Annotated in this window: 51 protein-coding genes and 2 pseudogenes; 24 read left to right on the top strand and 29 right to left on the bottom strand. The window is 71.3% G+C overall.

Annotation, left to right across the window (positions count from 1 at the left end):
• Window positions 1-318: 318 nt before the first annotated feature.
• A complete protein-coding gene (locus tag ACJ9NR_RS38725; RefSeq protein ID WP_412494516.1) occupies window positions 319-1,344 on the bottom strand; it encodes an aldo/keto reductase in 1,026 nt (341 codons plus the stop codon).
• Between the two features lie 129 nt (window positions 1,345-1,473).
• Here ACJ9NR_RS38725 and ACJ9NR_RS38730 point away from each other — a divergent pair, with 129 nt between their 5' ends.
• Complete coding sequence (locus ACJ9NR_RS38730; RefSeq protein WP_412494515.1) at window positions 1,474-2,043, top strand: TetR/AcrR family transcriptional regulator; 570 nt, start codon at window positions 1,474-1,476, stop codon at window positions 2,041-2,043.
• 293 nt (window positions 2,044-2,336) lie between these two features.
• Here ACJ9NR_RS38730 and ACJ9NR_RS38735 read toward each other — a convergent pair whose 3' ends face one another.
• The gene (locus ACJ9NR_RS38735) at window positions 2,337-2,591 is read right to left on the bottom strand and encodes a PIN domain-containing protein (protein ID WP_412494514.1); all 255 of its coding nucleotides are present in this window, start codon (window positions 2,589-2,591) and stop codon (window positions 2,337-2,339) included.
• A 121-nt stretch (window positions 2,592-2,712) separates the two neighbouring features.
• Window positions 2,713-2,886: a hypothetical protein gene (locus tag ACJ9NR_RS38740; RefSeq protein ID WP_412494513.1), complete on the bottom strand. Its 174-nt coding sequence runs from the start codon at window positions 2,884-2,886 to the stop codon at window positions 2,713-2,715.
• 154 nt (window positions 2,887-3,040) lie between these two features.
• Between ACJ9NR_RS38740 and ACJ9NR_RS38745 the strand changes: the two genes are divergently transcribed.
• On the top strand, window positions 3,041-3,625 hold the full coding sequence (locus ACJ9NR_RS38745) for a hypothetical protein (RefSeq protein WP_412494512.1): 585 nt from the start codon (window positions 3,041-3,043) through the stop codon (window positions 3,623-3,625).
• A gap of 94 nt (window positions 3,626-3,719) precedes the next feature.
• Here ACJ9NR_RS38745 and ACJ9NR_RS38750 read toward each other — a convergent pair whose 3' ends face one another.
• A complete protein-coding gene (locus tag ACJ9NR_RS38750) occupies window positions 3,720-4,391 on the bottom strand; it encodes a TetR/AcrR family transcriptional regulator (RefSeq protein WP_412494511.1) in 672 nt (223 codons plus the stop codon).
• Window positions 4,392-4,546: 155 nt separating this feature from the next.
• Between ACJ9NR_RS38750 and ACJ9NR_RS38755 the strand changes: the two genes are divergently transcribed.
• From ACJ9NR_RS38755 to ACJ9NR_RS38795, 9 genes are all read left to right on the top strand, one after another.
• The gene (locus ACJ9NR_RS38755; RefSeq protein WP_412494510.1) at window positions 4,547-5,500 is read left to right on the top strand and encodes a fumarylacetoacetate hydrolase family protein; all 954 of its coding nucleotides are present in this window, start codon (window positions 4,547-4,549) and stop codon (window positions 5,498-5,500) included.
• A 93-nt stretch (window positions 5,501-5,593) separates the two neighbouring features.
• The gene (locus ACJ9NR_RS38760; protein ID WP_412494509.1) at window positions 5,594-7,531 is read left to right on the top strand and encodes an acyl-CoA synthetase; all 1,938 of its coding nucleotides are present in this window, start codon (window positions 5,594-5,596) and stop codon (window positions 7,529-7,531) included.
• Window positions 7,528-7,878 carry a DoxX family protein gene (locus ACJ9NR_RS38765; protein WP_412494508.1) on the top strand — a complete coding sequence of 117 codons (351 nt, stop codon included), beginning with the start codon at window positions 7,528-7,530 and terminating at the stop codon, window positions 7,876-7,878. The genes ACJ9NR_RS38760 and ACJ9NR_RS38765 overlap by 4 nt, the downstream gene beginning before the upstream one ends.
• Before the next feature lie 355 nt (window positions 7,879-8,233).
• Complete coding sequence (locus ACJ9NR_RS38770; RefSeq protein ID WP_412494507.1) at window positions 8,234-10,000, top strand: FAD-dependent monooxygenase; 1,767 nt, start codon at window positions 8,234-8,236, stop codon at window positions 9,998-10,000.
• Window positions 10,001-10,153: 153 nt separating this feature from the next.
• Window positions 10,154-11,305 (top strand): VOC family protein, encoded by a 1,152-nt coding sequence (locus ACJ9NR_RS38775; RefSeq protein ID WP_412494506.1) that lies wholly within the window; start codon window positions 10,154-10,156, stop codon window positions 11,303-11,305.
• The gene (gene mhpA, locus ACJ9NR_RS38780; protein ID WP_412494505.1) at window positions 11,302-12,972 is read left to right on the top strand and encodes a bifunctional 3-(3-hydroxy-phenyl)propionate/3-hydroxycinnamic acid hydroxylase MhpA; all 1,671 of its coding nucleotides are present in this window, start codon (window positions 11,302-11,304) and stop codon (window positions 12,970-12,972) included. Before ACJ9NR_RS38775 ends, mhpA begins: the two co-directional genes overlap by 4 nt.
• Window positions 12,969-13,106, top strand: coding sequence for a hypothetical protein (locus ACJ9NR_RS38785; protein WP_412494504.1), 138 nt, complete (start codon window positions 12,969-12,971; stop codon window positions 13,104-13,106). The genes mhpA and ACJ9NR_RS38785 overlap by 4 nt, the downstream gene beginning before the upstream one ends.
• Before the next feature lie 252 nt (window positions 13,107-13,358).
• Window positions 13,359-13,853 (top strand): hypothetical protein, encoded by a 495-nt coding sequence (locus ACJ9NR_RS38790; RefSeq protein ID WP_412494503.1) that lies wholly within the window; start codon window positions 13,359-13,361, stop codon window positions 13,851-13,853.
• Between the two features lie 435 nt (window positions 13,854-14,288).
• A complete protein-coding gene (locus ACJ9NR_RS38795) occupies window positions 14,289-14,678 on the top strand; it encodes a hypothetical protein (protein ID WP_412494502.1) in 390 nt (129 codons plus the stop codon).
• Between the two features lie 474 nt (window positions 14,679-15,152).
• Here the strand turns inward: ACJ9NR_RS38795 and ACJ9NR_RS38800 are convergent, their stop codons facing one another.
• The 4 genes from ACJ9NR_RS38800 to ACJ9NR_RS38815 are packed head-to-tail and all read right to left on the bottom strand — an operon-like array spanning window position 15,153 to window position 18,801.
• Window positions 15,153-16,262: a type III polyketide synthase gene (locus ACJ9NR_RS38800; RefSeq protein ID WP_412494501.1), complete on the bottom strand. Its 1,110-nt coding sequence runs from the start codon at window positions 16,260-16,262 to the stop codon at window positions 15,153-15,155.
• 55 nt (window positions 16,263-16,317) lie between these two features.
• Window positions 16,318-17,541, bottom strand: a complete 1,224-nt coding sequence (locus ACJ9NR_RS38805) for a beta-ketoacyl-[acyl-carrier-protein] synthase family protein (protein WP_412494500.1) — start codon at window positions 17,539-17,541, stop codon at window positions 16,318-16,320.
• A complete protein-coding gene (locus ACJ9NR_RS38810) occupies window positions 17,531-17,797 on the bottom strand; it encodes an acyl carrier protein (RefSeq protein ID WP_412494499.1) in 267 nt (88 codons plus the stop codon). The genes ACJ9NR_RS38805 and ACJ9NR_RS38810 overlap by 11 nt, the downstream gene beginning before the upstream one ends.
• Window positions 17,794-18,801 (bottom strand): acyl-ACP desaturase, encoded by a 1,008-nt coding sequence (locus ACJ9NR_RS38815; RefSeq protein WP_412494498.1) that lies wholly within the window; start codon window positions 18,799-18,801, stop codon window positions 17,794-17,796. Before ACJ9NR_RS38815 ends, ACJ9NR_RS38810 begins: the two co-directional genes overlap by 4 nt.
• Window positions 18,802-19,179: 378 nt before the next feature.
• Here ACJ9NR_RS38815 and ACJ9NR_RS38820 point away from each other — a divergent pair, with 378 nt between their 5' ends.
• The 4 genes from ACJ9NR_RS38820 to ACJ9NR_RS38835 all read left to right on the top strand — a co-directional run bounded on the left by ACJ9NR_RS38820 (window position 19,180) and on the right by ACJ9NR_RS38835 (window position 24,343).
• The gene (locus tag ACJ9NR_RS38820) at window positions 19,180-20,718 is read left to right on the top strand and encodes an MFS transporter (RefSeq protein ID WP_412494497.1); all 1,539 of its coding nucleotides are present in this window, start codon (window positions 19,180-19,182) and stop codon (window positions 20,716-20,718) included.
• Between the two features lie 187 nt (window positions 20,719-20,905).
• Window positions 20,906-22,648, top strand: a complete 1,743-nt coding sequence (locus tag ACJ9NR_RS38825) for an FAD-dependent monooxygenase (RefSeq protein ID WP_412494496.1) — start codon at window positions 20,906-20,908, stop codon at window positions 22,646-22,648.
• Between the two features lie 91 nt (window positions 22,649-22,739).
• Window positions 22,740-23,228 carry an isoprenylcysteine carboxyl methyltransferase family protein gene (locus tag ACJ9NR_RS38830; RefSeq protein WP_412494580.1) on the top strand — a complete coding sequence of 163 codons (489 nt, stop codon included), beginning with the start codon at window positions 22,740-22,742 and terminating at the stop codon, window positions 23,226-23,228.
• Window positions 23,229-23,287: 59 nt separating this feature from the next.
• The gene (locus tag ACJ9NR_RS38835) at window positions 23,288-24,343 is read left to right on the top strand and encodes an NAD(P)/FAD-dependent oxidoreductase (protein WP_412494495.1); all 1,056 of its coding nucleotides are present in this window, start codon (window positions 23,288-23,290) and stop codon (window positions 24,341-24,343) included.
• A gap of 91 nt (window positions 24,344-24,434) precedes the next feature.
• On the opposite strand, the gene ACJ9NR_RS38840 is transcribed toward ACJ9NR_RS38835, so the two are convergent.
• The 4 genes from ACJ9NR_RS38840 to ACJ9NR_RS38855 form a co-directional block, all read right to left on the bottom strand.
• A complete protein-coding gene (locus ACJ9NR_RS38840; protein WP_412494494.1) occupies window positions 24,435-25,445 on the bottom strand; it encodes a terpene synthase family protein in 1,011 nt (336 codons plus the stop codon).
• 32 nt (window positions 25,446-25,477) lie between these two features.
• Entirely contained in the window at window positions 25,478-26,950 is a 1,473-nt protein-coding gene (locus ACJ9NR_RS38845) for a cytochrome P450 (RefSeq protein WP_412494493.1), read from the bottom strand.
• A 159-nt stretch (window positions 26,951-27,109) separates the two neighbouring features.
• Window positions 27,110-28,045 (bottom strand): polyprenyl synthetase family protein, encoded by a 936-nt coding sequence (locus tag ACJ9NR_RS38850; RefSeq protein ID WP_412494492.1) that lies wholly within the window; start codon window positions 28,043-28,045, stop codon window positions 27,110-27,112.
• Between the two features lie 583 nt (window positions 28,046-28,628).
• The gene (locus tag ACJ9NR_RS38855; protein WP_412494491.1) at window positions 28,629-29,513 is read right to left on the bottom strand and encodes an aminoglycoside phosphotransferase family protein; all 885 of its coding nucleotides are present in this window, start codon (window positions 29,511-29,513) and stop codon (window positions 28,629-28,631) included.
• Window positions 29,514-29,863: 350 nt separating this feature from the next.
• Between ACJ9NR_RS38855 and ACJ9NR_RS38860 the strand changes: the two genes are divergently transcribed.
• Complete coding sequence (locus ACJ9NR_RS38860; RefSeq protein ID WP_412494490.1) at window positions 29,864-30,352, top strand: nucleotidyltransferase domain-containing protein; 489 nt, start codon at window positions 29,864-29,866, stop codon at window positions 30,350-30,352.
• Here the strand turns inward: ACJ9NR_RS38860 and ACJ9NR_RS41720 are convergent.
• The 5 genes and pseudogenes from ACJ9NR_RS41720 to ACJ9NR_RS38880 form a co-directional block, all read right to left on the bottom strand.
• Window positions 30,310-30,423, bottom strand: a pseudogene (locus ACJ9NR_RS41720) (ATP-binding protein); the annotation flags it as partial. The gene ACJ9NR_RS38860 and the pseudogene ACJ9NR_RS41720 sit on opposite strands and share 43 nt — an antisense overlap.
• Window positions 30,424-30,509: 86 nt before the next feature.
• Window positions 30,510-30,836: a hypothetical protein gene (locus tag ACJ9NR_RS38865; protein ID WP_412494489.1), complete on the bottom strand. Its 327-nt coding sequence runs from the start codon at window positions 30,834-30,836 to the stop codon at window positions 30,510-30,512.
• A gap of 363 nt (window positions 30,837-31,199) precedes the next feature.
• Complete coding sequence (locus ACJ9NR_RS38870; protein ID WP_412494488.1) at window positions 31,200-31,373, bottom strand: hypothetical protein; 174 nt, start codon at window positions 31,371-31,373, stop codon at window positions 31,200-31,202.
• Between the two features lie 133 nt (window positions 31,374-31,506).
• Window positions 31,507-32,847 carry a jacalin-like lectin gene (locus tag ACJ9NR_RS38875; RefSeq protein ID WP_412494487.1) on the bottom strand — a complete coding sequence of 447 codons (1,341 nt, stop codon included), beginning with the start codon at window positions 32,845-32,847 and terminating at the stop codon, window positions 31,507-31,509.
• A 749-nt stretch (window positions 32,848-33,596) separates the two neighbouring features.
• Window positions 33,597-34,574 (bottom strand): Lrp/AsnC family transcriptional regulator, encoded by a 978-nt coding sequence (locus ACJ9NR_RS38880; protein WP_412494486.1) that lies wholly within the window; start codon window positions 34,572-34,574, stop codon window positions 33,597-33,599.
• Window positions 34,575-34,689: 115 nt separating this feature from the next.
• On the opposite strand from ACJ9NR_RS38880, the gene ACJ9NR_RS38885 reads away from it, so the two are divergent.
• On the top strand, window positions 34,690-36,126 hold the full coding sequence (locus tag ACJ9NR_RS38885) for an FAD-dependent monooxygenase (protein ID WP_412494485.1): 1,437 nt from the start codon (window positions 34,690-34,692) through the stop codon (window positions 36,124-36,126).
• A 76-nt stretch (window positions 36,127-36,202) separates the two neighbouring features.
• Here the strand turns inward: ACJ9NR_RS38885 and ACJ9NR_RS38890 are convergent, their stop codons facing one another.
• The 7 genes and pseudogenes from ACJ9NR_RS38890 to ACJ9NR_RS38920 form a co-directional block, all read right to left on the bottom strand.
• Window positions 36,203-36,835, bottom strand: a complete 633-nt coding sequence (locus ACJ9NR_RS38890) for a TetR/AcrR family transcriptional regulator (RefSeq protein ID WP_412494484.1) — start codon at window positions 36,833-36,835, stop codon at window positions 36,203-36,205.
• 2 nt (window positions 36,836-36,837) lie between these two features.
• A complete protein-coding gene (locus ACJ9NR_RS38895) occupies window positions 36,838-37,203 on the bottom strand; it encodes a hypothetical protein (RefSeq protein ID WP_412494483.1) in 366 nt (121 codons plus the stop codon).
• Between the two features lie 257 nt (window positions 37,204-37,460).
• Window positions 37,461-37,703, bottom strand: a complete 243-nt coding sequence (locus tag ACJ9NR_RS38900) for a hypothetical protein (protein WP_412494482.1) — start codon at window positions 37,701-37,703, stop codon at window positions 37,461-37,463.
• A gap of 253 nt (window positions 37,704-37,956) precedes the next feature.
• Window positions 37,957-38,196: an ankyrin repeat domain-containing protein gene (locus tag ACJ9NR_RS38905; protein ID WP_412494481.1), complete on the bottom strand. Its 240-nt coding sequence runs from the start codon at window positions 38,194-38,196 to the stop codon at window positions 37,957-37,959.
• A gap of 128 nt (window positions 38,197-38,324) precedes the next feature.
• Window positions 38,325-40,826: a discoidin domain-containing protein gene (locus ACJ9NR_RS38910; RefSeq protein ID WP_412494480.1), complete on the bottom strand. Its 2,502-nt coding sequence runs from the start codon at window positions 40,824-40,826 to the stop codon at window positions 38,325-38,327.
• Between the two features lie 497 nt (window positions 40,827-41,323).
• Window positions 41,324-42,910 (bottom strand): annotated as a pseudogene (locus tag ACJ9NR_RS38915) (IS1182 family transposase).
• A 572-nt stretch (window positions 42,911-43,482) separates the two neighbouring features.
• The gene (locus ACJ9NR_RS38920; RefSeq protein WP_412494479.1) at window positions 43,483-44,055 is read right to left on the bottom strand and encodes a TetR/AcrR family transcriptional regulator; all 573 of its coding nucleotides are present in this window, start codon (window positions 44,053-44,055) and stop codon (window positions 43,483-43,485) included.
• Between the two features lie 52 nt (window positions 44,056-44,107).
• Here ACJ9NR_RS38920 and ACJ9NR_RS38925 point away from each other — a divergent pair, with 52 nt between their 5' ends.
• Entirely contained in the window at window positions 44,108-44,254 is a 147-nt protein-coding gene (locus ACJ9NR_RS38925; protein ID WP_412494478.1) for a hypothetical protein, read from the top strand.
• A gap of 44 nt (window positions 44,255-44,298) precedes the next feature.
• Here the strand turns inward: ACJ9NR_RS38925 and ACJ9NR_RS38930 are convergent, their stop codons facing one another.
• Window positions 44,299-45,219, bottom strand: coding sequence for an NADP-dependent oxidoreductase (locus ACJ9NR_RS38930; RefSeq protein ID WP_412494477.1), 921 nt, complete (start codon window positions 45,217-45,219; stop codon window positions 44,299-44,301).
• 80 nt (window positions 45,220-45,299) lie between these two features.
• Between ACJ9NR_RS38930 and ACJ9NR_RS38935 the strand changes: the two genes are divergently transcribed.
• From ACJ9NR_RS38935 to ACJ9NR_RS38955, 5 genes are all read left to right on the top strand, one after another.
• Window positions 45,300-45,884 (top strand): TetR/AcrR family transcriptional regulator, encoded by a 585-nt coding sequence (locus ACJ9NR_RS38935; protein ID WP_412494476.1) that lies wholly within the window; start codon window positions 45,300-45,302, stop codon window positions 45,882-45,884.
• Between the two features lie 64 nt (window positions 45,885-45,948).
• The gene (locus ACJ9NR_RS38940; RefSeq protein ID WP_412494475.1) at window positions 45,949-46,539 is read left to right on the top strand and encodes a carboxymuconolactone decarboxylase family protein; all 591 of its coding nucleotides are present in this window, start codon (window positions 45,949-45,951) and stop codon (window positions 46,537-46,539) included.
• Between the two features lie 58 nt (window positions 46,540-46,597).
• Window positions 46,598-47,170 (top strand): carboxymuconolactone decarboxylase family protein, encoded by a 573-nt coding sequence (locus ACJ9NR_RS38945; protein WP_412494474.1) that lies wholly within the window; start codon window positions 46,598-46,600, stop codon window positions 47,168-47,170.
• Between the two features lie 333 nt (window positions 47,171-47,503).
• Window positions 47,504-48,472 (top strand): MBL fold metallo-hydrolase, encoded by a 969-nt coding sequence (locus ACJ9NR_RS38950; RefSeq protein ID WP_412494473.1) that lies wholly within the window; start codon window positions 47,504-47,506, stop codon window positions 48,470-48,472.
• Window positions 48,473-49,438: 966 nt separating this feature from the next.
• The gene (locus ACJ9NR_RS38955; protein ID WP_412494472.1) at window positions 49,439-50,323 is read left to right on the top strand and encodes an SDR family oxidoreductase; all 885 of its coding nucleotides are present in this window, start codon (window positions 49,439-49,441) and stop codon (window positions 50,321-50,323) included.
• Between the two features lie 196 nt (window positions 50,324-50,519).
• Here ACJ9NR_RS38955 and ACJ9NR_RS38960 read toward each other — a convergent pair whose 3' ends face one another.
• The 4 genes from ACJ9NR_RS38960 to ACJ9NR_RS38975 all read right to left on the bottom strand — a co-directional run bounded on the left by ACJ9NR_RS38960 (window position 50,520) and on the right by ACJ9NR_RS38975 (window position 54,558).
• Window positions 50,520-51,425, bottom strand: coding sequence for an MBL fold metallo-hydrolase (locus tag ACJ9NR_RS38960; protein ID WP_412494471.1), 906 nt, complete (start codon window positions 51,423-51,425; stop codon window positions 50,520-50,522).
• A gap of 151 nt (window positions 51,426-51,576) precedes the next feature.
• Window positions 51,577-52,551 (bottom strand): SMP-30/gluconolactonase/LRE family protein, encoded by a 975-nt coding sequence (locus tag ACJ9NR_RS38965; RefSeq protein WP_412494470.1) that lies wholly within the window; start codon window positions 52,549-52,551, stop codon window positions 51,577-51,579.
• A gap of 183 nt (window positions 52,552-52,734) precedes the next feature.
• Complete coding sequence (locus tag ACJ9NR_RS38970) at window positions 52,735-53,634, bottom strand: helix-turn-helix domain-containing protein (RefSeq protein ID WP_412494469.1); 900 nt, start codon at window positions 53,632-53,634, stop codon at window positions 52,735-52,737.
• A 510-nt stretch (window positions 53,635-54,144) separates the two neighbouring features.
• Window positions 54,145-54,558, bottom strand: a complete 414-nt coding sequence (locus ACJ9NR_RS38975; protein WP_412494468.1) for a hypothetical protein — start codon at window positions 54,556-54,558, stop codon at window positions 54,145-54,147.
• A 94-nt stretch (window positions 54,559-54,652) separates the two neighbouring features.
• On the opposite strand from ACJ9NR_RS38975, the gene ACJ9NR_RS38980 reads away from it, so the two are divergent.
• On the top strand, window positions 54,653-55,687 hold the full coding sequence (locus ACJ9NR_RS38980; RefSeq protein ID WP_412494467.1) for a LuxR C-terminal-related transcriptional regulator: 1,035 nt from the start codon (window positions 54,653-54,655) through the stop codon (window positions 55,685-55,687).
• Window positions 55,688-55,756: the final 69 nt, after the last annotated feature.

Here is a 55,756-nt window from a genome sequence, read left to right on the forward strand (position 1 = left end):
CGCCTCGCACCGGCCGACATGAACTACTGCACCGATCGGTTGGTGCTGGTCCTTCCCGACTCCGGAAGCGGCACGGTACTGCGTGCCCGCAGGTCCCGGGCCGCCGGGGGCGGGCCGGCGGCGGGTGGGCGGTCCCGCGCTACGTGCGAACGAGGCGCGGGACCGCCGGGCCCGGGTGCCCTACTGATCTCTTCGTGCTGTTGCCGGGTGGTGCGTGAGGGTCGAGTCCGATTCCGGCAGCGGCGGCCATCGATCAGGTCGGGTCGGAGCTGGATATCAGGCCGGGTCGAAGCCGGATACGACGTAAGAAGCCGTGTCTCAACCGGCGGCGCGTTCGTCGGCGGGTCGGCGGCGCAGGCTCGCGTGCTGTAGCGCGGGGGGCTGGTAGGCCATGTCCAGTGCGCCGATGTCGGTGCCGGGCGGAACGATCTTGTCGATGCGGTCGAGGATGTCGTCGGAGAGGCTGACGTCGGCGCCGGCGAGCAGGTCGTCCAGATGCTCCATGGTGCGGGGCCCGATGATCGCCGACGTCACGCCGGGGTGGGCGATCGCGAAGGCCATCGCCAGGTGGGTCATGGGCAGGCCGGCTTCTTCGGCGAGCGGGATGATCTGTTCGACGGCGTCGAGTCGGCGCTCGTCGCTGAGGTGCTTGAAGTGGGCGGCGCGGCGCAGGTCGGTCTGCGCGCCCTTGCGGACGCGCCCGGTGAGCAGGCCTTGAGCGAGTGGGCTCCATACGAGCGTTCCCATCCCGTAGCGCTCGGCGACGGGCAGGACCTCGCGTTCGATGCCGCGGTTGAGAATCGAGTAGGTCGGCTGCTCGGTCCGGAACCGCTCCAGGCCGCGCCGTTCGGACACCCATTGCGCCTCGACCATGTCGGAGGCGGGCATGGTCGAGGAGCCGATGGCCCGGACCTTGCCGCTGCGGACCAGGTCGGTCAGGGCCGACAGCGTCTCCTCGATGTCGGTCGTCGGGTCCGGTCGATGGATCTGGTACAGGTCGATGTGGTCGGTCTGCAGCCGGCGCAGCGAGTTCTCGAGCTCGGCGGTGATCCACCGACGCGAGAGGCCGCGCTCGTTGGGGTCCTCGCCCATGGCGCCGTTCACCTTCGTGGCGAGCACGACGTTGTCGCGGCGGCCCTTCAGCGCCTTGCCGATGATCTCCTCCGACTCGCCACGGGAGTACATGTCGGCGGTGTCGACGAAGTTGATGCCGGCGTCCAGGGCCTTGTGGATGATGCGGATCGAGTCGTCGTGGTCCGGGTTGCCTATGGCACCGAACATCATGGCGCCCAAGCAGTACGGGCTGACCTGGATGCCCGTGCGGCCCAGCGTGCGGTAGCGCATGGTTCTCCTCCGGTGGCGTAGCATGGGACAACCGGAACGGCTTATCAGTTAGCACGATACGGAACGCTTTCTCATTTCTGCAACCGGAGGGCTGGAGTGAGCGCGGCCACACCTGAACGGGCACGACGTGTGCGCGCCGATGCACAACGCAACATCGACGCGCTGATCGGCGCGGCCCGGGAGGTGTTCCGCGTATCGGGCGTCGACGCCCCCGTTCGCGAGATCGCCACCAGGGCCGGGGTCGGCCTCGCCACCTTCTACCGTCACTTCCCGGAGCGATCGGACCTGGTCACCGCGGTCTTCCGGCATGAAGTCGACGCGTGCGCCGACACCGCTGCCACCCTGGCCGCCACCTACGAGCCGCTCGAGGCCCTCGTCCGCTGGCTGCGCCGCTTCACCGAGTTCGTCGGGGCCAAACGCGGACTCGCTGCGGCCCTGCACTCCGGCAACCCCGCCTTCGAGCCGCTGCCCGCCTACTTCCAGCACCGTTTCGAGCCCGCCCTCGGATCACTGCTCGCCGCCGCGGCCGCCGCCGGGGAGGTCCGCGATGACGTCGATCCCCTGGAACTGCTGCACGCGGTCTCCCGCCTGTGCTCGCCGGCGGGCGTGGATCACGCCGGTGACGACCGCATGGTCGCCCTGCTCATCGACGGACTCCGCTACGGAGCCAAGCCGAAGCCCCGGTCCACCGAGCACTGATCAGATCGGACTGACGCCTTGACACGCCGCCGGCAGACGAGCGCGCAGCTGGGCGCCAGGAAGGCAGGCTTGGCGGATGACGGCGCGGAACTCCCGGCGCACGCGCAGGCGGTGGAACCGGTGGAGCAGGGTGACGGCGGCTTCCGCGGCCCGGCGGGGAGGAGTTGGGTGACGGCGTGGCGGTTGCCGCCCGGTCCGCTGCGGTGCTCGGTGGCACGTCGGGCGACAAGCGGACGGATGCCCAGGTCGCGCACAGGGCTGCGGCCGGCACAGCAGACCCGCCAGGCCGAAGCTCAGGTCGGGTTCAGTGGAGTGATGCGGGTGCCCGCGTACCGTTCGGGTTCCAGTGACAGGGCAGTGACTGGTTCCCCGGCCTTCATCGCCTGCCAGGCGATCGCTGCCGCGTGCGCCACCGGCCAGTCGACGTTTCTCCAGTCCATCGCATCCACCGCATGCGCCGCGGTGAACGGCATGTGCTCCGCGAACCGCAGGGACGCCGCGTGCCGGCCCGCACTGGCAACGTCGACCTGCCGTTCGGCGGCCAGCACGGACAGCGACGGGACGATGACCCGGGCAGTGCCACGCGAGGCCTCGACGTAGCGGCCGGTGAAGAAGGGATCCGCACGAAAAGGGCGGCCAGAGCGGTGTGGTCCAGGGCGGCCGGCAGGTTCATGCGGCGGTGCCGCCCTGACGGGCGCGGATCTTCGCCCGGGCGTCCCGGCCGGCCTGCTGGACCTGTGCGGTGTACTCGATGCCGAGCTCACGGGTAGCCTCGAAAGCCCGCTGCTTCCGCTCGGCCGCCGTGAGCTCCCGGGTAGCGCGCGCAGGATCCAAGAGCGGCAAGGCCGAAACCCTCGGCACCGCGTCTTCGCCCCTGTTGTACGGTCTTTTCGTCCGTTCAGCTGATGCGTAAGCGTCAGTTGTTGTTCGGCTGTGGCGAGAACGAGACGTCAGCGGTGAGGCAGCCTGGGTCCTGGAGCAGTCTGAGGAGCTTGAAGTGAGTGATTTTCAGTCAGGCGAGAGCGGAAACTGGATGTCAGCTGCGGAGGACCCCGCTATCGACGATGCGCAGCGCACCCGGGAGGAGTCACGAGAGAGCCCGGAGCCCGTCCCGGTGCGTTACTCGGTCCATCTGGAGAGCCCCGACGGGGGCATCAAGCGGCGACTGTACGTCGACGCCGGTTCGCTGGACGAGGCCTTGACGAAGGCGCGTGACGAGGCCCAGTCATTCGATGACGGCCCCGGTCGGCTGAGGGTGGTGGGCGTAAGCGAGGAGAACGCTTCCAGTGAAGCCCGAAGGCAGCGAGAGGCACGTCGGCGGCACCTCAACCACATCGTGGAAACGGGCCTCGCCGTGCTGGGCCAGCCGGTTCCCGGCCGTTCGGACGAGGAATTCTTCGATGTCCTGTGTGATTTCTTCAGCCGAGCCATTGTCTGGCCCGGACGCTTCAGCTTTCCCGCCGGGGATGCAGAGACCGACCGCCTGCTGAATCCCAACGACGTGTCCAGTGTCATGGCTCAGCTCCTCACAGTGCACCTGAACCACTACGGCTTGCACGTGACCCAAGCGCCTCCGGAGTAGGCGCGACATCGACGGTCATTCGTCGCTGATCGTCGCTTTCTGTCGCTCGCCGCCCGTGCCGGCCCCACCGTCGGTCCGGGCCTTGCCGCCCACGTCAGGCCGTGGGCAGCGCGGGCAGGGGCCGGCAGGCGATCTCCCGTGCTTCGGCGCGTGTCATGCCGAACATACGCAGCAGGCGAATGGCCAGTTGATCGGAGACCTGCTCGGCATCGAGGTCCGGGCGGGTCTCCAGCAGGTGGAGCACCCCGAGCAGGGCGCCGCCGACCATGGCCACAGCGGTGTGCGGGTCGTCGATGTCCAGCCGTCCGTCGTCGGCGGCGGCCTGCAGATCCCGCATCGCCCGCGGGGCCAGGCCGCTGTCGGAGGTCAGGTAGGGCATGCCGGTGCGGAGCAGGATCCTGGCGATCTGCGGGTGGGTGCGCTGCAGCCGACCGGTCAGGCGGACGCTGGCGGCGAAGATCTCCGCGGGGTCCTTCAGGTCTCCGACCACGGATTCCAGGAGGGCGCCGTGTTCCTCCAGGGTGAGGGCGACGGCGGCGTCGAACAGTTCGTCCTTGGTGGTGAAGTGGTTGTAGAAGGAGCCGAAGCCGACGTCCGCCGCCTCGGTGATTTCCTGGATGCTGACGTCGGTCCGCCCCTGCTTGGCGAGAAACCCCTGTGCGGCGGCGATCAGTGCCGCCCGGGTGCGTGCCTTGCGCCGGTCCAGGCGGTTGGGCGCGCGGCTGGAGGTCCGGCTGCCGGCCTTGCCCTGTCGGTCGGTACTCATCTCTCTACCGTATCCGATGGATCAGTCCTGATGATTTCGTCACTATTGACGATTGTTGACGGTGGCTTCGTCTGGCCTGATGCTCTCATCACTACTGACTGAAGTTGCTCGCGGAAGCGGCTCGGTCGACGTCTGTCCAGGACTCAGGAGAGCCGATGAGTATCCAGGTCGTCCGCACCCCAGACGGCTGGTGGGTGGAGAGCGGCACAGGACGGCTGCACCGCGTCGACGCCGACGCGGACACCACGGCCGGCCTGCTCGCCGACCGTTCCGCCGTGCGGCAGGCGGCTGCCCGCGCCGCGGCTGACCCCGACGCCGGGCAGCCCCTTGGAGAGGCCGAGGTGCTGTCGCCGGTGACCGCCCCCTGCCGGGTGGTGGCCCAGATGGTCAACTACCGTTCCCACGCGGTGGATTCCGGGTTCGATCCGGACACCGTCCCGCCCGCGTTCTTCCGCAAGGCGTCGGGGTCCGTCAGCGGCCCTTACCAGGACATCGTGCGCCCGCGGCACGTGCGCTTCCTGGACTACGAGGTGGAACTCGCGCTGGTGATGGGCGCGGACCTGCCGGTCGGCACCGAGGTCACCGACGCCGCCCTGTCCCGGTACGTCGCCGCGCTGGTCGTCGCCGACGACGTCAGCGCCCGCGACCTGCAACTGCCCAAGACCCAGTTCTACGAGTCCAAGTCGTACCCGACCTTCACTCCGCTCGGCCCCCGGCTGCTCCTGGTCGATGCCGACGATCTGGCCCGCCTGCCGGACCTGCGGCTCACACTGAAGGTCAACGGGGCCGTCCGGCAGGACCGCACCACCACGGACATGATCGTCCGACCCGCCCGCGCCCTCAGCCTGCTCGCCCGTTTCCAGACCCTGCAACCCGGCGACGTCCTGCTCACCGGAACCCCCGGCGGCACCGCCCTGAAATCCCCCGGCAGGCTCCTGACCACGCTCGCCGCCCTGCTGCCCCCGCACAAGCGCTGGCAGAAGTTCTTCGCCCGCCAGCAGGCGAACCCCGACTACCTCAAGGACGGCGACATCGTCACGGCCCGCATCGCGACCGATGACGGCGCACTCGACCTCGGCGAGCAGCGCACGGTCGTGCGCGCTCGCTGAAGACTCCCGGCCCCCGCCCGGAACCGGCCGGCCCGGCATCCCCGTACCGGGCCGGCCACCCGACCCCATCCCAAACCCTGCAAAGGCGCACCGGTGACACTCACACCCACCGACCCGCTGTGGCCCGCCCCCGACAGCGGCACGGACCTGTCCTCGATCGAGACTGTTCCGCTGCATGAGCGCGGCCTGCCCGCCACCACCTACGACACCGTGCTGCGCGCCGCCCGTCTGTGGCCCGACCGCCCGGCCCTGACGGTGCTGCCCGACGCCGCGCGTTTCCTGCGCCCCGCCACCGCCACCTTCGCGCAGCTGCGCGACCAGGTGCACCGCACCGCCAACCTGCTGCGCTCGCTCGGCGTCACACGCCGGACCGCCGTGGGCCTGCTCGCGCCGAACACCGCGGAGCTGCCCGCCGCCCTCCTGGCCGCGCAGGCAGCGGGTATCGCCGCCCCGGTGAACCCGGGCCTGGCATCCGAGCACGTCGAGCAGCTGCTGCGGCGCGGTGGTGCTCAGGTGCTCATCGCCGCCGGTCCGCAGCTGGACGCACAGGTGTGGGCCACGGCCCGGCAGGTCGCCGCAGCCTTGCGGCTGGACGCACTGCTGGCCCTGGCCCCCACCCTGACCGACGGGCCCGCCCCCGCTCTGGATCCCGTCGAGGGCGTTCGCGTCGGCTACCTCGCAGAGCTTGCCGCGCCCCATCCCGCCGACCGGCTGCTGGACATCGAGCCCCCGACCGCCGACGACCTGGCCGCCTACTTCCACACCGGGGGCACCACCGGCACTCCCAAGCTCGCCGCGCACACGCACGCCAACGAGGTCGTCGACGCCTGGATGGTGGCGGCGAGCATTCCTCTCGACGAGGACTCGGTGATGTTCGCGGCGCTGCCGTTGTTCCACGTCAACGCCCTGATCGTCACCCTGCTCGGCCCGCTGCTGCGCGGCCGGGCAGTGGTGTGGGCCGGGCCGCTGGGCTACCGCGATCCCGAGCTGTATCCGGCGTTCTGGAAGCTGGTGGAGCACTACCGCATCGCCACCATGTCCAGCGTGCCCACCGTGTACTCCGTCCTCGCCCAGGTCCCCGTCGACGCGGACATCTCCAGCATGCGGTTCGCCGCCGTCGGTGCCTCGCCCCTGCCGCCCGCCGTGCGGGAGTCCTTCGAGGAGCACACCGGTATCCCGTTGTGCGAGGGCTACGGCCTGACCGAGGCGACCTGCGCCTCCGCCCTCGGCCTGCCCGGCCGCACCCGTCCCGGCAGCGTCGGCCGGCGCCTGCCCTACCAGCGGGTCAAGACCGTGCGGATCGACCCGGACACCGGCGGGTGGCACGACCTGCCGCCGGGCGCCACCGGGGTGCTCGCCGTCAGCGGCCCGGTCGTCTTCGCCGGGTACGTGGCTGAGACCACCGCCCAGGGGCCCCGTCTGGACACCGCCGGGAAGATCCGCGACGGCTGGCTGGACACGGGCGACCTGGCCCGTATCGACGCCGACGGGTTCATCCATCTCGCCGGCCGCGCCAAGGACCTGATCATCCGCGGCGGCCACAACATCGACCCCGCCGCGATCGAGGACGCCCTCCTCGCCCACCCCGAGGTCACCGCCGCCGCGGCGGTCGGCCGTCCCGACCCGCATGCCGGCGAGGTGCCCGTCGCCTACGTCACTCTCGCCCCCGGTGCCCGGACCGACCCCGCCGAACTGCTCGCCTGGGCCACCGAACGGGTCCCCGAGCGCGCCGCCGCCCCGCGCGAGGTGTGCGTGATCGACGCCATTCCACTCACCGCCGTCGGCAAGCCCTACAAGCTCGGCCTTCGCCTGGACGCCACCCGCCGCGCGGTCCACGCCGAACTGGTCGCCCAGGGCGCGGACTGCGACCCGCAGCGCATCCTGTGCCGACCGCACGACGGCGGTGTCCGCGTGACGGTGCCCGCCCTTGCCGACGAGGCGGTACGGCACAGGGTCACCGCGGCCCTCGACCGGTACGTCCTGCACTGGCAGTACGCCCCCAGCCGGCCACCTGAGAGAGAAACTCCATGAGTACCACCGCCATCGTCCTCGCCGTCCTCCTCGCCGTGATCTTCCTCGTGCTCGGGTCGGCCAAGCTCGCGGCAGTCCCCGCGATGCGCGAGGCCGCGTCCCACGCCGGCATGACCACCGCCCACTACCGCCTGCTGGGTGCTCTGGAGGTGGCGGCAGCGGCCGGTCTGCTGCTCGGCCTGCGGATCACCGCGTTCGGTGCCGCCGCATCGACGGGCCTGGTCCTGCTCATGGCCGGAGCCGTCGTCGTCCACCTGCGCAGCGGCGATCCGGCGGCCCGCTGCCTGCCGGCCGTCATCGCGGGTGCCCTGGCCGGAGCCCATCTCGTGCTGCTGGCCGGCGGCTAGCCGACCACACACCCTGTTGCCGGCCGGCGTGCCGCCGTGACCGCCCAGCCGCCACCCGCCACCCGGGACCCGAGGAGTATCACGATGAGCCGTGTCGACCTCGTACGGCGCCCACTGCGTCTCCACCGCCTTGGCCGCCCAGGTCCGAGCGCCCCCTCATTCGGCACTGCCGGTCTCCATCAGCCTCTCCGCGCTGTCCGGACCGTACGCGCCGCCGCTCGCTCAACCCGCGAACGGGACCGGCACCCCGCCTCGATCAATCGACCGGGAAACGCTCTCGGCGCTGTTCCCCCGCCTGTTCCCGGAGCCGTCCCCACCCCATGGCCCCGAGCCGTGACACCCCATGGAGTACCCAATGAACGACATCGACGTCCCCGTCCTCATCGTCGGCGGAGGCGGTGCGGGGCTCACCGCCTCCATGCTGCTCAGCCGCATGGGCATACAGTCCCTGCTGGTCACCGCCTGGCCCAGCACCTCCGTCCTGCCCAAGGCCCACGTCCTCAACCAGCGCGCCATGGAGGTCATGCGCGACGCCGGCGTGGCCGACACCATCTACGCCGCCTCCACTCCGGCCGAGCAGATGTCCCACACCGCCTGGTACGTCGGCCTGGCCGGAGACCACGAGGACTACGGCCGCAGGGTCGCCAGGATGGAAGCCTGGGGAGCCGGCGGCCGCTCACCCGAGTGGCTCGCGGCCAGCCCCGAGCGCCAATCCAACCTGCCCCAGATCCGCCTCGAGCCCCTCCTGCGCGCCCACGCCGAGGAACTTTCGCCCGGCCGGGTCCGCTTCCACCACGAACTGACCGCACTCGCCCAGGACGACGAGGGCGTCACCGCCACCGTCGCCGACCGCGACACGGGCGGGACCTATCGGGTGCGGGCCCGCTACCTGCTGGGCTGCGACGGCGGCCGTACCGTCGGACCCGCCCTGGGCATCGTCCAGGAGGGCGTGCGCGACCTCGCCCGCGTGGTCTCCTTCCACCTCTCCGCCGACCTGTCCCGCTGGGCGCTCGACCCGGAGGTGCTGATCCGCTGGCTGTGGCTGCCCGACCTCGGCATCCCCGGCGTTCTCGTGCCCATGGGCCCCGAGCACTGGGGCCCCGAGTCCGAGGAGTGGGTCTTCCACCTCAACTACGGGCCCGATGACGGCCGCGCGCTGGACGACCGGTCCGTCCTGGCCGACCTGCGCACGGGGCTGGGCCTGAGCGAGGAGGACCTGACGGTCCACATGATCTCCCGCTGGACTCTGGAAGGCGTGGTCGCCGACCGCTACCGCGTCGGCCGCGTTCTGATCGCCGGCGACGCCGCCCACCGCCACCCTCCCACCGGCGGCCTCGGCCTGACCTCCGCCATGCACGACGTACAGAACCTCACCTGGAAGCTCGCCGCCGTCCTGAACGGCCATGCCGGCGACGCCCTGCTGGACACCTATGAGGCCGAGCGGCGCCCGGTGGACGCCGCCAACGTCCGGCGCTCGCTGGAGAACGCCATGAACCACATCGCCATCAACGCCCTCTTCGGCGGCGGGCCCCAGGCCGGCGAGGAGGAGAACTGGCGGCAGGCCCGCCGCCTGTGGAGCGAGGACCCCGCCGACGCCGACTTCCGCCGCACCTTCCTTGCTGCCGTGGCCGCCCAGTCCATGGAGTTCAACGAACTGGGCGTCGAGTTCGGCTACACGTACGACTCCGCGGCCGTCGTCCCCGACGGCACTCCCGCACCCGAGAACCCCGACCCGGTCCGCGTCTACCAGGCCGCCGCCCGCCCCGGACACCCGCTGCCCCACGCCTGGCTGGAGGACCTCGACGGCCGTCGCGTGGCCCTGGCCCGCCTGGTGCGCCCCGGCCGCCTGCTGCTGATCGCGGGAGAGGACGGTCAGGCCTGGTGCGAAGCCGCCGAGAAGATCGCCGCCGAGTGCGGGCTGCCGGTGGACGCGGTCCGGATCGGGCATGTCGACGGCGACTACCGCGACCTGCGCTCCACCTGGACCGCCGCCCGAGGTCACACTCCCCAAGGCGCCGTTCTGGCGCGCCCGGACCGCTTCATCGGCTGGCGCGCCCACGGCGCGGCCACCGACCCGGTCGCCGAACTCACCACCGCACTGGACACCCTGCTCGCACGGTAGGAACCGCTCACCCGCCGTGCCACCCGCCCTGCCGATCACCGCCGCCTCGGCGGGCCAGGCCCCCCAATCCTCCCCCTCGCCTCGCCTCCGGCACACCGCGGCACCCGCCCCGCCAGCGCGACAGGTCGTGGAGGCCACAGGAAGGAATCCCCCGTGAACGACCCGACACCCACCACCGCCCCTGCTGCCGACGCCCATCAGGGCCTGCACAGCGAGCAGGGCGCCCTGCGCGCAGAGCACCCCGGCCGCGCGGCCCAGCCCGTCATCAAGGCGGCCGGCCTGGCCTGGCTGGAGTTCACCAAGCCCGACCTGGACCGGGCCGAGACCTTCGCCCACGACTTCGGCTTCACCACCGCTGCGCGTACCGCGGACACCCTCTATCTACGGGGTGCCATGGCCGGACCGCACTGCCTGGTGATCCGCCGAGGTCCCGCTTCCCGGTTCATCGGCCCCGCATTCCAGGCCGCCGACGCCGCCGACCTCGACCGGCTCGCCCGTGCCACCGGCCACACGGTACGGCCCCTCACCGAATACGGCGGAGGCCGCGTCGTGGACCTGCTCGACCCTTCCGGCATCCCGGTCCGCGTCGTGCACGGCGTCACCGAGCAGCCCGCGCGATCGCTGCGGCGGCCCCTGGTCCTCAACACCGGCACCACCACCGCGGCCGCCCGCGTCAACGCCACCCAGCGCCCGCCCCGCGAACCCTCCCAGGTGCAGCGCCTGGGCCACGTGGTGCTCTCCACCCGGGTCTTCCGGCGCGCCCTCGACTGGTACCTGCAGCACCTCGGACTGATCGTCAGCGACTTCCTCTACCTGGACGGCCGGCGCGACCGCGGCCCCACCATGGCCTTCATCCGCTGCGACCGCGGCAGCGAACCCGCCGACCACCACACCCTGGCCCTGCACCTGGGCCCCGACACCGGCTATGTCCACTCCGCCTACCAGGTCGCCGACCTCGACGCGCTCGCCGCCGGCGGCGAGTACCTGCGCGAGCGCGGCTACCACCACTCCTGGGGCATCGGCCGGCACATCCAGGGCAGCCAGATCTTCGACTACTGGCGCGACCCCGACCGCCTCATGCTGGAGCACTACGCCGACGGCGACGTCTTCGACAACACGCTGGAACCCGGCTGGGCCGTCATGTCCGCCTCCGGCCTGGCCCAGTGGGGCCCGCCCGCCACCCGGGACTTCCTCGGCACCACCCCTTCGCCGGGGTTGCTCCTGCAGGCGATCTCCGCGCTGCGCGAGGACAACGAACTCGACCGTGCCCGGCTGCTGGGCCTGATGAAAGCGCTGACCACGTGACCGCCACCGCCCCCGAGCATGTACCCGTCGTGGTGATCGGCGCCGGGCCCACCGGGCTGACCGCCGCCACCCTCCTCGCCCGCCACGGCGTGCCCGCCCTGGTCCTGGAGCGCCACCGCGGCCCGTATCCGCTGCCGCGCGCCGTCCACCTGGACGACGAGGTCCACCGCATCCTGCAGGCCATGGGCCTGCAGGACGCCTTCGGCGCGATCTCCCGTCCGGCCCGCGGCATGCGTCTGCTGGACGGCTCCCACCGGGTGCTGGCCGAGTTCTGCCGTGACAAGCCGTGCGGCCGGTACGGCTTTCCGGAAGCCAACATGTTCGACCAGCCCGAACTCGAGCGACTGATGCGGGACAACCTCCGGCACCACCCGCTGGTGACGCTGCGCGGAGGCGCCGAGGTCACTGCCGTGACCTTGCCCCCGCACGGCGGCGCTCCGGTGCCGTTGACCTACCGGGAGGTGGACACCGGTGTCTCCCACACGATCCTGGCCGATGCCGTCCTGGGATGCGACGGTGCCAACAGCCTGGTCCGTACCTCCGTCGGCTCCCGGATGCAGGACCTCGCCGCCTCGCAGCAGTGGCTGGTCGCCGACATCCGCTGCCCTCTGCCCTTGCCCGTCTGGGACGGCGTCCACCAGATCTGCGACCCGCGACGGGCGGCCACCTACATGCGCGTCGGCGAGGACCGCTACCGCTGGGAGTTCCGCCTGCGCACCGGCGAGAAACCGGAGGAGCTCACCGACCGCGAGCGTCTGCTCGCGCTGATCGCCCCCTGGACACCGGGCATCCCCGAGGACGAACTGCACGTCCTGCGCACCGCCTCCTACACCTTCCGCGCCCAGATCGCCGACCGCTGGCGCGACGGACGCGTCTTCCTGCTCGGTGACGCCGCCCACCTCACCCCGCCCTTCATCGGGCAGGGCATGGGGGCGGGCATGCGCGACGCCCACAACCTCGCCTGGAAACTCGCCCGCGTCCTCACCGGCCGCGCGAGCGAGGCCCTGCTCGACACCTACCAGGCCGAACGCCACCGCCCCGCACGGCAATTGATCCGCACCGCTGTGGGGGTCGGCGCCGTGATGACCGGCGGAGGAGCGGGCACCGCACTGGCCCGGAACGCCGTACTGCCGGCTCTCTCCCACCTGCCGGGCGCCCCCGGTCTCGTACTGTCCGCCGTCAGCCCGCCGCTGAGACCGGGCCCCCTGGTCGGCTCCCGCCGCCGGGGCCACCCGCGCCCCGGGACGCTGTGCCCCCAACCGTCGCTCTGCGACGCCGACGGCACCCCGCGCCTGCTGGACAACCTGCTCGGTGAGGGCTTCGCGGTGCTGGCCACCGCGCCCCTCAGCCCGGCCCTGCACGCGCTGGTACGAGCACTTGAGGCTCGTGTCATCCACCTGCACGGCCCGCGGCGGCAACCGCCCGGCACGGGCAGCGCCGAGCACCACGCCGGAGCCGATCCAGGCACCAGGGCCCTGGTCCGCTGGATGGGCACCGCGGGCGCCGTCCTGCTCCGCCCCGACCGCGTCGTCGTCGCCACCGCGGCCCGGCCCCGCCGCCCCGGCACCGCGTGCGGAGACGACCTCGCGGCCACCTCGGCGGCCTGGGCATCCCGGCTGTGCAGCAGCGGCCACGCAGCGCGGAGCACTCCGACAGTGAGTATGTGAAGTACCTGATGTCCCGGAACCACGGTGACGGCGGCCGAGCCCGCATCGCGCGGGATCACTCGGTCCCCACCGGAGACCGGGGCGTCTGTGCCGCCGTCCAGACCGGCGTCGAACAGGAGACCCTCACCATCTGACCCTGCGCCATCTTCAAAACGGCGAGTACGGCGAAACGTGGGTCGGCGCCCCTTCGACGACCACCTCGAGGTGTGCCGGTCCCGGCACTCGCCGGCCGTGCTTGGGCCATGCGTCTGCAGGACCGACGGTGAAGCAGGCACCACCCCCAACCCGGACCCGGCCGTTACTGACCGTCGCGGTCCCGGCGGCCAGGCTGGAGAACAGGCCGCCGACCGGCGGCGATCAGGCACGGCGAACGGGGTGGGAACGTCATGCACGCATCGCACACGCAAGACCCGGCAGGCCGCCCGCCGGTGAAAGCCCGCCCGCCCGAGGTGGCCGCTGCCCTGCCCGCGCCGCGGCGCGGCCTGCTCGGCTTCCGCTCCCGGCACCTCGGTCCGGCGCTCATCGGCTGCGGTGCCGCCATGGGGCCATGGCTCGTCCTCCTGGCGCGGACCCTGCCGGACAACACCCAGGTCGGACACTGGTCCACGGCCTGGGTGGGACTCGACGCCCTGGAGGCGCTCGGTCTGGCCGCCACCGGCCGTCTGCTGCTGGACCGGGATCCGCGGTGCACTCTGACGGCCACGGCCACGGCCACGGCGGCCCTGCTCGTCGTCGACGCCTGGTTCGACGTGGTGACCTCGGCGCCGGGCCCCGAGTTCAGCACGGCCGTCGTGACGGCCCTGGGCGCGGAGCTGCCCATGGCCGCGTTGTGCACGACGCTGGCAGTGCGTGCGCTGCCCTGCCGGGCCATGGGCCACTGAGCCGGATGGCGTCGACCGGCGGCGAACGCGGTGCCGCCCGCGCCGGAACTTCCGTGGCGAGGAGGGCGCTTGCGGTGACCGTCACCGCCGGCGGGCAGCCGGGAAGACGAGTCATGCTCCTTCACTCGCCGTTTCGGCAGGATGCCCGCCGGCGACGGGGATGACCGGGCAGGCCGCCCGGAGCGCGTCGATCGCGGGCCACCAGCCACCACCGGGCGGTGGCCCGGCGGCGCCCGGCCCCGGAGCTTTCCCTCGACCGCGTCGTCGCGAGCGACGTCTGCGCTGGTCGGATGATGTCCCGTCCCGTCGTGCCGTCAATTGCGGGGCGAATGTCGCCGGTGTCCGCGCCCGCCCCGCATCCTCGTGGTGTCCGCTCGGTGGCAGGGCCGCCGGCGGACGTGAATCGCCTTCCTCACTCAGGATCGGAGTAGTGACATGCGGACGATCGGCACGCGCTTCGGCGTCCTCGCCGGTATCACCACCCTCACTCTCGGCGTGCTCGCCGGCCCGGTGGCCCACGCGGCGGCTGCCGACACCACGGCGGCGGCGTGCAAGTCGGGCCACGGTGTGGGCGAACTGTGGTCACCCAAGGGCCGGAACATCGGTGTGGAGAAGAACTGGAAGTGCGACGGGCACGGCGGCTACAACGGCAAGTTCCGCTGGTGGAAGAGCGAGGACGGGGTGTGGGCCCAGATGCTCGTCAAGTGGGAGTCGGGCCGGCGCGAGCAGAAGAAGATGAAGTTCGGGAAGCAGTACACGTACAAGGGGGCCTACGGCGTCTACATGCGGGCCTGCGACTCGAGTGGCTGCGGCGGCTGGTGGTGAGCTGAGGGCAGGTCCGCCAGGCCACCGGTGGTCTTCGCCTGCCCGGGGGAGGAGCACGGTGCCGCCGGCCGCGTGGTCCGTACGTCCTCTCGCGTCCCGGAGGTCTGATGGGGAGGTCCTGGCCGCCCGGGGCCCGTCAGGGGGCCGGGCGGCTTCTCCGGGCAGCCACCGGCGGCCAATCGAACAGGCCGGGTTTCCTCCTCCTCCTCGTCGACGCGCTGGTGATGGCCGCCGGACGTGGTCGGTCCGGTTCCAGTCCGATGGCATCGCGCGCTCGGGCCGCGGCCGTGAGCACCCTGCCGGCCGGCCGGACCACGATGGCGTGATCTCGGTGAGTTCCGAGTTCCCGGGCGGGCGTGATCCTCGTCGGGGACGGAAAGGCGGCCGGTGGTCCCGTGCCGGTGGCCGGGGCGGCGGTGTGGACGGGTCTCGTCAAGGGCGTCTCCGCGCGGCCTGACCGGGGACGCTTGTCGCTCACCAGCGGGTCAGGACGAGGTCGATGGCGAATCCCGGTCCCATGGCGGCGATGAGGCCGGGCGCTGCTGGGGGAGGGGGGCTCTTCATGGCCGTGTGCAGGACGTGCAGGACCGAGGCGGAGGAGAGGTTGCCGTGGTCGGCGAGGGACTGCCTGGTCGCGTCGAGGGCCTGCGCCGGAAGGTCGAAGGCGCGTTCGACGGCGGTGAGGACCTTCGGTCCGCCGCCGTGGACGATCCAGGTGGCGATCTGGCGGGGGGTCAGCGCGTGCCGGCCGAGCAGGTCGTACACGGACTTCGGCAGATGTTCCTCTGCGAGAGCCGGCACCTCCGGGGAGAGCAGGATCCGCAGTCCGTGCGAGCCGATGTCCCAGCCGAGGACGTCCTCCGTGCCGGGCACGAGGTGACTGTGGGTGTCCACGAGTTCCGGCCCGCTCTGCTCGTTTCGCAGGGCTCCGGTGGCCACGACGGCCGCCGCGCCGTCTCCGAAGAGGCTGCCGGCGACGATGTTGGCCATCGACGTGTCGGTCGTCTGGTAGGCCAGTGAGCACAGTTCGACCGAGAGCAGGACCGCGGTGTGGTCCGGGTGCGCGAGCAGGTAGTCGCGCAGCCGGGCGAGTCCCGCGGCGCCGCCCGCGCAGCCGTTGCCGAACAGAGGGATGCGCCGGATGTCCGGGCGCAGGCCGATCCGGTGCGCGAGCCGTGCTTCGAGTGAGGGCACCGCCAGCCCCGTGACCGTGGTGCTGATCACGGCGTCGACGTCCTCCGGTCGTAGGCCGGCCGCGTCCAGCGCGTCGGTGAGCACCCGCTCGCCCAGTTCCAGCGCGGTCTCCAGCCACACCCGGTTGGCGTCGGTGAAGTCGGTGAGCGTGCGGAGTTCCGTTAGGGGACGGGCGAAGTGGCGTGTGCGCACACCGGCGTTGGACTGGATCCGTTGCAGCATCAGCCTGCCGGTCTCGGACTTCCCCAGCGTCGTGCCCGCCAGGGCGGCCATGATCTCCTCCTGCTCGAACCGGTACGGCGGTACGGCCGTGCGGATCGCCGTCACCCGCGGTGCGGGCGTGGCCGGCCCCCGGTCTGCGTGGCCTGCCGTGGTCTGACCTGTCGGCACTCGGTCCGTCCGCCTTTCTGCTGTCTGTGTGTGGGGGCGCCGGCTGTTGGGTGGCCTATCCGGAGGTGAACAGCAGGACCGCGTTCTGCCCGCCGAAGCCGAAGGAGGAGCTGAGCCCCGCCCCCGGGGACACCGGGCGCGGCCGTCCGGCCACGATGTCGAGCTTGTGGTGACCGTCCTGCCCCTCGAAGTTGGCGACCGGCGGCACGGCGCCGTGCCGCAGGGCGAGGACGGTGTACGCCGCCTGGATCGCCCCGGCCGCTCCCAGCGCATGCCCGATCACGCCCTTGGCGGCGGTGACCGGCGGCACGTCGTCGCCGAAGACCCGGGTCAGGGCGGCGGCTTCCGCCGTGTCGTTGAGCGGAGTGCCGGTGCCGTGCGCGTTGACATGCCCGATGTCGGCGAGGCAGCAGTCCGCGTCCCGCAGTGCGGCCCTGATGGCCCGTGCGGCGCCGTCACCGTGCGGGTGCGGCGCCACGGGGTGGTGGGCGTCGGCGCCGGCGCCGTAGCCGCGCAGCACGGCCAGCACCCGGGCGCGGCGGGCGCGGGCGTCCGCGGCCCGTTCCAGGACGAGCACGGCGGCACCCTCGCCGAGGACGAAGCCGTCGCGGCGCGCGTCGAAGGGCCGGCTGGCCAGTTCGGGCTCCTCCCGGCGCCGGGACAGCGCGCGCATCCGGGTGAAGCAGGTGGCGGCCATCCGGGACCGGGCCGACTCGCTGCCTCCCGCGAGCACGATGTCGCAGGTGCCGGAGCGCAGGAGGTCGCGTGCCACACCCAGCGCGGTGGCGCCCGAGGCACAGGCGGTGGCGGTGACGAGGTTGGGGCCGCGCGCGCCCAGGTCGATGGCGATCTCGCCGGCGGCCATGCTGGGCACGCTGCGCGGCAGCGCGAGCGGCGAGACCCGCTCCGGCCGGTCCGCGCCGAGGTGGCCGAACTCGGTGACATAGGTGCTCATGGAGTTGGAGCTGACACCGAGGACGACACCGGTCCGTTCGCCCAGCCCGCCGTCGACGCCGAGGCCCGCGTCGGTGACGGCCCGGCGAGCGGCGACCAGGGCGAACTGGATGAACCGGTCCGTGCGCCGTGCCAGCGGCCGGCCCAGCTCCGCCGCCGGGTCGAACCCGGTGACCGGGCAGGAGAAGTCGACGGGCAGCCCGGCGAGTTCGGGATCACGGGCGGCTGCCGAACGCCCCCGGCACAGTACCGCCCAGTTCTCCTCCGGTGTGTGGCCCGCCGGGGTGATCAGGCCGAGACCGGTGACGGCGATGTCAGCGCCCATGGCGTGCGTGTGCGAAGGCACGGGCCGCGTCGGCGAGGGTCGAGGTCGGGGCGAGATCCAGGGCGTCCTCGGGGAGCACGGTCCCGAACTCCTCCTCCGCCGCGACCACCAGCTCCATCAGGTCCAGCGAGTCCATGTCGAGGCTCGCGAAGGTGGTCGCCGGCGTGAGGTCACCGGGGTGCGCCTTGATGCCGAGGTGTTCGGTCAGCAGGGCCACGAGCTGCTCGGGCAGGGCGTTCCGTGCCGCGGCGGTCATGGCTGTGTCTCCCGCACGTGTGCCGCGTGGGTCATGTCTGTGCCTCCTGTTCCCGCCCCGGCCGTGGGTGTGCGGCCGGCGTTCATGCGCTCGGACGATTCCCGGGCTCGGGTCGCCCGCACGGCGAGCCCGTCCAGGTGGGCGGCGAGCCGGTTCCGCGCCCGGCCGCCGGCCGGTCCGGGGCCGGGCAGGGACGTCACCTTCAGCGCGCGCAGTGGCGGAACCCGCGTACTCGAGGCGGACGTTGAGGTCGGAGATGCCGGACGCCGCGATGCGCGCCGCACGCATCCGGAAGCCGGGGATCGCCGCGCCGGGCATCTCCAGGCGTCCAGACGTCCGCCAGGGCGGTCAGGGCCGCGTCGGGGGGACAGTACGAGCGTGTCGGCGACCAGCGCCCGGCGGAAGAGCATGTGCGGGTTCTCGTCCGGCGCGATCCGTGCCGTCAACTGCCCGCCTTCTGGGTCCGCGCAGGCGGCCCCGGCGTTGCGGTGCGCCTGCCGGGTCGCCGGTTCCTGGGTGGTTGCCTGGGCGGTGACGTGTGCCGGCGGGTGAAGGAGGGCCGGCGGACCCGTCCGGTGGCCGGTGGCGACGTGCCGCTTCCGCAGCTCCTCCAGCGTGACGGGGTCCACCGCGCGGCGGGCGTGGACACAGGAGCGCAGGGCCGAGGCGTGGCGGTCCTCTGCGGCTGTCCGCCGGTGCACCCAGGTGCCCCGGGTGCCGTCGCGGCCGAAGCGGCTGGCGATCTCGAGGTGGTGGCTGGGCAGGGCGTCCTCGGTGAGCAGGTCGACGACCGGCGCGTTCCGCGCGGCCCGGGGCGGCGCCGACTGCTCCGGAGCCCAGGCCGTGCCGTGCGGCGGGCCGTCGAAGTCCTGTGCCGGGCACCACGGCACGTACGGGTGCGGGAGCCAGTCAGGGGCCGCGGCCGGATGCCGGTCCGGCAGCCGTGGCACCGACGGCGCCGGCTCCCGCAGGACACGTGCCGCGTCTGCAGTGGCCTCGGCCATCCTCTGTTCCCTCTCCTCCGGCCCGTGTCCGTCATGTCCGGGCGCTGAGCTGTGAACGCGCCCGAACGGGCCGGGGCACGATCTTCCACTCGGACGATGGACGGACGAGGACGGAACGCGTCGGTGATCACTCCGTGGGGCTACGTCCTGGCCCGGTGGGCTGCGGGTCGGTGCCGGTCGTCCGGGCGCGGCGGCCGGCCCGTACGGGCTTGTCAACACGCGCCTGCCGACGTGCCGCGTTCGTGGGAGGGTCCCTGTGCCGCGGTGAGCAGCCGCTAGTTCTTGCCGGGTGATCACCTCAGCTCTCCTGTGCTCCGGGCCGTCGGCCGTCCCTTCGCCCGTGCCGTCTGCCACGCTCCGGGCGGGAGCGGCCCGCCGATGACCGCGACGACCGGCTCACGGGCCGCGGAACACGAGGGCCGGGGTCCGGGCAGCGTACGGCCGGGCGGGGTGCTGTCGGCCATGTGTCTGGCACTGGCGTTGGTCACCGCATCCATGTCCGCCCTCAACCTGGCCCTGCCCGAACTGGCCGTCGACCTGTCCGCGTCGACCACGTCGCTGACGTGGATCGTCGACGGCTACGCGGTGGCGCTGTCCGGCCTCGTCCTTCCGATGGGGGCCCTCGGCGACCGCCTGGGCCGCCGTGCGGTGCTCGTGGCCGGTGCGGTCGTGTTCGGGGCGGCGGCCCTGGCCGCCTCCGATGCCTCCGGTACGACCGCGCTGATCGCCTGGCGCGCGGTGATGGGCTTCGGAGCGGCGATGATCATGCCGGGCACCCTGTCGACGATCACGGCCGTCCTTCCCCCGGACCAGAGGCCGAAAGGTGTGGCCGTCTGGTCCGGGTGCGCGGCGGCGGGGGTCGTCGTGGGGATGCTGGTCTCGGGAGCGCTACTGGAGTGGTTCAGCTGGCGGGCGATCTTCGTCGCCGGGGCCGCTGCCGCTCTGGGCGCGGCTGCCGCGGCCCTGCTGCTGGCCCCGGAGACGAAGGACGCGCACCGGCGCCGGTTCGACATCGCGGGCGCGGTGTGCACCGCTCTGGCGCCGGGGGCTCTGGTGTATGCGCTGATCGAGGGCAATGACGGCGGCTGGGGCCGTGCCCGCGTGGTCGCGGGGCTGGCCGTGGCGGTACTGGCCGCCGTCGCACAGGTCCTGCTGGGACTGCGCACCGCACATCCCCTACTGGATCCCCGGCTGTTCCGGATCCCGGGCTTCAGGGCCGGGGCGGTGACCATCGCCGTGCAGTTCATGGCGGTGTTCGGCTTCTACTTCGTCGGCCTGCAGTATCTCCAGCTCATCCTCGGCTACAGCCCGCTGAAGTCCGCGCTCGCGCTGGTGCCGGTCGCGCTGGTCGTCGTCCCCACCTCGCAGACGACCCCTCACCTGGTGGACCGTCTCGGCGTGCGGACGGTCATGATCAGCGGGCTGCTGCTGCTCGGCTCCGGACTGGTGGCGCTGTCCCGGCTCGACGCCGGGTCCGGATATCTCGCCTTCCTCGGCGGCCTCGTCCTGGCCGGCTTCGGGATCGGCACGACGGGCGCCGTCGGCGCGTCGGCGATCACCGGTTCCCTCTCCCGGGACCAGCAGGGCGTGGCGTCCGCGATGAACGACGTCACCCGCGAAGTCGGGGCGGCCGTCGGCGTCGCTCTGATGGGGTCGGTGTTCGGCAGCCACTACCGCTCGGCGCTGCCCGACGTCTCGCGGCTGCCGGCAGTCGCCGCGGACGCCGTACGCGACTCCCCGGCCGGCGGCCTCTACGTCGCCGAGCGCGCCGGCCCCGAGGGCGCGGTGCTCGCCTCAGCGGTCAAGGGCGCGTTCATGGCCGGCATGTCCGCCGCGCTCAGCACGGTCGCGGTCGTCCTGGCCGTCGCGGTCTGCTGCCTCGTGCGTGTCCCGAAGAGGTCTCCGCGCCCCGAATAGCGCGCCACCGGCACGACCGGTCCGGGCCCCCGGGTACGGCGTCGGGCCACCAGCCGCGCGCGGCTTCACCCTGGCACCTTTTCGGGTGAAAGGCGATTTGGTGGAGAAAACGGCCGCCCTCTACGGTGCGGCCCACGCAGTCGGACATGCGGGCGTCGCAGCCCGCGGAGACGGGGGAGACCTCCTGATGACAACGCCAGAGTCCGACGTCCTCGTCGTCGGCGCCGGACCGACCGGTCTGACGGCGGCGCTCCTGCTGGGCCGGGCGGGAGTGCGGACACACGTGGTGGCGCGGCATCCCGGGCCGGCCCGGCACCCCAAGGCGCACATCCTCAACGCGCGCACCATGGAACTGTTCCGGCAGTGGGGCCTGGCCCTCCCGGTGAGCGAGGCCGCGCTGCCACCCGAGCTCGGTCTGGGTGTGGGGTTCGTGACCCGTATGGCCGGCCGGGAGCTGGGCCGCATCATGGCCGACGACGATCCGGCGGTGCTGGAGGCGATGCTGACCCAGTCCAGCGAGATCCTGCGCTCCTGTCCGCAGGACGTGCTGGAACCCCTGCTGCTGCGGGCCGTCGAGGCCCACCCCGGTGTGACGGTCGGATACGGCACCGAAGTGCTGGGCGTCGAGCAGGACACCACCGGTGTCACCGCTACCGCCCGGTCGGCGGAGGACGGCTGCCTCCGCTCCCTGCGTTCCCGGTTCCTGATCGGCGCGGACGGAGCGGGCAGCACGGTGCGCTCTCAGGTGGGCATCCCCGCGCCCCGGTTGAGGTCGTCGGGCCACATGATCGGCGTGCACTTCACCGCCGACCTCACGCCGTACCAGCGGCAGCGGCCCTTCCTGCTCTGGTGTGTCGTGAACGCCGACACCCAGGGCGCCCTGGTCGCCCTCGACGGGCACAGCCGCTGGACGTACCTCTTCGGCCACGACCCCGCCCACCGGCCGCCGGAGTACTTCACTCCCGAGCGCTGTGCCCACATCGTGCGGGCCGCGGTGGGCGCACCCGAGTTGGACGTGCGAGTACGGGAGGTCTGCCCGTGGCGGATCGAGATCGCGCTCGCGGACCGCTTCCGCGCCGGCCGTGTCCTGCTCGCCGGTGACGCCGCCCACCGCTTCCCGCCCAACGGCGGCTTCGGCATGAACACCGGCATCCAGGACGCCCACAACCTCGTCTGGAAACTCGTCCACGTGCTGCGCGGCACGGCCGGCCAGGCACTGCTCGACAGCTACGAGGCGGAACGGCGCCCGGTCGCGCTGGCCAACGCCCTGCAGAGCATGGCCAACGCCGAACGCATGGCGCTGACCGGGACGATGCTCGCCGACCCCGACTCGCTGCGCGAGGTGGAGGACGCGGACAGCCCGGAGGGCGCCGCCCTGCGCGCTCGTATCGTCGCCGGCATCCCGGCGCAGCGGGAGCAGTTCCTGTTCACCGGACAGACCTTCGGCCACGTCTACGACTCCGCGGCGATCGTGGACGACGGCAGCCCGCTGCCCCGGTCCACCGTCTCCGTCTACCGTCCCACCGCGCACCCCGGCGCCCGCGCGCCTCACCTGTGGCTGCGGGACACGGCGGGGGAGCAGATCGCCCTGCATGACGTCACCGCCGACCGCTTCGCCGTGCTGACCGGCCCGCAGGGGCGGGTCTGGGAGGTGGCCGCCGCCGAGGTGAACCGGCGTCACGGTCTGGACCTGCTCACCGTGCGCATCGGCCGCGGATGCCCCTGGAGGGAGGACGAACCGGGCCACTGGCAGGACCTCTACGAGGTCGGGCCGACCGGTTGCGTACTCGTCCGTCCCGACAACCACGTGGCCATGCGGTGCAGCGCCGATCCCGGCGACGCATCCCGGGCACTGACCGAGGCGGTGACGAGCATTCTCGCCCGGCAACCGTCGCTTGCGACCGCCGACGCGGGGGCGGGAGATCCGTGACCCGCGCCGAACACACGCAGTGGAACAGGAAGGGAAGCCTGCCGTGACTCATCCGGGGACCACCGCCCTGCCCGCGGGACTGGCCATCCTCATGGCGGCCGTCGTCGGTGAGCGGATGCTCGAGCTCGTCGTGGCCCGCCGCCACGCACGCTGGGCCGCCGACCGCGGAGGCGTGGAGTACGGGCGTGGACACTACCCGGTGATGGTCGCCCTCCACGTCGCGCTCATCGCCGGGATCCCGGCCGAAGTCGCCCTCGGGCACCGCGAGTTCGTCTCCGCGCTGGGCTGGCCGGCGCTGGCCGGCGTGGTCCTGGCGAACGCCGGACGCTGGTGGTGCGTCCACTGCCTCGGCCCTCAGTGGAACACCCGCGTCATCATCGTGCCCGGCCTGCCGCTGGTCGGCCGGGGCCCCTACCGATGGCTGCGCCACCCGAACTACGCCGTCGTGTTCACCGAGGGCATCGCGCTGCCCCTGGTCTACGGCGCCTGGGTGACCGCCCTGTTGTTCACCTCCGCCAACGCGGCGCTGATGGCCGTGCGGCTGCGGGTGGAGAACAGGGCACTGGCACTGGCCACCTGACGCGCGGGCCGGGCGGACCGGCCGGTGCACCACCGTCCTTGACGACGAGGAGACCGCAAGTGGCGTACGACGCCGACGTACTGGTCGTGGGCGGCGGTCCGGCCGGGCTGGCCTCGGCCCTCCACGCGGCACGCGCCGGACTGACGGTGGCGGTGTGCGAGCAGCGCACCGGCCCCGTGGACAAGGCGTGCGGGGAAGGCATCATGCCCGCCGGTGTGGAGCGGCTGCGTGCGCTCGGCGTCCGGCCCGAGGGAGCCGCGCTCACGGGCATCGACTACCTGGACCTGTCCGGCCGCCGCGCCCACGCGCCGTTCCTGCGGGGCAGTGGGCTGGGCCTGCGCCGCACCGAACTGCAGGAGGTCCTGGCCGCCGCCGCCAAGGCCGCGGGAGCGCAGCTGCTGCACCGTCGCATCACCACCCTTGAGCAGGACGCCGTCTCAGTGACCGCGGGTGGACTGCGCGTACGGTGGCTCGTCGCGGCGGACGGCCTGCACTCGCCGCTGCGCCGCCACCTCGGTGTGCAGGCCCACCACGGCGGCCTGCGCCGCTTCGGTGTCCGCCGGCACTGGTACGTCCGGCCGTGGACATCGGCTGTGGAGGTGACCTGGGGGCCGCATGCGGAGGCGTATGTCACCCCCGTCGCGGCCGACCAGGTCGGTGTCGCGGTGCTGTACCGCCCTGAACGGGCGCCCGCGGCGGCGGCACAGCACACCTACGAGGCCCTGCTCTCCGGTTTCCCCGCCCTGCGTCGCCGTCTGGCCGAGGCTGCCGCGGCCTCGTCGGTGCGAGGAGCCGGACCGATGCCGCAGCGGCCCGAGCGCCGGGTCGTGGGCCGGGTCCTGCTCGTGGGTGACTCCGCCGGATACGAGGACGCCCTGACCGGAGAAGGCATCAGCCTGGCCCTCGCCCAGGCCCAGACCGCCGTCGACGCGCTGCTGTCCGGCGCTCCGCACCGCTACGAACGGCAGTGGCACCGCACCACCCGCCGCTACCGCCTGCTCACCCAGGGCCTCGTGCGCGCCACCACCCGCCCGGCCCCGAGGGCCCTTCTGGTCCCGGCGTGCCGGGCGGTCCCCGCCCTCTTCACCGGGGTCGTCAACCAGCTGGCCCGCTGACAGCCGGTCTCCGCCCGTAGGGGAGCGGCCTGCGGAGGGGCGGTCGGCGGCGGTGAAGCACCGGTCGCGGCCAGGCCGCCGTCAACGGCGGTCAGTCGATGATTTCGTCCGGCTGGTTCCAGATGCTCTTCTCGGCCCGCGTGTAGCGCACGGAGTGGCTTGTCCACTCGATCAGCCCGGCGCTGAAGTCGTTGAGCGCACCGGCGAAGGCGCGCACGTTCGGGTCGCGGCCGGTCGGGGAATCGAGCAGGGCGGCGTGCGCCTGCTCGTAGGCGTCGGTGAGGCCGTCGTACAGGGCCATCGCCTCGTGGAGAGCGCGCTGCGCGGAGCAGCCGTGGTCGGTGGCCAGGACGGCGACGAGGTTCTCGCTTTCGCCGTCGGCCAGCTCGCGCGGCGCCGAGAGCGTGTCCTGGATGAGGATCGTGCGGTCCACGTCGAGGTGGAGCAGCCGGCCCATGAGGGGGTCGGCCAGTACGTCGTCGTCCAGCTCGATGCCCAGGCCGGCCTCGATGAGGAGGTGGTCGATGCGCTGGGCGACGGTCAGTCGGCGGGTGCTGAGGTAGCCGTCCAGTTCGCCCCCCGCGCGGGCCCCTCGGGGGGTGGCCGGGCCGCGCCGGCGGTAGGACAGGCAGCCGGTGAGGAAGTCGGTGAGGGCGGTTGCGAGACGGTCCATGAAGCGTGGGGAGCGGCGGGTGGAGAGGCTGTGCCAGAGTTCGGTGAAGACGGGAGCCCAGCGGGGGTCGGTGCCCCGCACGCCGTCGAGGTCGTAACGGGCCCTGACCTCGGTGAGGAAGGCGCGTGCCATGGATATGGCGGTGTCGGCCGGGGCGGTGTCGATCTCGTGGTCGCGGGCCATCAGGGCCGCGGCGAGGCGCGCGAGGTCGTACAGGATGCCGGCGTCGCAGCGCGGCCAGCACACCGCGGCCAGGTAGGTGTGGTCGGTACGCCGGAAGACGCGTCGCTGGCTTTCGTCGCGGAGCAGATCCCAGGACAGGAACCACTCGTCCACCCGGTCGGCGAGGTCTCGGCTGTAGTGGGCGCTGCACCGCAGAGGGTGGCGGGATTCCAGGCGGGGCCTCAGGGCGCCAGGGGGGTGCGTCATCGGCGGGTCCACTCCTTCGTAGCGGCGGGTGGTCAGTGGCGCCGGTGCAGCCGCAGGTGCAGGCGTCGCGGGACGAGGGTGGCGCGCAAGGCGGGCCTGACTGCGTGTCCACCGGCAGAACTCAGCTTCCAGCGAGAGGTGATGGAGGCCAGCGCGAGGGTGGCCTGGGTGAGCGTGAACGCCTCGCCGATGCACTTGCGCGGGCCGGCGCCGAAAGGGACGTAGGCGTGTTGCGGGACGGCCGTGGCGCGATCGGGCAGCCAGCGGCCGGGGTCGAACCGTTCGGGACGAGGGAAGAGGTCGGGGCGGCGGTGCAGGACGTAGGGGCTGTAAGCCAGCACGCTGCCGGCCGGCAGCAACCGGCCCGCCAGGCGGGTGTCGCTGGAGACGCGCCGGGTGAAGATCCACCCGGGCGGATACAGACGGACCGTCTCGGTGAGGAAACGGCGCGTCAGATCCAGGCGCGGCAGGTCCTCGTACGCGGCGACGCGCCCGCCCACTACGGCGTCCGCCTCCGCGTACAGTCCTTCCGCGATCTCCCGCTGCTCGGTGACCAGGTGCAGGGCCCAGGCCAGAGCGCTGGCCACGCTGGTGATGCCGCTGACGAAGAAAGAGACGACCTGGTCGGTCATTTCCCGGCGCGTCAGCCCGTCCGGGCCGGCCGAACCCGCGTCGATGAGGATGGTCAGCAGGTCTTCGTACCCGCCACGGCCGTTGCCTGCCCGGTCGACGATCCGGTCGACGGTGCGGTGCAGCTGGGCGCGGGCCCGGTCGTAGGACCGGTTGGCCGGCGTCGGCAGCCGCTCCAGGAGGCCGGGGGTGAGCAGCCTCCGGTAGATTCCCGCCATGGCGATCTGCACGCACCGCCGTGTCTCGGCCATGGTGACGGCGTCGAGCTGGGTGGAGAACATGGTCGACGTGGCGATGCCGGTCGCGATCTCGTGCGCGACGGCCAGCGCGTCGACGGGCTGATCGTCTCGCCAGTGGTCCATCACGTGAGCGATCTGCTCGCTCATCAGCCTGGCATAACCGGGCATGCGGCCCGGATGGAACGCGGGCTGGACCAGACGACGCAGTCGGCGATGCCGGGCGTGGGGGCAGGCGGGCAGACCGTCCCCCAGGACTTCGCGGGCCTTGTCGAAGAGCGGACCGCCTTTGTCGAACGTCCGGTCGTCCACCAGGACTTGGTGCAGCAGTCCGGGGTCACAGACCATGTGCAGCCGGCTCGGGCCGATCCGTACCGTGACCAGATCGCCGTACGCCGGCAGGGAGGTCAGAAACGTCCACGGATCGGTCACCAGCTGTGGCAGATGGCCGATCAGCGGCGCGGCTCCCGCAGCGGTCCCTGAGCAGAACACGTGATCGCCGGACTGCTCCGTGCGCTTCTCGCGGTACACGGAAGCATGCGACCGGTACCCGGCCGGGTACGGGGCGGTGCCTGAGGGGGCCGCCCGGTCATCGGCCCGGGGGGTGCCGCCCTGCGCGGTTCCTTCCTGCTCGGTCATGGGTGATCCTCGTCTCGCGTCGAATGGCGAATGGGGCATGGGCGGTCTTGGGGCATGGGCGGTCTCGTGTCGAATGGCGGATGGGGCAGGGGCGTTGGCCGGGTGGCGCCCCGGCGAGGGGCTGGGGCCGAAGTGAGCGGTCAGGGCATGCCGGCGGTGTCAGCGCAAGCGGTGGATCATGTCGTGGGTGAGGGAGGCCAGCTCCCTTCGCGCGGGTTCGGGCAGAGAGGCCTCATCGAGGTGGTGCAGCGCCTGGCGGACCTGTGCTGCCGCTTCCCGTTCGGCGGCTGCCCGGCCGCCTGCGTCCTCGATGGCCCGCAGCAACTCGGCGACCCGTTCCGGCGACCAGCTTTCGGGGCGGGCGTACAGGTGCCGCACGCGGTCACCGGCTGCTCCTTCGGCACCCAGTGCCGCCAGCAGGGGGTAGGTCTTCTTCCCGCCGGTGACGTCCCCGCCGACCGGTTTCCCCGTCCGCTGCGGATCGCCCCACAGTCCCAGAAGATCGTCGACGCACTGGAAGCCGATCCCCGCGCATCGCCCGAAGCGCTGCAGAGCGGACACCGCCGCCTCCTGTGCTCCGCCCAGGACGGCTCCCAGCCCACAGGCGGCACCGAGCAGCGCTCCGGTCTTTCCCTCGGCCATCGACCGGTACTCCCCGAGCGTCACATCGGCATGCCGCTCGAAGGCCAGGTCCATGCTCTGCCCGCGCATCAGGCCGTCCAGTGCCTCCACGAGCACCGAAACGGCCCGGTGCGAACCGGTCGCCTCCACCACCCGCACCGCCTGCGCCAGCAAGGCATCACCGGTCAACAGAGCCGCCGGAACACCGAACTCCACCCAGGCAGCCGGTCGGTGCCTTCGCAATCGGTCGCGGTCCATGATGTCGTCGTGCAGCAGGGAGAAGCCGTGCACCAGCTCCACCGCAACCGCTCCCGGCACCGCCGCGTCTTCGTGTCCGCCGACCAAGCGCGCGCACGTCAGCACCAGTACCGCCCGGGTCGCCTTGCCGCCGCCGGAAGCGTGATGCTCCCCCGGCTTCCCGACGGCCAAGTGGTATTCGGCTACCGGACGAACACCGTCCGGCAAGGATTCCACCAGGCGGCCAAGCGCCTGCCTGACTGCGGCGTGCCCTCCGTCCCGCCCACTGACGCTCGGCCTTCCGGACGGTGACGTCCCGGCGCCCGCTTTGGCGACCAACTCGCTCCTGTGCATCCTCATCCCGTCACCGTGTCGCGCGTCCCTGATGCAGGGTTGCCCGGCCGACGCCATGACTCACCAGCGCACAGGATGCACAGGCGGCGCGCCGGCGAGGCCGGGGCGTCGGTGTACCTGACAGCAGAGCAAGGAGAGGTCGTCTGTGGCGCCGTTTCACTTGAGGGTCGCCGAACGGGCACGGCCGGCGACAAGCGATATGGAAAATCCGCCGAGCCGGTCCGCTGTGACTTGGGCGATGACGGTGGTACCGGCCAGGCGTGACGATGCGCTGCCCGCGCCGGGGCGGCCGCGGGCGGGCAGCTGTCCTGTCTCAGATGAGCCCGGGCAGTTCAGGCTCCTGACCTGCGATGCCCGGGTTTAGTTGAGACACCTGGGTAGCGTTGTCTCGCGCAAGTCCGGGTATTTCGTTGGGGAGACGCATACCTTGACCACGTCTCCGTGTCCTTCGCTGCAGATGCGTGGTTCATCCGGCCAGTTCTGCGAGGACCTCGGTGACGGCGCGGCGTCCCAGCTCGGCCATGGCGGGGTTGGTGTGGCGGTAGTAGTCGATCCCGCTGACGAAGGTGAGTGCCCATCCTCGTCCCCGGGCCCAGGCCGCGTCGTCGAATCCTGCCGCCGCGCGGAAGGTTTGCCGGGTCTCCGCACTGAACAGCGTCCAGGCGGCGATGGCATCGCAGGCGGGGTCGCCCACGCCCGCCGTGCCGAAGTCGATCACCGCTCGGAGCCGACCGTCGTTGACGAGGATGTTGCCGGGGATGAGATCGCCGTGTGTCCACTTGGGTGGCCCGTCCCATTCCGGCTGGTCGAGGGCTTGTTCCCAGGCGGACAGGAGAGCGGGGGCGTCGATGTCGTCCGCCGCCTTGGCGGTCCACTCCTGTACGGAGGCGTCGCGGGTGCGCAGGGGCACGCTCCGGTAGCCCGGGCGGGCCCCCGTGGTGTCGGCCGTGCGTATCGCCGTGACGAACTCGCCGAGGTCTCTGGCGAGCCCGTGGCCGTTGGGGAGCTCATCCGGCTTGGGGGTGGGGTGCGAGCCGTCGATCCAACGGCCGATCGCCCACGGAAAGGGGTATCCGTGTCCCGGTTGTCCCACGGCGATCGGCTCGGGCACGGCGGTGGGGAGGAAGGGGGCCAGCCGTGGCAGCCAGTCCCGCTCGAACTCCACTTGGCCGACAGCACTCTCCATCCGGGGCAACCGGACCGCAAGCTCGTCGCCCAGCCGGTAGATCGCGTTCTCGGTGCCTGCGGAGTCCACCGGGCTGATGGGCAGATCCGCCCATTGCGGGAATTGGTGTGTGAGTAGCCGCCGCACCAGCACGCTGTCAGTCGGAATCTCATTCTCGTGCATCATCGGTCCGAGACCCTAACGAGGCGGCCAGCGGGGGGACATCGATTTTTGCCGGGCTTCCCGGCAGGCCCCTGGCCTCCCGGGCGGCTTCCTCACGTCACCTCTCGCGTGATCCCGGGCTCAGAGACGGCGCTGATGGCTGATTCGATGTCTCGTGCGGTCTCGCCCAGTTCCTTGAAGAACCACGGTTTGCTGGTCCTGCGGAGGATTTCCTCCTGGGGCAGGCGCCGGATGAACCCCGCTCCGAACTGCAGGTACTCGCTGGCTGTCGCGGCGTCGGCCTGAGAAGCTGTCCGATGTCGGTGCCGGCTATGCGGTGAGGGACATTCGAGGTGCATCGCGACGATCGGTCAGTGAAACTTTCGCCCGCACTGTCGCCGGAGCGGGTCACTGAGATCAACGAGGCCATCGAGCGGATCACATGCTGGGCGAGAGGCCGCGAAGACATCGTCGGCCTGCTCTTGGTGGGATCGTGCGCCCGCAACGCCGCGCGACCGGACTCCGACATCGACATCGTCCTGCTCACCACGGACGAGTCCCTGTATCTCCGTGAGGATGCCTGGGCCGTGGAACTCGGCCTGGGCGAACCGATCCGCACCCAGCCGTGGGGACCGATCACAGAACGACGCTGTTCCACGGCCTCCGGCCTGGAAGTCGAGCTGGGCATCGGCTCTCCGGCCTGGGCAAAGACAGATCCCGTCGATCATGGGACGCATCGTGTCGTCACCGACGGTGCCCGGGCGTTGCACGACCCGGCAGGCATCCTTGCCGACCTTCTCGCCGCCTGCCGACTGACCGGCGGCTTATCGGTGGGGCCCTTGGGCCGCATGGTGGGCGGGTAGCTGGGGCCGTTCATGATGACCTGGCGACTGGCGTTGATCAGCCGGTCCAGCAGGGACTCGGCGACGACCGGGGGGAGAGGGGATTTTGTGGAGCCGCGAGAACGGCAACGGGGGGACGGAAACCGCCGACTCGTCGGCGCTGAACGGTGAGTAGTGATCACTCCGGGTGCGCTACGGCTTCCTTCTGCAGTTGCACCGCCGCCACCAGGCTCAGTCCCGGCTCCGCCTGACGCAGTGCCTTCACAGCCGCTACCGACGCGAGATCCCCGGTGAAGCCGACGGCGGCCAGCCGGAAGCGGACCCAGTGCGCGCGTACCTCGGACCCGGTGGCGGCGGCGGTGGACTCGGCGATCGCGACGGCGCGTTCCAGACCCGCGCGCTCCGTGGGCGAGGCGTCGGCCAACGCCCGGCGCAGGGCGGCGGCGATCACATCCGCGTCGCGCAGTACGACGGTAGCGTCTTTGGACGGTCCCAGGATTCCCATGCGGATCAGGTTGGTGGCCGCTGACCCTGATTGCCAAGCGACTTGAGCGTTTCCAGAGGCTGGGACAGGGCGCGCCAGGACGTTCAGCGGCGGCGCAGTGACGGGTCGTGCGGAGCGGCCGGTGCCGGCGGGTCTCGGGCGAAGGCCCCGGCCCCAGGGTTGCCGGACCCGCACAGGTACCAGGTGCCGGACGCCGGGGAGTTGACGAGGGTCGGGGCCTCGGTGCCGCCGTGGGCGACGTCGGCGGTGAACTCCGTGGAACTGCCGGGGAGAGGGAGCTGGACCTCGCCCCGACCGGTGTCTGGTCCTTCCTGAAGCAGAGGTGGTTGACGCCGTTCACGCCCACGGCCATGTCGCCGTCGATCACGTCGTAGCCGCTGTCGAAGAACGCTTGGGGGCGGACGCGGAGAGGAAGCCGGTCGTGCAGTTGACCATGATGACGTTGTGGCCGTTGTCGTCGACGGCGGAGCAGATGGTCGCGTACTTGCCCCGCCCCGGGTCCCAGAACGCCCCGGATGCCCGGCAGCGCGTGTTCATGTCGTGTGGCTTCAGCCGGTGGCAGCCGGTGAGGGTGCCCAGGTCGGTGGCGTATCAGACGTGGATGTACCGGCTGACGGGGTGCTTCCGGTGCGCCCCGGGGTGCCAGGTCGGATGCCCCGGGGCGACCTGGTCAGCGGCGTGTGTAGATGAAGCCGATCTTGTCGACCGCGTCTCCGGAGCGTCCGTGGAATCCCGCGATCTGCCAGCCGCTCGGAGCGGTGCGGGTCACGCAGTCGGAGGTCGTGGTGCCGCCGGCCAGGGTGCGGCCGAGGCTGGTCGTGTACTTGGCGTAGAAGATCCGCGTGTGGCCGTTGTACTGGTCCTGGCAGAGCCGGGCCGAGGTGACGTACTCGCCGCTGCCGAGGGTGAGCGAGGCCGCGGTGCCGCCGGTCCCGCCGTGGGCGAGGGTCGTCCCGTTGGCCAGGGTGAGGCTCATCTGGTCGACGCGGGAACCGGAGCGCAGGCCGATGGTGGTGGCGCGGGCACCGGCCGGGACGCTGTCGATGTCGTTGTAGTAGTCGCCGTGCGGGCCGCCGAACTGGTCGCTGAGCTGGAAGGCGGAGTTGCGCGACCAGGTGAAGCCGACGGTGATCGGGTCGTGGTCGGAGAGCATCAGCCCCGCGTCGGTGAGGAACTTGGCGTGCTCGTTGTTGTACGACGTCGCGTTCAGGGAGACGAGCTTGCTGCCGCGGTAGAGGACCTTGTCGACGACCTCGCAGGTGTTGGGCACGGTGGCCCCGGACTGGTCGCAGACCAGCGCGTCGCTGCCCTTGGCGGGCGGGATGCCGCCACGTATCAGCTGCACCCAGGCGTCCGTGAGGCCGTTGGCGGAGGCGAATTCACCGATGGTGTCGGCGGCACGGGTGTAGCGGGTGTTGGTGTCGCCCATGACCACGACGGCGTTGCCCGCCGAGTGGGCCTTGATGAAGGCGGTGAGCTGGTTGAGGTTGTCGGCGCGGGAGGCCTCGTCGCCGTCGTTGGTGCCCGCGTTGGTGTGCAGGTTGTAGAAGTCGACGTAGACCCCCTCGGCCAGCCGCTCACGCATGAAGGTGAAGCCCTTGGGGGTGAGGCAGTCGCCCGAGTCGACCTGGCAGGAGTTCCAGTGGACGCGCTCGAAGTCGTCGGTGTCGTAGGGGACTTTGGACAGGGTGTTGAGGCCGCTGCCGATACCGGCGCCGCCGCTGGTGGGGGTGCGGTAGGCGTGCGCGGTGTCGGCGGCGTAGAGGTACGCGTGGTAGTTGAAGTCCTCCTCGACGTGGACGATGTCGTATGGGGCGATGCGCTGGCCGATGGCGGTGGTGCTGGACTCGCGCGGCGTCGGCGCGCTGTTGACGGCTGCCGGCAGGCCCGCCACGTTGTAGCTGAGGACGCTGAAGGAGCCGGAGTCCGCTGCGGCCGCGGAGGGGGCGGCTGCGGTGAGCCCGCCGAGGGCGGCTGCAGCCGCGGCCAGGCAGGCGAAGAATCTGCGCATGGGGATGTGTCTCCTGGGGGAGAGAAAGCGGTTGTGCCGGGAACAGGGCAGAAGTTACCGCTGGTTACCCCAGGCTTGTCGAGAGGTGGGCGCGCATTCAAAGAAATCCACTCGCCGAACGTGGGCGGTTCGGGATCCCGCTTCGGCCTCGTGCCTTCATGAACCGTCAGCAGCACCGCCGTCCGACCCGCCCTGACCCGAGCACCGAGGACGTGTGGGTGTGAGCGTCGGACACCGATCCGGACCGATTCCGGGGCGGCACCCACGAAGCCCTGGCCCGGCTGATCCGATGCGGCCGCCGGCTGCCGTACGCGGCCGGCGTGAGCGTCACCGGCGCCGTCCCGATGGTCGCCGCCGCGCCTGGGCGGTGGCCCCCGAACCCGGCGGAGGAGTCCGTGACGGTTCCTGAGGCGCCGACCTCGACGGCGCGCGCAGTCAGCAGGTGCGGGTGCAGGCGCCGTGGCTCGGGCTTGGTCGCATTCGCGATGGCCTCCCACAGGTGGCAGGTGACCTTCTTGTCGCCGTCCGCCGTGGAAACGGTCTCGGCCTTGGTGTGACTCGGCGCGCAGGTCGGCCAGTTCGCGGCGCAGTTCCTCCAGCCGGTTCCGGCTGGCCGCGCCCTCCTCGTCGGCCAGGGGTTCCTCCTCGATCCCCTGCAGGATGGAGATCCCGACTCCTCGGGCGCTTCGCCGATCCGGACGGGTCGGGAGCGGCGTTCGAGGGCGGCGTCCTTCCCGACACAGAAGAGCTCAGGGGGCTGGTCGGCGGTATGCCTGGTTCGCCGCCTGCTTGACAGTCCTGATCACTGGTGCGGTCTCGAGGTGTGTGATGGCGGGGAGTGCGGCGACCCGAGTGGTCAGGTACCGGTACAGCTCCCGCTGGTTCGCGCACACCACGCTCGCGTACAGGTTGGTCGGGCCGGTCGTGGCGGCGGCGAACGCGATCTCTGGATGCCCGGCCAGAGCCTGACCGGTCTCCTCCAGGTGCGCGGGCGCGACCGAGAGCCAGAGCAGGGTTCGGGCGTTCACGCCGAACATGCGCCAGTCGATGTCGAGATAGAGCAGTCCGTGTTCGCGCAGCTCCGTCATCCGGCGCCGGACCGTTGTCGGTGACCACCCGGTGGCCGCGGCCAGCTGTTCGAACCCGGTACGGCCGTCGGTGGCGAGCTGGGCGAGGAGCTTGCGGTCACCGTCGTCGAGTCGCACTGGTCCGCGCCGGTGCGGCGTCGGGGGCGGGCGCAGCCGCTCGATCGCCTGTGCGTCCAGCGATCCGAGTTTTCCGACCAGGTTGTCGGGGCCGCCGTAGAAGGCGTGCAGCACGGAGTGCGCCGTCACGCCCTCGACGCGCGGGGTACGGGGGAGTTTGGACAGCAGCAGTGCCTCACTGTCCGCCTCGCTCTCGGTACGGGCCACGCAGGTGATCTCGGTGCCGCCGGAGCTGAGGCTCACCCAGGAGGTGTCGGAGCGTCTGGCCAGTGCCTCGGCGACGGGGAGAGACACCGCGGGCGCGCATCGCACCCGCAGGAACCACAGGACGGCGCCCAGCGCGGTCGGGTCGACGCCGCCCAGCACCCGTACCGCCCCGGCCGAGCGCAAGCGGGCGTAGCGGCGGGCGATGGTGCGGTCCGAGACACCGAGCACCTCGGCGATGGTGCTGAACGGGGCACGGCCGTCGATCTGCAGGGCGTGCACGAGACGGCGATCCAGCTCGTCGTAGTCGGATTCCACCGAGCTGAGGGTAACGGGTGTCAGATTCCAGCACCATCGCGCCTGTTTCTGGCCCGGGCGGCTCGGTCGCCGGAGCGTTGCTTCTGTCCTGATCGACACAACCACAGGAGAGTCCATGGACACCGAAGTGCTCATCGTCGGCGCAGGTCCGACCGGAATGACGCTGGCCAACGAGTTGCTGCTGGCGGATGTGCCGACAGTGCTGGTCGACAAGCTGTCGCAGCGCAGTGACCTGTCCAAGGCAGGCGGCGTGCAGTCGCGCACATTGGAGGCGCTCGACCAGCGCGGGCTGCTGGAGCCCTTGCTGGCCACCGGCGATCACCCCGTCACCAGCGGCCACTTCGCCGGCATCGCACTCCCGCTCCCCTCCGACCGGCACCGTCTGCCGTGGCGGTCCGTGCCGCAGGTGGTGATCGAGGGATTCTTCGAGCAGCACCTGGCCGCGCAGGGCCTCCACGCCCGCAGGGACCACGAACTGGCCGGTCTCGTCCAGGACGACAAGGGCGTCACCGCGACCTTCACCAACGGCGCCACCCTCCGCTGCCGTTACCTTGTCGCCGCCGACGGCGCCCACAGCACCGTACGGTCGCTGCTGCGGGCCGGGTTTCCCGGTCAGCCCGGTACGTTGACGATCACGGCCGCCGATGTGCGGCTGAGCGGCGTCGACCAGCCGGTGTCGCACACCTGGAACGAGGACGGACACTGGGCGGCACTGTTCCCGCTCGGCACCGATCCGCAGGGCAGGCCGCTGCGCCGACTCGTCCTCGGCGGGCCGGGCCAGTCACTGCCCCGAGAGATTCCGGTCACCGAGGACGAGATCCGCCACGGCCTGAGCACCGTGTTCGGCACGCGGGTGGAGCTGCTGGAACTGCGCTACGCCCGCCGTATCACCAACGCCTCACGGCAGGCCGAGCGGTATCGGCACGGGCGGGTGTTCCTGGCGGGCGATGCCGCCCATGTCCACCTTCCGCTCGGCGCGCAGGGCATGAACACCGGGATGCAGGACGCGCTCAACCTCGGCTGGAAGCTCGGCGCCGCCGTGCGCGGCTGGGCACCGCAGAACCTCCTCGACACCTATCACGCGGAACGGCACCCGGTCGGGGCCGCCGTGTTGCGCAACGTCCGGGCGCAGAGCCTGCTGATGGACTGGGCCGGCACCCGCGATCCGGACGTGCTGGCCGCCCGGGAGATCTTCACGGCCATGGCCCAACTGCCGGACGTCCAGCACTATCTGGCCGACCTGATGTCAGGGATGGCCGTCCGCTACCCGATGCCGGGCACCGAGACCCATCCGCTCATCGGCCGGCCCGCGCCGGACGTGGACCTCGGTCCGGCCCGGGTGCACGAACTGCTGCGGTCCGGGCATGGCGTCCTGCTGGACCCTGCCGACATGTTCGCCGCGGTCGCCGACCCCTGGTCGGACCGGGTGGACCGGGTGGGCCAGGGCGCCGGCACCGAGCCGATGCTCATCCGTCCGGACGGATACGTGTGCTGGGCTGGCTCGGACGACCTGGAACCGGCGCTCGCCCGCTGGTTCGGCGAGCCCCGCTGAGCCGGCGCGCAGGGCCGTCGTGGAGAGGCCGGTGGGCATCAGTGGGCGTCGATGGTGACAACCATCGTGCTTCGGCTCAAGGACATTGGTCGAGGCCGGTCGCTGCCGACCAGCGGCCTTCGGTCAGAGCGGTGGCGGCCGCCTCCCAGGAGAAGCTTCCGGGCGTGAGGTGCCAGTGGCTCATCAATCCCTCCAGGCTCGCGGTGAACAGGCGGGCCTGCAATGCCGGGTCGGTGTCGGCCGGCCATTCGCCGGCGGCGACGCCGGCGGCGAACAGCTCCTCCAGCCGTCGGTGCGTCCGTGCCCGGGAGGCGCGCACGGCGGCGGCGATCTGCGGATCGTATGCGGCCAGAGTGCCGGCCTCCAGCAGCACCCGGCAGGTTTCGGCGTGGGCGGTGGCGTACTGGCCGACCACGACCGCGACGGTGCGCAGCACCTGCCGCGGTGAGGACCGCCTGGAGTCGGGCAGCGCCCGTATCGCCTGCTCGACCTGGTCGCTCAGGCCGCAGTCCCACTCGTCGTGCAGCGCGAGGAACAGGGCTTGCTTGCTTGCGAAATACAGGTACGGCGTGCCCTTGGACACTCCGGCCCGCGCGGCCACGTCGGCCATGGTCGTGGCGTGATAGCCGGTGCCGGCGAAACAGGAGGCGGCCGCGGCGAGGATCTGGCCGCGGCGAGCAGACCGGGTGGCGCTGGTGAGTCTGGGCATCTCTACCGTCCTGTCCGCAGGGCGCGGCGTCCGGTCCGGGCCGCCACCACCCATTCCAGCGCGTATCCGGCGGCCAGGATCACCACGAACGCAGCGGTCATGTCCTCGGCCCGTGCCCACGACAGGCCGGCGGACGGTAGCGCCGCGGCGGCCAGGCCGAGCAGGGCCAGGACCGTCCACCCGGTGCCGGTCACCACGCAGTGCGTCTCGCCGCAGTGCCAGAAGTTGAGCACGCAGTACACGCCGAACAACAGCACCCAGCCGCTGGCCATGGCCAGACCCACCCGGGTGTTCGCGGCACTGCCGACCGCGCCCGCGGCCAGGAACACCGCGGCCGTCGAGGCCACTGCTGCCGGGCCGCGGGTCACCAGTTCGGCCCGTCGCAGCCATGCCGTCAGGGTCCTGCCCCCGCGGCCCCGTCCTCCGGCCGGCGGCAGCCGGCATCCGGGCCTCTTTCGCGTCGAGTTTCGCGTCGAATGGGTTCGATCCCTGTCCATCCTCACTCCAAAATGACTGACCAGTTAGTCATTATACGGGCAGATGTCTCCGGCGGACAGGGCAAGCGGGTCCCGGATCGCGGCGTCCGTGACATAGGCCGCTGCGAAGACGAGCCGGGGAGGCGTCCTCAGGGCGAGTACATCGCACAGCAGACCTGGGACGACCGGCGCAGCGGGCGGATCGCGTCGAGCTCGTGGTGGTCCAGGACCAACTGCGACATGGACTCCACGACGCCGTTCGCGGAGTTGCTGATCGGCCAGCCCACTTTGCGGAAACGGATGAAACACGGCGTCCTGGCGGCCCTGGACCAGCGGATCTCGATCAGCCACCAGATGCCGACCCTCACGAAGGACGAGACCGCCAGCTGCATCAAGCACCGCCTGACGATCGCCGGACGATCCGATCCGCTGTTCTCCGACGACGCCGTCGACCTGATCCCCTCACCAGCCGCGGCCTGCCCCGCTCGGTCGACAACATCGCCCTGCAGTCCCTCATCGCCGCGTTCGCCGACGAGAAGGGCATCGTCGACGAGTCTTCCACCCGCCCCGCCATCACCGAGACACACGCGACAGAATGGCGACCGAGGCCAGACAGGGTCACACCAGGCGGCCCTGCCCACCAGTTCACATGCCTCGCCACGTCCGCTCCGCCAGCTGGCGCGGAGTGACTCCACGCACGTTCGCCCGATCTGGGTCGGCGCCCGCTTCCCGCAGCACATCGAGCGCGTCCGGATCACCCCGGTGGTTGCACACCGCCCGCCACAGCGATGTGTTTCCCTGCACATCCACGGCATCCACAACGGCGCGGCCAGCCAGCAGCGCGGTGGCAATGTCAGTCCTCTGAGCCTGCGCGGCGAAGTGCACGTTTGACTGTTGAGGCTGATCCGCCGACACCTTGCCGAAGGAGACGACACCTCACCGGCGGCGGCTTCCAAGCCGCTCGACGGCACGGTGCGTGAGCCGGTCGGAGCGGTGCCCGGCCGGTGGTCGCGTCAGTCGGCCTGCGCTTCCGCGACGACGCTGGTGACGAACTGCTCTGCCCCCTTGCCCCGTGACCGGACCAGCAGGCGTAGGCGCTGAGGCAGGGCGTGGGGCAGGTCGGCGGGAGCGGTGACCAGCCAGCGTGTGCGCAGGGTCCTTCCCGCCCTTGCCAGGGTGGGTCGGATCGGGCGCCGGGGGACTGCCGTCCACCGCTCCGGGACGATCAGTTCTGAGCTGACGACAGTCGTGGTTGTCGCCCTGATGACGGTCGTGAGTTCCACGGCTCTGCCGGGTTCCACCGGGACGGGGCCGTCCGGTGGTGTTTCGACGGCGATCGTGAGACGGGGGTCCTCTGTCCGCCATGACTGCCAGGCAGAGACCCCTACGGCGCCACCCGACGTGCGTACGGCCGTGAGTCTCAGGGCGGTGGTTGCGATGGGCTGATCCAGCAGGATCCGGTTGAGGCTTCCCCGGCGGGGGGTTTCCGGAATACGGCGTTGGCCCGGTACGGGATGCCACCTCCCGCCCTGCTCCAGGTATTCGAGCTCGTAGGAGTCGGGGGTGCGGACACCGCCGCCGTCGTCGTAGAAGGAGATCCGCAGGTCCGACACGGGTGTGGGGACCCCGAAGTCCACGGTGAGCCAGTCGCTGGCGTTCGGGCTGTCGAAGTTGGTCCATCGCGATGACGGCGTGTCAATGTGCAGGTCCTGTCCGTCGATCGCCTTGGCCGGGCTGTCGAGGGGAAACGTGTATGAGGCGCGTGCGAGCGGACAACCCTCCTGTTCGACGTTGGCCAGGTCGTCGGCCTCGTGGGGGAGGGGGTGCTGTTCCGTCCTGTCGATGTCGAGTGTCACGGGCTTCAGGTCGGCCTGCCGGTGTATTCGCCGGCCGTTCAGCCAGACGGTCAGTCCGGCTCCCTGCCCGTAGTGCCGGCCGGTGCGGTCCCAGACGACACTGAGGTTGTGTCCGTGGTAGGCGAGGTTCTCCAGGGCGAAGTGGTCCCATTCGAGGGGTGCGAGCGGCGCGATGGCGACGGAGGCATCGGGTTGCGGGCGGATTCCGAGCAGCCCGGAGAGCACGAGGTCGTTGAAGGTGGAGTGGTTGTAGTCCTCACTGTGCCCGCGGCTGTCGTAGATCCAGCGGTCCTCGTCGGGGTGATGCGCCTCGGCGACGTAGGGCTTGCCGGCCTTGCGGTGGGTCAGGGCGTAGGAGCGGAGCGTGGCGTAGTAGTCGGTGCGGTCGACGTGGGACTGGGCGGGGTAGTCGATGAGGAGGTTGGCCAGGGCGGTGAGCGTCTGGCTGGTGGCGAACGGCCAGCTCGGACCGTCCCAGCGGCAGCAGCCGTCGAGCGCCTGATACATGAACCATGGGCTGCGGCGCTCGACCGTAGTTGGTCCGAACGGCGCGGAAAAGCCTTGGGGGTCGCGTAGTTGGGACCAGGCCGCCGCGTTGCCCGCCGGTGCCATGTGGAAGTACCAGGGGAGGAAGCCCATCTGCTCCCGGTCGACGATCTTGTGTCGCTCGGGATTTCCCTCACGCATGACGTGCTTGTAGAACCGGGCTTCCTCGTCCCACAGCCGGCGCTCCTGATTCACCCGCAGGGCACGGGCTCGGGCGTCGTAGTGGTCCGCCTTCGTGTCGTCGCCCCGTTGGCCGCGGCGCCGCAGGAGGGCGGCGATCGCCTTGGCGTCGCCGTACTGGTAGGCGTTGAGGGTCGGGCGGAACCCGTCACCACCGTGGTACGGGTCGTCGCTCTGATAGGAGCTCGCGGTGTACTCCATCGCATCCCATACCGGTGTCTGCCAGTAGAGGCCCACTTCGTCGTCGAACTGCGGGGCCCAGCCGTTCCACTGACGCTCCAGTTCGGGAAGCAGACCGAGGGCGTGCTCCCATCTGCCGTCGGCCGTGGCCCGGGCCACGACGGCGTCTGCGATCCAGAAGGAGTACTGGTGCGCCCAGTCAGTGGTGTTCTTGTTGAGGAAGTCCGTGGCCGGCTTGGGTCCTGCGCCGCTGCCACGCAGCCAGTAGGCGATGTAGTCGTCGAGGTAGCGGTGGTCGCGCAGCCAGCGTGCCTCGCGGATGTGGTGAGCGGCAGCGGCGACGATGCCGCCGTGCGGCGCGGAGTAGCCGACCGGGCCCAGGAACTCCGAGAGGATCCACCCCTCTTGGGGCCCGGTGTACTTGAGGGCATGCTTGATCACGCGCCACCGGTAGTAGTAGGTGTCCCGGATTGCGGTGTCGGGCAGGTCGACGAAGGGGATGTTCGCCTCGTACCACTCGGGCTCCGGGAGGTCCGCGAGCAGTGACCGGTGGTCGAGGAAGGCTGTCCCGCATCCCACTGGCGGGTACATCGGAGGGACGGTCGACGCCTCGCCGGCTGTGGTCGTCTTGTCCGCAGGGCTGCTCGGTGCCGTGGCGCGCGCGGCCGCACGGGCCGGCAGTGCACCGCCCAGGGCCAACGAGCCGAGAGCCGCGGTGCCGCGGTGAAGAAGCCGCCGACGATCGAGAGCCATGCGCGTACTCCTTCTGCGGGAACGAGCGGACAGCCGCTGCCCGTTGTGGCTGACGGGCAGCGGCTGGCAACGTTGTCTGCCGGAGGGCCACGGATCAGAGTGCCATGGGCCGGGCCGCGGTTGAAGAGTCTGTACAACGTTAGAAACGAAGGTCTTGCCGGACCAGTGAAAGGCCGCGCTGCGCCCGGCCGCCGGATGGCGCGCACGCTCTGCCGAGCCGGTTCGTGTACGACTGGGCCGGCCGCCGGCACACCCGACCGCCCCGGCTGCTCGTTGCGCCCCGCGGAGGTCTGGCACCCGACTGGTGTGCCCCTTTCGCGGCAGGCGTCACAACAAGTCGGGGCATTCTCCTGAACGGGATCCTCGGATGCCGGGTGATCCGGGCCGCCGGCCGGGCCGCCGGCCGGGGCGGCGGCACGCCGCGCCGCTTCGACTAGAAGGCTGCTGAAAATCTTGTTGTGGGGCTGTCCGGCCGTGGGCTGGGCGGCCCTTCTTGGTTATGCGGTGGCCGGGGTGAGGTGCCAGCTGCCGTTGGCCCGGGCGAGTCCGAGGTTGATCAGTCGGCGGAGGTTGAGGGCGGCTGCGCGGTGGTGGAGCCAGAGGTTGTTGGCGATGGCGCCGCGGTAGGGGACTCGCCGGTTGCCCTTGGCGACCAGCCAGGCGATGGCGCGTTCGACCGGGGGCCGCCATCGGCGGTATTCGTCCTGCCAGGCGGGGTCGGTGGCAGCCTGGTGACGGGCTGCGGTGAGCAGTTCGTGCCGGGCGTGGACGTTGAGGGTGCGTCCGGTCTTGGAGGTGGTGCAGCGTCCGCGCAGGGGGCAGTCGGTGCACACGCGCTTGAACTGGGCGGTGCGGGCGCCGTCCGCTTTGACCTGTCCGAGGTGGGCGGTGTGTCCGGCGGGGCAGGTCGCGGTGCCGGCGGCCGAGTCGATGAGGAAGTCGTCGATGGTGAAGCCGCCGGGGATGGCCTGCCGCAGCGGTGGCGGCTTGATCACCAGGGTGTGGCCATCTGCCTGCAACCGGGCGCGCAGGTCGCCGGTTCCGTAGGCGGAATCGCCGAGCACGGTTAACTCCTAGCCCTCGTTCTCGTCGGCCAGCAGAGCGCAGGCGACAGCGGCCTCGTGGTTGTCGGGGCCATAGCCGCTGGTGAGGGCAACCGCGGTGAACAGCCCGGTCTCCGGCTCGAAGGACGCATGCCCTTTGAAGCCGTCCTGGTGGCGGGTGCGGTTTTTGTGGATGTGGCGTGCGTCCGCATCGACGGTGGACACGGTCCGGTCCGCGACCGTGCGCTGGGCGATGCGCCAGCGTCCGTCGCGTCCGTCGGAGTCCTCGGCCGGCTCCACGTCCTGGCCCGCGACCAGGGCCAGCAGGCCCACCGCGTTCGCCGCCTTCTCGCCCAGTTCCTGCTCGGGCAGGTGTCCGAGCAGGTTGATCGCGTCGGTGACCAGCGCGTCGACCAGCGTGGCGCGGGCGGCCTCGTCGTCCCAGGCAATCCTCGGCTTGCCCGGGTCGGTGTAGTCGTGCGCGTGGCACCACCGCGCCGCGGTCTCCTCGCCTGCGGGGACCTCGCGGATCACCCGGCGGATCGCGGAGATGATCTGGGTGACGGTGTCCTGGGTGGCCACCGCGTCGTCCAGCACAGTCGAATCCAGCGCTCGCCGCTGCTTGCCTTTGAGTACCCCGGTCGCGGCCACGACCTCCTTGACCTTGGTGAAGATCCGCGTCGGATCGGCCGAGTGACGCAAACGGCGCCGGAAGTACGTCAGCAGCGAGGGATCGAACGCGGTGTCGTACAGGCCGAGCCCGCAGGCCGCCTTCCAGCGCAGGTCACACCGCAGTTCCTGAACCGTCTCGAAGTCCGACAGCCCGTGCAGGCTCTGCAGCACCACCGTGGCGGCCAGCACCTGCGGCGGCAGACTCGGACGGCCGTTGGACGAGGGGTACATATCCGCAAACATCCCCGGCGGGAACAGCACCTCCCGGTGCTCGGCCAGGAACGCGAACACACTGCCCGCCGGGATCAACTCCCGGCAGGTCTCCCACACATCCGGCCCGACCATCTCCCCGGCCCACTCCCCCTGCATGCCTACAAGACTGGCCCCAACTCCACCGAGCCGGGGCCAGAACCCGAGATTTTCAGCAGCCTTCTAGACGGACGGCCGGGCCCGGCTGAGCCGGGCCCGCGGCAGAAGTGAAGCGCGTCGATGGAGCGGCCGGCGGTGCCGGCAGCGACCGAACGACAGGGGCAGCGACCCAGGCCGGTCGATCGGCGCCCGACGGTCTCGACAAAACCTCTGGTCAGATGGGTGACGCCCGCCCCGTCAGCGACCGAAGCGACTGAGGTCGCCCATATATGACGCACACGCGCACACACGTACGCCTTCAATGCGGCCCCGACGGCGGCCAGTTTCGAGTAACGCGCATTCTCCCTCATGCCTGCACCAGTTCTCCTCGTTCCTCCGCCAGGCGCCCGCCGGGCGGTGTCGGAAAAGGGGCGACGTGACGTGGGCGATGCGGGTTCGCCTCGTGTGGCCGACATCTGCGGCGGAGTGCGCGCACGTGCGGGCGCCGGGCGAGGTGCCGGTCCGTCTCGATGTGTGCACGGTACTGGTGGACCGCGCCGCTGGGCGCGGCGTGCGGGGCGGGGGCTGGGGTCTCAGCCGAGCGCGGCAGCCGCGGCGCGCAGCTCCTCGAGCTCCTGGCGCGCGAGTTCAGTGAAGGTCTGCCGGTTGGCCGGATCGCTCCAGCAGGCGAAGGCGCGGGAGAAGGCGCGGACGCCGAGGTCGGCGGCGAGCGCAGCGGTCGGGGCAGGTACGCCGCGCCTGCACAGTGCCTCGGCCATGGCCGAGGCCAGGCCGGCGTGCTTGAACACCTGGCGCTCCTGCAGCTCACGGTTGTCGGCGATGACCGCGCTGAGCCGGGGGCCGAACTCGCGCTGTTCGGGCGTGAAGGTGACGGTGGCAGCATCGAGCGCCGCGGTCACCGCCCCGAGGGGGGTGGCCGTAGCCGGTGCCGCCGCGATCCCCTCGGCGAGGAGCCGGCTGTGGACGTCCTGGCCGGCGAACAGCACTTCCCGCTTGTCGGGGAAGTGCCGGAAGAAGGTGGTCTTGGTCAGACCGGCCCGCTCGGCGATCTCGGCGACCGTGGTGCTGTCGTAGCCCTGCTCGCTGAACAGGTCCAGTGCTGCGCGCACCAGCCGTTCCCGCGCGTTCGGCTCCCATCGGCTCATGGGAACAGCATAGGTGATGTGTCTTGGTACCGTCAGACTGCTGGAGTGACGGGTGCTGGTCCTTCTCCACGCCCGTGGTGATGACGAGCCGCTCGATGCGCAGGCCTATCTCCTGATCGCGCAGGTGGACGGTCATGGACGGCGCGGACTCGTCGGTCACGCCCGCGCCACCGGTGGTCTTGCCGCGTTTGCGGGCTGACGCGTGCCTCCCGCTCTTCGGGAGGCACGGCCCATGCCACGTGCTCAGAGGGTGATGATGATCTTCCCGTGGACGTGACGGTCGGCCTGCTGCCGCACGGCGTCCTGGATCTGCCGGATGGGGAAGGTGGCCGCGATGGGCACGGTGATCTCACCGGCGACGATGCTGTCGGTGATCCGCTTCAGGTCCTCGGGGGTGGCATTGACGCCGCCGGTGGCCTTGACGCCGCCGGGCGGGTTGGGACCCGCGGCGATGGTGGAGATCCGCTCGGCGGGTACGCCGAGGGCCAGGGCGGCCTCGGCGGTCTCGGTGCCGAACAGGTCGGTGGCTGCGCTGATCCCGTCGGGAGCGATTTCACGCACTCGGTCGGCCAGGCCATCGCCGTAGGTCACGCCTTCTGCTCCGAGATGCCCGATGAAGTCGAAGGTCGACTTGGAAGCGGTGCCGATCACCCGGGCGCCGGCGAGCCTGGCGAGCTGGACGGCCAGCACGCCCACGCCGCCGGAGGCGTTCCCGATCAGCACCGTGTCGCCGGCCTGCACGTCGATCGCCGCGAGGGCGGCCGAGGCTGTCATGCCGGCTACCGACAGCGTGGCGGCGACCTCATCGCTGATCCCTTCGGGCGTGTGCAGGATCGTGTCCGTCGCGAGGTTGACCACCGCGTGGTCGGCGGCGGCCCGGCCCAGCGCGCCGCCGTAGACGCGGTCGCCCACGGCGAAGCCGGTCACGTCCTCGCCGACCTCGTCCACGGTGCCGGCGAAGTCGGTTGCGAAGCCGGCTGGCAGGGAGATGCCGAACTGCTCGGCTATCTCGGGCATCGAGGTGAGGATCCAGTCCATCGGGTTGAGGCCGACCACGGCCACCTTCACGCGGAGCTCGCCCGCCTTCGCGTGCGGCTCGGGGGTCTCACGCAGCTCAAGGACCTCGGGCCCGCCGAACGCCTGGTGCACCACGGCTCGGTTCATGGGGAAGCTCCACTCCTACTGATGGGACTTTGTCTCGTCACTGTACATCGTGATGAGACAAAGTCCCATAGGATGGGGCCATGGCTCGCTGGGAACCCAATGCGTCGCAACGACTGTCCGAGGCCGCGCTCGAACTCTTCGCCGAGCGCGGCTACGAGAACACGACCGTGCAGGACATCGCGCAACGTGCCGGTCTCGCCAAGAGCAGTTTCTTCCGGCATTTCAAGGACAAGCGCGACGTACTCTTCGGCGAGGACGCGCTGCTGGAGCCGCTGCTGGCCGGGATCGCCGCAGCCCCGCCCCAGGCAGGCCCGCTCCAGGTGATGGGGTACGCCCTTGACGCAGTGGGCCAAGAGGTCTTCATATCCGAACGTCGCTCGGCAGTGGCCCGCAGACGGACGGTGATCGACGCCCATCCCGACCTCCAAGAGCGAGAGGGCCTCAAGAGCATGAGCCTGACCGCCGCGCTGTCGGCGGCCATGGAGCGCCGCGGCGCCCCCGGCCCGCTGGCCGAGGTGAGCGCGCAACTGGGCATCCTGGCACTGAAGATGGCCTACGAGCGGTGGACCGAACCGGAAAACACAGACGGCTTCGCCGTCGTCGCACGCCAGGCGATCACAGAGGTGGAGGACGCAATCTCGGCCGTGCGGTCGCGCGCGCAGTAGCCGGGCGCTCCGGCACATCCACCGTTCGTCTTTATGTCGCTTCCCTCTCAGAGAGGAGGTCGTCATGCGGCTGCCGCTGGTCCGCCCCGACGAACTGACTCCCGGGCAACGGCCGCTGTACGAGGCATTCGAGGCGATGGTCGACGCCGATGAGTACGCGGGATTCGAGGTGCGCGACGCCGACGGCGCCTTTCTTGGGCCCTGGGGAGTGATGCTCCACTTCCCGGACTTGGCAGAACCGCTGGCCCGCTTCATCGATCTGGTCCAGCGGCTGCCCGGCCTCTCCGAGCGTGCGCGGCACGTCGTCGTCCTGACGATCGGAGCGCGCTTCAATGTGACGTACGAGATGTACACGCATGCCAGGCTTGGCGCGCGGGCCGGACTGCGGCCGGACCAGGTGGCGGCGCTGTGCGCGGGCGGCCGTCCCTGTGACCTCACCGAGGAGGAGGCGCTCGCCGCCGACGTCGCGACCGCCCTGTGCGCGTCAGGTCCGCTGCCGGGGCCGCTGTACGACACCGTCGTGGAGACACGGGGGCAGCGGGCCCTCGACACCATCGTGTTCGTGACCATCCACTACCTGGCGCTCGGCACCGTACTCAACGCCTACGACGTGCCGGCGCGAAGCCCGGGCGAGGAGACGAAGAACGGCGTCTGAGCAGCTCACGGCGTCGACAGACGACGAGGCCCCAGAGGCCGCAGAGGAGGAAACCGCCGTGTTCGAAGACCCCGCGGACTTCGGTACGTCCGGCCGTTACGTGGAGACGCCCGTCGAGGAGATGCCGCCGGAGATGCGCAGCGCGTACGACTACACGCTGCAGTTGTGCGGTCTGGTGCCCGGACCGCACAAGATCTGGCTGGCCAACCCCGGGCTGCTGAAGGCGATCGTGCCGACGGGAGCGTACTTCCAGACGGATTCGTCGCTGTCGAAGGCGGAGATCGAGATCGTCACGAACCTCGTCACCGGCCGCTGGCCGGCGGCCTACGCCAACTATGAGCACGAGAAGATCGGCGTGGCGGTGGGAGGTCTGGACCCGCAGAAGGTCGAGGCCCTGATCGCCGGCCTGCCCACCTCGTTCGACGACCCCCGCCAGCAGCTCGTCTACGAGCTCGCCGCAACTCTCCTGCAGCCGCGGGTCATTCCCGTCGGCCTGTATCGGCGGGCCAAGGAGACGATCGGTGAGGAGGGCATCGTCGACGTGACCGTGCTGATGGGCTGGTTCACCGGTGTCTCGCTGACCCTGGCCGCCTTCGACGTGCCGTCGAACGCGGTCGGCCTGGAGCAGTAGCCCTGGTGCCGGGCCCGGTCAGCGCGACACGAGCAGGGGGCCGGGTTCACCGTTTCCGAGGACGACGCTACCTCACACCGCGAGCCGAGGTGAGGGACCTCTCGACCGTCGGCGACGCGCGACGCGCGGCACGCGGGTCTGGCGGAGCTGGTCCGAGCGGGGCACGTCGCTCCGATCCCGACGGAGGAGACGAAAGACGGACGGTCATCGGTTCGGTGTGAGCGTCTCCGACCGCAGAAGCCCCCCGCGGCGGGAACCGTCGTGCGCGCCTCTGCCCGGGGGCAGGGGAGTCCCCGTCCCAGGCGCACCTGGTGCGCCGGAAAGGCAGGAATCATGAAGAAGTGGCCCTTCGTAGCCGCTGCAGCGGCGGTGCCCACCGCTCGCCTGGTCCGCGGCCTCGTCCCGGCCGGGCTTCCCGAGCCGGCCCCGCTGCCCGAGTCCGTCCCGGTCCCGCAGGCCGAACCACCCGCCGGGATGGACCTCGTGGCGGTGCCGACCGGCGTCAACAACAGGGTCGCCGCCTACGCGTACACCGGCGGCTCCTTCTTCGACAAGCGTGACTTCTACATCGGCGCCGCACTCATCAAGCACCCGCAGGGCGACCTCCTGGTCGACTCCGGCTTCGGGCGCGACATCGCCAGGCAGTTCGCCACCATGCCCCGCCTGTTCCAGAAGCTGACCAAGTACGAGGTCTGGAAGCCCGCGGTCGAGCAGCTGGAGGCGGCGGGCTATGACTTCGCCCGGCTGTCCGGCATCCTGCTCACCCACGCGCACTGGGACCACATGAGCGGTATCCCGGACTTCCCCGGCCTGCCGGTCCTCGTCTCCGGGCGTGACCGGGCGGCGTTCTACAACCCGGAGATCTTCGGCAACTTCCGTGGCTACTTCCGCGAAACGCCGTTCAACTGGCAGGAGTTCACCTTCGACGGCGGCCCCTACCTCGGCTTCCCCCGCCACCACGACGTCTACGGCGACGGCTCGATCGTCTGCGTGCCCGCCCCCGGACACACCCCGGGCAGCGTCATCGTGTTCGTCACCCTGCCCCACCAGGTGCGCTACGCCCTCGTCGGGGACCTCGTGTGGCAGCGCGAAGGACTCACACGCCGCCTGGAAAGGCCCTACCTCATCCGGCGCCTGGGCGACTTCGACGCCGAGGGCAACCGACAGAACATCCTCCGTATGGCCTCGGTCATGCGGCGCATCCCCGACCTGGTCGTGGTACCGGCCCACGACCAGCGAGCCTTCGCGGAGATGAACCAGCTCCCCAACGTCACCACCCGAGGGCGCGTCCTTTCCGCCTGACCTCGCGAAGAGCCCCGGGCGCTCGCCGGGGGTGGTGAATTTTTCGATCTTCCCGCACCTGGACCATCCAGCTTGTCCGGAGAAGCCCATGGCCGCGGCGGAGCGATAGGCAGCCGGGATCGGGGGCCCGGCGTATGCGATGGACGAGCAGACCGCCATCACAGTGCCGACGGCGCCGTCGAAGGGTTGTCCGAGGGGCACTGGAAGCTCTTCAGTGCTTCTTGCCGCTCACGAGCCGGTGCCATGGGAGATCGGCTGCTGCCCGGGAGCCCTGGGTGGAGGCGCGGGCCACTGTCTCCAGGAGGGCTCAGTCCTGCAGCTTCGCGGGAGGCCGGCTGCCCGCTTCTGGGGGATGCCCGGTGTGTGGTGCGCCTGGTCATGAGCGTGATCGCGGCCCAGGTGATCAGCGATGCCGAGCGATGGATCAGCCGTTGACGGTCCCGCGTCTGACGGGGCGGGCGTGCGTGATCAAGGCCTGCGAGCGTTGGACGACACAACGGCGGGACAGGATGACGAACCCGCTGATCAGTTTGTAGCAGGTGCGCCAGGGCGTTCTGTGCAAGCAGGTCCGTCGAGCTTAATGGTCAGTGAGCGTGGTCGGCGAGGTTGCCGAACAGCGGTGGCGGCAGGAACTCCGTTCAGGACCACGGAGGCGTATCGGGGCTGAGCGCCAGGTGGGATGCACCTGGGCGAAGTGGGTGGGGGGCTCCTTCGATGCCGAACAGTGCCGCATCGCAGCGGCGGCCGCGGAGGCCGCGGGCCGGTGCGGTCACCGGCCTCCCGAAGAGCGGGTGCCCTTCGCCGGCCTCGTCCTTCAGCTGCGCTCCAGTGTGTGAGGACCGGTGGCCGGGCCGGCGGAGTGACACGAGTGATGTGACTCGGTACCGTCATGGTGCTACGGTGACGGTACCAAGTCACATCACGTTGCCCCGTCTATGGGGGTGACCCACGTCCAGGGAGCTACTCATGCGCGTCTTCGTCACCGGCGCCAGCGGCCACATCGGCTCGGCTGTCGTCCCCGAACTGCTCCAAGCAGGGCACGGTGTCGTCGGCCTCGCCCGCTCCGAAACGTCGGTCGCCGCGGTGAAGGCCCTGGGCGCCGAGGTGTGCCGCGGCGATCTGGATGACCTGGACGGCCTGCGAGAAGCCGCGAGCAACGCGGAGGCCGTCATCCACCTCGCGTTCAATCACGACGCCGTCAACGCCGGGAACTTCGCCGGAGCGGTGGCCACCGACCTGGGTGTGGTGCAGGCGCTCGGCGAGGCGCTGGCCGGCACGGGCAAGACCTTCATCGGGATCGGCCTGACGCGCACCGGAGACCCCGAACGCGACGCGATGATCGACGCCAATCCCCGCTCCGCCGTCGCACGTGCGGTGGCCGGCTTCACCGAAAAAGGGGTACGGACCGTACTCGTCGCGATCCCGCCGGTCACGCACAGCACGCGGGACAGGATCGGCTTCATCCCGACGCTGATCAAGATCGCTCGCGACACCGGCGTCTCCGGCTACGTCGGCGACGGCGCCAACCGCTGGCCCGCCGGTCACGCCCTGGACGTCGCCCGCCTCTACCGGCTGGCGCTGGAGAAGGCCCCGGCCGGGGCCCAGCTGTTCGCCGCGGCCGAAGAGGGCATCACAGTGCGCGAGATCGCCGAAACCATCGGTCGCCACCTGGACCTCCCGGCCGTGAGCATCCCGGCCGAGCAGGCCGCGGACCACTTCAAGGCCTTTCCCTTCATGACGCTCGACATCACGATGTCGAACACGGACACCCGGAGGTTGCTGGACTGGGAGCCGGCGCATCCCGGTCTCATCGCCGACCTTGAGCAGGGCCACTACTTCACCACCGAGTGAGCTCTGCGGCATAGGACACGTGGAGAAAGACCAGGCCCTGCTCACCGCGGCGGCCCCGGACCGGACCCGGCGCGGTGATGACGATGGGCGATGCGGCGGGCGTGATGTCGTGCCTCGTCGCTGCTGGTTGATCCGGTGAGGCCGCCGCCGCTCCGGACCGGGCGGGGCCGGAGCGGCGGCGGATGGGGACCCGGTGTCAGTACCGGGGGAACGGCCCCCATTTCCTGATCACGAAGCCGCTGGGCCTGTTCTCGACCTCCAGGGCGCTGTGGCCGCTCAAGTGGGCGGGCAGAACGAGGGCGTTGCTGTCGGCGGCCCAGCCCAGCAGCCGGCGGCGGGTCGTGCGGGCCTGTGCCGGCTCCTCACAGAAGCAGCTGTTGTGGTCGGGGTGGGTGACCTGCAGCGGGGTGTGCATCACGTCACCCGCGAGCAGGGCCCGTTCGCCGCCGGATTCCAGCTTGATGACGCTGGAGCCGGGGGTGTGGCCGGGAGCCGCCTCAAGGCGCAGAGCCGCGTCGATGGTGTGGCTGCCTTCCCACAGCTGGACCTGACCGGCGGCGTGTACGGGGGCGACGCTGTCCTCGAAGGCGTTCTCGTTGACGCCGCCGGTGATGTTCGGGTTGTTCGCCGGGTTCCAGAACTCGAAGTCGGTCTTGGGCATGAGGTAGGTGGCGTTCGGGAACGTGGGCACCCATGTGCCGTCGAGCAGGCGGGTGTTCCAGCCGACGTGGTCGACGTGCAGGTGGGTGTTGACCACGAGATCGACGTCCTCGGGCCGCACGCCGGCGTGGGCGAGGGTGCCGAGGTAGTCCAGGTGCAGGTGGTCCCACGCCTCGACGGCGGGGCGGGACTTGTCGTTGCCGATGCCGGTGTCGACCAGGATGGTCCTGCCACCGCTGCGCAGCAGCCAGCTCTGCAGGGCGACGTGCACCATGGCGTCGTCGGCGCCCAGGTGGTCGGGCACGAGCATCTCGCGCTGGTCCTTCCACGCCTGCTCGGGCAGGTCCGGGAAGAACTGGTCCACGGGCATGATCGGCCCGTGCATCTCCTCGACCCGTGTGATGGTGACGTCGCCCAGGGTGATCTCGTGTGTGTCCTGCATGGTGTCTCTCCGTGGATTGCGGGTGTGTGGGGGGCGGAGGCGTGATGGGGGCCCGGAGGCCGGCGGTACGGGCCTGCCCCGGGACGACGAGCCCGTGTGCTCCGCCTCGGACGCGAGGTGTGCCTGTGCTCCCAGGGTCTGGGAGCGCGGCCTACGCGCCCCGGTCGTGCAGGTGGGCGAGGAGCAGGTTGGGGTCCTTGGCGGTGACGTAGGCGGCGCTCGGCACGTAGACGGTGTCGCCGCGCACGGCGACGGCGGTGGGGTTCTGCAGGCCGTCGGCCTCGCTCAGCACGATGGAGTGGCTGCCGTCGGGCTGGACGAGCGCGACCTCGCTCGGGCCGTTGAGGGCGGCCAGCAGCCGGTCGCCGCGGCCGGTGAAGGCGAAGTCGTCGATCCCCGTCAGACCGGTGGCCCTGGTCCGGACTTCGCCGGCGCCGCCGTCGGGGAGGATCGGGATACGCAGGACGGTGCCCTTGTCGAGGTTGGTGGCCCACACCGCGCGGTTGTGGATCTTCAGCCCGTTGGCGCCGAGGAAACCGGTGGAGGCCAGCTGGGGCGCGGCGGACCAGGTCCTGGGCGAGCCGCCGTTGGTGGGCACGCTCCAGATGACGCCTCGTACGGAGTCGGTGATGTAGAGGGTGCGGGTGCGCGCGTCCAGCGCCAGGCCGTTGGGCAGACCGTCGGCGGGCAGCGGGGCGATCCGCTGCGGCCGGCTTCCGGGACGCAGGCGCCACACGCCGGTGAGGTCGGAGGTACCGGTGGCGTAGAGGAAGTACAGGGTGCCGTCGCCGGCCCGGACGATGCCGACGGTCAGCGGGAAGCCCAGGACCGGGGTGTGGACACCACCGTCTGCGGGCTTGGGCAGAGTGGCCAGGATCCGAGTGGTGCCCCTGGGGGAGATCTCGGCGATCTGCCGGCCTGCGGCGAAGGTGACGTACGCGGTACCGCACGGTGCCAGGGCGATGTTCTCCGGCATCTGCCCCTTGGACAGGTCGAAGTGCGTGGCGATCCGTGCGCCGCTCAGCGGCGGGGAGGCGGCCGACGCCGGTGCCGGACTGAGCGCTGCGGCGGCAGCCGCGACGAGGACGGTCACCGGCGCGACGGACATGGAGAGCTTCTTGAACATGGTTCCTTCACTGGTTTGCGGGCATGCGGCAGCAACGCGCCGACGCGCGGGCTGCTGCTGGTGGGTTCTGCCCGGGGCCGTGCGGCTCCTGGGGGTGTTTCGTGCAGTGGCCGCAAGCTGGCCGGGCCCGGACGAAACAGGTCCGCGCGGGGCGTGCGGAGTGCCCGGTGCGGTCGTGTCAGCTCAGCCGGTGCCGGTCCGGGACTTCGTCCGCGCCGGCTCGGCCGGGACGTTGTCCTGCCTGACGGCCTGGGCGAGCAGGGCGAGCGCGGCCCGTGAGGCCGAGCCCGTGTCCGTGGTGGTGACCACGAGGGTGGGGCCGGGACCCTGGCTCAGGGTCTGCTGTACGACGGTCAGCGGCCCGACCAGCGGGTGCCGCATCGCGTAGGTGGCGACGGTGCACGCCTTCACCCGGTGATCGGCCCACATCGAGGCGAACTCGGTGCTTTTCGCGCTCAGTTCGCCCACCAGCGCGTGCAACGCCGCGTCATCGGGATGCCGGCCCGCCACCAGGCGCAGATTGCCGACCACGGCCCTGGCCTTGCTCGGCCAGTCCGCGTACAGGTCACGGGTGTGGGAGTCGAGGAAGACCAGTCTGGTCATGTTGGGGCGCTGTGTCGGCCGGTATGGCGCGCCGGGGTCCAGATGCCCGGCGAACAGTGCGTGGCCCAGGTGGTTCCACGCCAGCACGTCGCTGCGCCGGCCGAGGACCAGCGCGGGGACATCCGCCAGCACGTCCAGCAGTTGACGTGTGGCATCCGTCAGTCGTTCCGGTGCGGGTCGCCGGCTGCGGGCGCGTTTTCTGTCGGCCCGTCCCAGGTCGTGCAGGTACCGTCGTTCGGACTCGTCCAGCCGGAGAGCCCGGGCGATCGCGTCCAGGACCTCGGCGGAGGCGCTCAGCGAGTGCCCCTGCTCCAGCCGGGTGTAGTAGGAGGCGCTCACACCCGCCAGCAGTGCCAGTTCCTCGCGCCGGAGCCCTGGCACGCGCCGGCGTTCCCCGTAGGTGGGTACCCCGACGTCCTCCGGGCGCAGCTGGGATCGCCGCGCCTGCAGGAACTCCCCGAGCTGCGATTTTCCGTTCATGGATCCGAGTATGGGCCGGGCGGGAACACGTAGCCTGACCCAGCTGTGGATAGGCAACGGCGGGTCTGGCTGCCCGGTCCAGACCGTGGATGAAGTGAGCGCAGCCGTTCCGGCATTCCGCACGCGCCCCGCAGGAGGACTTGAACGCCACGGCCAGCGAGCACGCCCCCTTGGGGACTCGGGAAGCAGCCGATTTCGCCTTCACCACACGTACATGGGTCGACGCCGCCCCGACCGCGTGTACGAGTCGGTCAGTGACGTCTCCGTGATCGGCCGCTGGAGTCCCGACGCGGGCGATGTCACCTTCGACGACGGCGCCGGGCCCGGGTCGGCGTCTGGTTCAGCGGCCGCGACCGGCAGGACGGCAGGGGATGGACCGCCGCTCACGGCCCGGTCGGCTCGCACGACTGGGGAATGCATGCTCCCCGGCGATGAGGGTCCCCAAGATGATCCGGCCGCTGGTGCCGGCGACGTCGCTGAGGGCCGCCGCGGAACCACCGCCCGGCGAAGCTACGCGCCCTGGACAAGTGGCTTGCGCTCGGGCCACCACCGCTGGACGGCCTCGGGGGTTGTCGATGGGCTTACGTTGAAACAGAGCTTCGCACCGGGTGCCAGCTCGTGGGTGGCATTGACCAGCACCTCAAGGAGCGGGGTAAGCGCCGGATCCAGCCGGATGCCGGCACCGATCATCACGATCTCGTAGTCCTTGACGGACAGCGCGGCGCGGTAGACCGCCTCGGCCGTGCGGCCGTAGTCGAGCAGGCAGACGTCGACAGTGAAGCCGAGCTCCTCGAGCCGGGCCCGGCCGGCGGCCACGCCGGCCCGCACCACTTCGGCGTCGACCTCGGGGAACGCCGCCCGCGACGAGGGCGCGTCGTCCACCAGCGCGGGATCCAGTCCGACGGTGAGCAGGGACGGGGACATTCCTCGATACCTCCTGTGCTTTGGTTTTCCGGACCAAGGTAGGCGTCGGGGCAGCCGCGCGTCCTTCCCACACTTCTGGGATACCGTTCGGCCGGTGAGCTCCCCGATGGCCCAGCGCGAGACCGTGCGTGACATCGAGGCGGTCTGCCGTCTCGACCTCGGCTCCCGGGAGCTGCGACGCCGGATCGCCGAGCGGTTGACGCGGCTCGTCCCGGCCGACTCCTACTGTTTCGGCACGATCGACCCGACGACGCTGCTGATCACCGACGACGTGAGTGTCGGGCTCACGGCGAGCGCGGCCGCAGCCGCCGCGCACAACGAGTACTTGGTGGACGACGTACTGAAGTTCGCGGTGCTCGCCCGCTCCGAGGTGTCCGCGGGCACGCTCAGTGCGGCCACCGGCGGCGACCCGGAGTCCAGCCACCGCTACCGGGCCGTGCTACCGATGATCGACGCGCGGCACGAGCTGCGAGCGAGCTTCGTGGTGGACCGCCGGTGCTGGGGCGCCATCGCCCTGTTCCGCGGGGGCGGGCGGCCCGGCTTCACCCCGGCCGATGTCGATGTTCTGCGGAGGCTGTCGGCCCCGGTGGCTGCGGCCCTGCGCCGTGCCCTCCACCGGGTACCCGGCGATGCCGCTCCGGGCCCGGCCGAGGCGGGTGTGCTCCTGTTCGACCAAGACTTGCGGCTGCTCGCGGAGAATTCGGCGGCGAAACTCTGGCGGGAGGAGCTGGTCGCCTCGGGGGCGGGGCTGCCGATCGCGGTCCTGGACGTCGCCGCGCGGGGGAGGGGTGCGGCGCTGCCGGCATACGGGCGGATCCGCGGCCGGTCGGGCCGGTGGCTCTCGGTCCAGGCCTCGCCGCTGAGCGGTGGCCCGGACCGGGCGCCCGTCGCCGTGACGATGCACCCGGCGCCGGCCGCCGACGTGGCCGAGGTGCTGCTGCTCGCGTACGGGCTCACGCCGCGCGAGCGGGACGTCCTGGCGCGGGTCGTCGCCGGCCTGCCGTCGCGGATCATCGCCGAGGAACTGCACATCACCGCAGCCACCGTGCAGGACCACCTGAAGGGCGTCTTCGCGAAGACCGGTGTCCGCAGCCGCCGCGAACTGGTGGCGACGATCCTGGACCTGTGAGCGCCACCGTGTCCATGGCTCCGCTTGCCGTGGGCCGGCGCATCGGCAACGCCCGGGAGCACGAACGCT

Source organism: Streptomyces sediminimaris (assembly GCF_047049295.1).
GTDB lineage: Bacteria > Actinomycetota > Actinomycetes > Streptomycetales > Streptomycetaceae > Streptomyces > Streptomyces sediminimaris.

What these genes read in the sequence shown, in the direction of transcription:
- ACJ9NR_RS38885 (WP_412494485.1), top strand. Translation starts at nt 34,690, where the DNA reads ATGGACACCGAAGTGCTCATCGTCGGCGCAGGTCCGACCGGAATGACG.
- ACJ9NR_RS38765 (WP_412494508.1), top strand. Translation starts at nt 7,528, where the DNA reads ATGAGTACCACCGCCATCGTCCTCGCCGTCCTCCTCGCCGTGATCTTC.
- ACJ9NR_RS38960 (WP_412494471.1), bottom strand. Translation starts at nt 51,425, where the DNA reads ATGCAGGACACACACGAGATCACCCTGGGCGACGTCACCATCACACGG.
- ACJ9NR_RS38870 (WP_412494488.1), bottom strand. Translation starts at nt 31,373, where the DNA reads ATGAACACGCGCTGCCGGGCATCCGGGGCGTTCTGGGACCCGGGGCGG.
- ACJ9NR_RS38900 (WP_412494482.1), bottom strand. Translation starts at nt 37,703, where the DNA reads ATGCAGCTGGCGGTCTCGTCCTTCGTGAGGGTCGGCATCTGGTGGCTG.
- ACJ9NR_RS38725 (WP_412494516.1), bottom strand. Translation starts at nt 1,344, where the DNA reads ATGCGCTACCGCACGCTGGGCCGCACGGGCATCCAGGTCAGCCCGTAC.
- ACJ9NR_RS38830 (WP_412494580.1), top strand. Translation starts at nt 22,740, where the DNA reads ATGGCGGCCGTCGTCGGTGAGCGGATGCTCGAGCTCGTCGTGGCCCGC.
- ACJ9NR_RS38865 (WP_412494489.1), bottom strand. Translation starts at nt 30,836, where the DNA reads ATGGGAATCCTGGGACCGTCCAAAGACGCTACCGTCGTACTGCGCGAC.
- ACJ9NR_RS38750 (WP_412494511.1), bottom strand. Translation starts at nt 4,391, where the DNA reads ATGAGTACCGACCGACAGGGCAAGGCCGGCAGCCGGACCTCCAGCCGC.
- ACJ9NR_RS38825 (WP_412494496.1), top strand. Translation starts at nt 20,906, where the DNA reads ATGACAACGCCAGAGTCCGACGTCCTCGTCGTCGGCGCCGGACCGACC.
- ACJ9NR_RS38930 (WP_412494477.1), bottom strand. Translation starts at nt 45,219, where the DNA reads ATGAACCGAGCCGTGGTGCACCAGGCGTTCGGCGGGCCCGAGGTCCTT.
- ACJ9NR_RS38755 (WP_412494510.1), top strand. Translation starts at nt 4,547, where the DNA reads ATGAGTATCCAGGTCGTCCGCACCCCAGACGGCTGGTGGGTGGAGAGC.
- ACJ9NR_RS38890 (WP_412494484.1), bottom strand. Translation starts at nt 36,835, where the DNA reads ATGCCCAGACTCACCAGCGCCACCCGGTCTGCTCGCCGCGGCCAGATC.
- ACJ9NR_RS38955 (WP_412494472.1), top strand. Translation starts at nt 49,439, where the DNA reads ATGCGCGTCTTCGTCACCGGCGCCAGCGGCCACATCGGCTCGGCTGTC.
- ACJ9NR_RS38790 (WP_412494503.1), top strand. Translation starts at nt 13,359, where the DNA reads ATGCACGCATCGCACACGCAAGACCCGGCAGGCCGCCCGCCGGTGAAA.
- ACJ9NR_RS38855 (WP_412494491.1), bottom strand. Translation starts at nt 29,513, where the DNA reads ATGATGCACGAGAATGAGATTCCGACTGACAGCGTGCTGGTGCGGCGG.
- ACJ9NR_RS38840 (WP_412494494.1), bottom strand. Translation starts at nt 25,445, where the DNA reads ATGACGCACCCCCCTGGCGCCCTGAGGCCCCGCCTGGAATCCCGCCAC.
- ACJ9NR_RS38975 (WP_412494468.1), bottom strand. Translation starts at nt 54,558, where the DNA reads ATGTCCCCGTCCCTGCTCACCGTCGGACTGGATCCCGCGCTGGTGGAC.
- ACJ9NR_RS38970 (WP_412494469.1), bottom strand. Translation starts at nt 53,634, where the DNA reads ATGAACGGAAAATCGCAGCTCGGGGAGTTCCTGCAGGCGCGGCGATCC.
- ACJ9NR_RS38845 (WP_412494493.1), bottom strand. Translation starts at nt 26,950, where the DNA reads ATGACCGAGCAGGAAGGAACCGCGCAGGGCGGCACCCCCCGGGCCGAT.
- ACJ9NR_RS38910 (WP_412494480.1), bottom strand. Translation starts at nt 40,826, where the DNA reads ATGGCTCTCGATCGTCGGCGGCTTCTTCACCGCGGCACCGCGGCTCTC.
- ACJ9NR_RS38795 (WP_412494502.1), top strand. Translation starts at nt 14,289, where the DNA reads ATGCGGACGATCGGCACGCGCTTCGGCGTCCTCGCCGGTATCACCACC.
- ACJ9NR_RS38820 (WP_412494497.1), top strand. Translation starts at nt 19,180, where the DNA reads ATGACCGCGACGACCGGCTCACGGGCCGCGGAACACGAGGGCCGGGGT.
- ACJ9NR_RS38920 (WP_412494479.1), bottom strand. Translation starts at nt 44,055, where the DNA reads ATGAGCCGATGGGAGCCGAACGCGCGGGAACGGCTGGTGCGCGCAGCA.
- ACJ9NR_RS38815 (WP_412494498.1), bottom strand. Translation starts at nt 18,801, where the DNA reads ATGGCCGAGGCCACTGCAGACGCGGCACGTGTCCTGCGGGAGCCGGCG.
- ACJ9NR_RS38875 (WP_412494487.1), bottom strand. Translation starts at nt 32,847, where the DNA reads ATGCGCAGATTCTTCGCCTGCCTGGCCGCGGCTGCAGCCGCCCTCGGC.
- ACJ9NR_RS38770 (WP_412494507.1), top strand. Translation starts at nt 8,234, where the DNA reads ATGAACGACATCGACGTCCCCGTCCTCATCGTCGGCGGAGGCGGTGCG.
- ACJ9NR_RS38940 (WP_412494475.1), top strand. Translation starts at nt 45,949, where the DNA reads ATGCGGCTGCCGCTGGTCCGCCCCGACGAACTGACTCCCGGGCAACGG.
- ACJ9NR_RS38805 (WP_412494500.1), bottom strand. Translation starts at nt 17,541, where the DNA reads ATGGGCGCTGACATCGCCGTCACCGGTCTCGGCCTGATCACCCCGGCG.
- ACJ9NR_RS38965 (WP_412494470.1), bottom strand. Translation starts at nt 52,551, where the DNA reads ATGTTCAAGAAGCTCTCCATGTCCGTCGCGCCGGTGACCGTCCTCGTC.
- ACJ9NR_RS38950 (WP_412494473.1), top strand. Translation starts at nt 47,504, where the DNA reads ATGAAGAAGTGGCCCTTCGTAGCCGCTGCAGCGGCGGTGCCCACCGCT.
- ACJ9NR_RS38810 (WP_412494499.1), bottom strand. Translation starts at nt 17,797, where the DNA reads ATGACCGCCGCGGCACGGAACGCCCTGCCCGAGCAGCTCGTGGCCCTG.
- ACJ9NR_RS38935 (WP_412494476.1), top strand. Translation starts at nt 45,300, where the DNA reads ATGGCTCGCTGGGAACCCAATGCGTCGCAACGACTGTCCGAGGCCGCG.